This is a genomic window from Cellulomonas sp. URHE0023 (assembly GCF_000688475.1).
GTDB lineage: Bacteria > Actinomycetota > Actinomycetes > Actinomycetales > Cellulomonadaceae > Cellulomonas.
Genome location: NZ_JIAN01000008.1, coordinates 230200 through 287533 on the forward strand (window position 1 = coordinate 230200; position 57334 = coordinate 287533).

55 protein-coding genes (2 of these 55 running past the window's edge) are annotated in these 57334 nt (G+C 71.1%); 37 read left to right on the top strand and 18 right to left on the bottom strand.

Annotated features, from left to right (window positions below; all coding sequences use genetic code 11):
* Together N553_RS0116225 and N553_RS0116230 are read left to right on the top strand one after the other, a co-directional pair.
* A protein-coding gene (locus N553_RS0116225) for an ABC transporter permease (RefSeq protein WP_028047404.1) crosses the window boundary here: on the top strand, positions 1–993 show its 3' portion. 534 nt of this gene lie to the left of the window's left edge; the window shows 993 of its 1527 coding nt (coding positions 535–1527); the start codon falls outside the window, past its left edge; the stop codon is at positions 991–993.
* Positions 990–2108 (top strand): ABC transporter permease, encoded by a 1119-nt coding sequence (locus N553_RS0116230; RefSeq protein ID WP_028047405.1) that lies wholly within the window; start codon positions 990–992, stop codon positions 2106–2108. The genes N553_RS0116225 and N553_RS0116230 overlap by 4 nt, the downstream gene beginning before the upstream one ends.
* 8 nt (positions 2109–2116) lie before the next feature.
* On the opposite strand, the gene N553_RS24435 is transcribed toward N553_RS0116230, so the two are convergent.
* Positions 2117–2698, bottom strand: coding sequence for a PH domain-containing protein (locus N553_RS24435; RefSeq protein ID WP_028047406.1), 582 nt, complete (start codon positions 2696–2698; stop codon positions 2117–2119).
* A gap of 87 nt (positions 2699–2785) precedes the next feature.
* On the opposite strand from N553_RS24435, the gene N553_RS23175 reads away from it, so the two are divergent.
* From N553_RS23175 to N553_RS0116270, 7 genes are all read left to right on the top strand, one after another.
* Positions 2786–4663, top strand: coding sequence for an ABC transporter ATP-binding protein (locus N553_RS23175; protein ID WP_156043878.1), 1878 nt, complete (start codon positions 2786–2788; stop codon positions 4661–4663).
* Positions 4664–4811: 148 nt separating this feature from the next.
* The gene (locus tag N553_RS23180; RefSeq protein WP_197030105.1) at positions 4812–6611 is read left to right on the top strand and encodes an ABC transporter substrate-binding protein; all 1800 of its coding nucleotides are present in this window, start codon (positions 4812–4814) and stop codon (positions 6609–6611) included.
* A gap of 102 nt (positions 6612–6713) precedes the next feature.
* Positions 6714–8654: a translational GTPase TypA gene (gene typA / locus N553_RS0116250; protein ID WP_028047407.1), complete on the top strand. Its 1941-nt coding sequence runs from the start codon at positions 6714–6716 to the stop codon at positions 8652–8654.
* A gap of 10 nt (positions 8655–8664) precedes the next feature.
* Entirely contained in the window at positions 8665–9573 is a 909-nt protein-coding gene (locus tag N553_RS23185; RefSeq protein WP_034622912.1) for a PIG-L family deacetylase, read from the top strand.
* Between the two features lie 4 nt (positions 9574–9577).
* On the top strand, positions 9578–9994 hold the full coding sequence (locus N553_RS23190; RefSeq protein WP_051640262.1) for a hypothetical protein: 417 nt from the start codon (positions 9578–9580) through the stop codon (positions 9992–9994).
* Complete coding sequence (locus N553_RS0116265; protein WP_028047408.1) at positions 9991–10485, top strand: flavin reductase family protein; 495 nt, start codon at positions 9991–9993, stop codon at positions 10483–10485. Before N553_RS23190 ends, N553_RS0116265 begins: the two co-directional genes overlap by 4 nt.
* Positions 10486–10629: 144 nt before the next feature.
* The gene (locus N553_RS0116270; protein ID WP_051640263.1) at positions 10630–13776 is read left to right on the top strand and encodes a VanW family protein; all 3147 of its coding nucleotides are present in this window, start codon (positions 10630–10632) and stop codon (positions 13774–13776) included.
* Here N553_RS0116270 and N553_RS23195 read toward each other — a convergent pair.
* Positions 13773–14033, bottom strand: coding sequence for a hypothetical protein (locus N553_RS23195; RefSeq protein WP_034622914.1), 261 nt, complete (start codon positions 14031–14033; stop codon positions 13773–13775). The two genes, N553_RS0116270 and N553_RS23195, sit on opposite strands and share 4 nt — an antisense overlap.
* 83 nt (positions 14034–14116) lie before the next feature.
* Between N553_RS23195 and fdxA the strand changes: the two genes are divergently transcribed.
* The 4 genes from fdxA to N553_RS0116295 all read left to right on the top strand — a co-directional run bounded on the left by fdxA (position 14117) and on the right by N553_RS0116295 (position 17485).
* Positions 14117–14443, top strand: coding sequence for a ferredoxin (fdxA, locus tag N553_RS0116280; protein WP_028047410.1), 327 nt, complete (start codon positions 14117–14119; stop codon positions 14441–14443).
* A 10-nt stretch (positions 14444–14453) separates the two neighbouring features.
* Positions 14454–15599, top strand: a complete 1146-nt coding sequence (gene dapC, locus N553_RS0116285; RefSeq protein WP_028047411.1) for a succinyldiaminopimelate transaminase — start codon at positions 14454–14456, stop codon at positions 15597–15599.
* Positions 15600–15798: 199 nt separating this feature from the next.
* Positions 15799–17121 (top strand): citrate synthase, encoded by a 1323-nt coding sequence (locus N553_RS0116290; RefSeq protein ID WP_081844722.1) that lies wholly within the window; start codon positions 15799–15801, stop codon positions 17119–17121.
* A gap of 61 nt (positions 17122–17182) precedes the next feature.
* Positions 17183–17485, top strand: a complete 303-nt coding sequence (locus N553_RS0116295; RefSeq protein WP_028047413.1) for a hypothetical protein — start codon at positions 17183–17185, stop codon at positions 17483–17485.
* Here the strand turns inward: N553_RS0116295 and N553_RS23200 are convergent.
* Positions 17463–18353, bottom strand: a complete 891-nt coding sequence (locus tag N553_RS23200; protein WP_051640264.1) for a hypothetical protein — start codon at positions 18351–18353, stop codon at positions 17463–17465. The two genes, N553_RS0116295 and N553_RS23200, sit on opposite strands and share 23 nt — an antisense overlap.
* Positions 18350–19294, bottom strand: coding sequence for a 2,3,4,5-tetrahydropyridine-2,6-dicarboxylate N-succinyltransferase (gene dapD, locus N553_RS0116305; protein ID WP_028047414.1), 945 nt, complete (start codon positions 19292–19294; stop codon positions 18350–18352). The genes N553_RS23200 and dapD overlap by 4 nt, the downstream gene beginning before the upstream one ends.
* A gap of 41 nt (positions 19295–19335) precedes the next feature.
* Between dapD and dapE the strand changes: the two genes are divergently transcribed.
* The 6 genes from dapE to N553_RS0116335 all read left to right on the top strand — a co-directional run bounded on the left by dapE (position 19336) and on the right by N553_RS0116335 (position 25450).
* Positions 19336–20436, top strand: coding sequence for a succinyl-diaminopimelate desuccinylase (dapE, locus tag N553_RS0116310; RefSeq protein WP_028047415.1), 1101 nt, complete (start codon positions 19336–19338; stop codon positions 20434–20436).
* 87 nt (positions 20437–20523) lie between these two features.
* Entirely contained in the window at positions 20524–21339 is an 816-nt protein-coding gene (locus N553_RS0116315) for a TIGR00730 family Rossman fold protein (RefSeq protein WP_028047416.1), read from the top strand.
* Entirely contained in the window at positions 21336–22247 is a 912-nt protein-coding gene (gene folP, locus N553_RS0116320) for a dihydropteroate synthase (RefSeq protein ID WP_081844703.1), read from the top strand. Before N553_RS0116315 ends, folP begins: the two co-directional genes overlap by 4 nt.
* On the top strand, positions 22244–23491 hold the full coding sequence (locus N553_RS0116325; RefSeq protein ID WP_028047418.1) for a hypothetical protein: 1248 nt from the start codon (positions 22244–22246) through the stop codon (positions 23489–23491). The genes folP and N553_RS0116325 overlap by 4 nt, the downstream gene beginning before the upstream one ends.
* Positions 23492–23678: 187 nt before the next feature.
* Positions 23679–23846 carry a DUF3117 domain-containing protein gene (locus N553_RS24800; RefSeq protein ID WP_013772033.1) on the top strand — a complete coding sequence of 56 codons (168 nt, stop codon included), beginning with the start codon at positions 23679–23681 and terminating at the stop codon, positions 23844–23846.
* 2 nt (positions 23847–23848) lie between these two features.
* A complete protein-coding gene (locus N553_RS0116335) occupies positions 23849–25450 on the top strand; it encodes a M17 family metallopeptidase (protein WP_028047419.1) in 1602 nt (533 codons plus the stop codon).
* Positions 25451–25469: 19 nt separating this feature from the next.
* On the opposite strand, the gene N553_RS0116340 is transcribed toward N553_RS0116335, so the two are convergent.
* The gene (locus N553_RS0116340; protein WP_028047420.1) at positions 25470–27092 is read right to left on the bottom strand and encodes an MFS transporter; all 1623 of its coding nucleotides are present in this window, start codon (positions 27090–27092) and stop codon (positions 25470–25472) included.
* A gap of 4 nt (positions 27093–27096) precedes the next feature.
* Positions 27097–27729, bottom strand: a complete 633-nt coding sequence (locus N553_RS0116345; protein WP_028047421.1) for an O-methyltransferase — start codon at positions 27727–27729, stop codon at positions 27097–27099.
* 217 nt (positions 27730–27946) lie between these two features.
* Between N553_RS0116345 and sigE the strand changes: the two genes are divergently transcribed.
* Genes sigE through N553_RS23215 form a run of 7 tightly spaced genes read left to right on the top strand, consistent with a single transcriptional unit; the run spans position 27947 to position 34179 of the window.
* A complete protein-coding gene (gene sigE, locus N553_RS23205; RefSeq protein WP_081844704.1) occupies positions 27947–28540 on the top strand; it encodes an RNA polymerase sigma factor SigE in 594 nt (197 codons plus the stop codon).
* On the top strand, positions 28537–29505 hold the full coding sequence (locus N553_RS0116355; RefSeq protein ID WP_028047422.1) for an anti-sigma factor: 969 nt from the start codon (positions 28537–28539) through the stop codon (positions 29503–29505). The genes sigE and N553_RS0116355 overlap by 4 nt, the downstream gene beginning before the upstream one ends.
* Positions 29502–31091 carry a trypsin-like peptidase domain-containing protein gene (locus N553_RS23210; RefSeq protein WP_231505301.1) on the top strand — a complete coding sequence of 530 codons (1590 nt, stop codon included), beginning with the start codon at positions 29502–29504 and terminating at the stop codon, positions 31089–31091. The genes N553_RS0116355 and N553_RS23210 overlap by 4 nt, the downstream gene beginning before the upstream one ends.
* Positions 31092–31121: 30 nt before the next feature.
* On the top strand, positions 31122–31514 hold the full coding sequence (locus tag N553_RS0116365) for a translocase (protein WP_028047423.1): 393 nt from the start codon (positions 31122–31124) through the stop codon (positions 31512–31514).
* Positions 31515–31557: 43 nt separating this feature from the next.
* Entirely contained in the window at positions 31558–32592 is a 1035-nt protein-coding gene (gene trpS, locus N553_RS0116370; protein ID WP_028047424.1) for a tryptophan--tRNA ligase, read from the top strand.
* A complete protein-coding gene (locus N553_RS0116375; RefSeq protein WP_028047425.1) occupies positions 32589–33161 on the top strand; it encodes a 2'-5' RNA ligase family protein in 573 nt (190 codons plus the stop codon). The genes trpS and N553_RS0116375 overlap by 4 nt, the downstream gene beginning before the upstream one ends.
* A 10-nt stretch (positions 33162–33171) precedes the next feature.
* The gene (locus N553_RS23215; RefSeq protein WP_051640288.1) at positions 33172–34179 is read left to right on the top strand and encodes a YihY/virulence factor BrkB family protein; all 1008 of its coding nucleotides are present in this window, start codon (positions 33172–33174) and stop codon (positions 34177–34179) included.
* A 5-nt stretch (positions 34180–34184) separates the two neighbouring features.
* On the opposite strand, the gene N553_RS0116385 is transcribed toward N553_RS23215, so the two are convergent.
* From N553_RS0116385 to sdhC, 6 genes are all read right to left on the bottom strand, one after another.
* Entirely contained in the window at positions 34185–34940 is a 756-nt protein-coding gene (locus N553_RS0116385; protein WP_028047426.1) for an aminoglycoside phosphotransferase family protein, read from the bottom strand.
* A complete protein-coding gene (locus N553_RS25445; RefSeq protein WP_197030106.1) occupies positions 34930–35106 on the bottom strand; it encodes a hypothetical protein in 177 nt (58 codons plus the stop codon). Before N553_RS25445 ends, N553_RS0116385 begins: the two co-directional genes overlap by 11 nt.
* A gap of 176 nt (positions 35107–35282) precedes the next feature.
* On the bottom strand, positions 35283–36041 hold the full coding sequence (locus tag N553_RS0116395) for a succinate dehydrogenase iron-sulfur subunit (protein ID WP_028047427.1): 759 nt from the start codon (positions 36039–36041) through the stop codon (positions 35283–35285).
* A complete protein-coding gene (gene sdhA / locus N553_RS0116400; RefSeq protein WP_028047428.1) occupies positions 36041–37891 on the bottom strand; it encodes a succinate dehydrogenase flavoprotein subunit in 1851 nt (616 codons plus the stop codon). The genes N553_RS0116395 and sdhA overlap by 1 nt, the downstream gene beginning before the upstream one ends.
* Positions 37892–37927: 36 nt before the next feature.
* Positions 37928–38386 carry a succinate dehydrogenase, hydrophobic membrane anchor protein gene (sdhD, locus tag N553_RS0116405; RefSeq protein WP_028047429.1) on the bottom strand — a complete coding sequence of 153 codons (459 nt, stop codon included), beginning with the start codon at positions 38384–38386 and terminating at the stop codon, positions 37928–37930.
* Positions 38386–38769, bottom strand: a complete 384-nt coding sequence (gene sdhC / locus N553_RS0116410; protein WP_369796721.1) for a succinate dehydrogenase, cytochrome b556 subunit — start codon at positions 38767–38769, stop codon at positions 38386–38388. The genes sdhD and sdhC overlap by 1 nt, the downstream gene beginning before the upstream one ends.
* Before the next feature lie 177 nt (positions 38770–38946).
* Between sdhC and N553_RS0116415 the strand changes: the two genes are divergently transcribed.
* The 10 genes from N553_RS0116415 (at position 38947) to N553_RS0116460 (ending at position 49910) form a co-directional block, all read left to right on the top strand.
* Positions 38947–40056, top strand: coding sequence for a mannose-1-phosphate guanylyltransferase (locus tag N553_RS0116415; RefSeq protein WP_028047431.1), 1110 nt, complete (start codon positions 38947–38949; stop codon positions 40054–40056).
* Between the two features lie 20 nt (positions 40057–40076).
* Positions 40077–41309, top strand: coding sequence for an amidohydrolase (locus N553_RS0116420; protein WP_028047432.1), 1233 nt, complete (start codon positions 40077–40079; stop codon positions 41307–41309).
* A 188-nt stretch (positions 41310–41497) separates the two neighbouring features.
* Positions 41498–42604 carry a BMP family protein gene (locus tag N553_RS0116425; RefSeq protein ID WP_028047433.1) on the top strand — a complete coding sequence of 369 codons (1107 nt, stop codon included), beginning with the start codon at positions 41498–41500 and terminating at the stop codon, positions 42602–42604.
* Positions 42605–42715: 111 nt separating this feature from the next.
* Positions 42716–44278 carry an ABC transporter ATP-binding protein gene (locus N553_RS23225; protein WP_034622929.1) on the top strand — a complete coding sequence of 521 codons (1563 nt, stop codon included), beginning with the start codon at positions 42716–42718 and terminating at the stop codon, positions 44276–44278.
* Positions 44275–45519 (top strand): ABC transporter permease, encoded by a 1245-nt coding sequence (locus N553_RS0116435; protein WP_028047434.1) that lies wholly within the window; start codon positions 44275–44277, stop codon positions 45517–45519. Before N553_RS23225 ends, N553_RS0116435 begins: the two co-directional genes overlap by 4 nt.
* Positions 45516–46799, top strand: coding sequence for an ABC transporter permease (locus N553_RS0116440; protein WP_028047435.1), 1284 nt, complete (start codon positions 45516–45518; stop codon positions 46797–46799). Before N553_RS0116435 ends, N553_RS0116440 begins: the two co-directional genes overlap by 4 nt.
* Before the next feature lies 1 nt (position 46800).
* A complete protein-coding gene (locus N553_RS0116445; RefSeq protein ID WP_028047436.1) occupies positions 46801–47196 on the top strand; it encodes a cytidine deaminase in 396 nt (131 codons plus the stop codon).
* On the top strand, positions 47193–48479 hold the full coding sequence (locus N553_RS0116450; protein ID WP_028047437.1) for a thymidine phosphorylase: 1287 nt from the start codon (positions 47193–47195) through the stop codon (positions 48477–48479). The genes N553_RS0116445 and N553_RS0116450 overlap by 4 nt, the downstream gene beginning before the upstream one ends.
* Before the next feature lie 36 nt (positions 48480–48515).
* Positions 48516–48731, top strand: coding sequence for a hypothetical protein (locus N553_RS0116455; RefSeq protein ID WP_028047438.1), 216 nt, complete (start codon positions 48516–48518; stop codon positions 48729–48731).
* A 30-nt stretch (positions 48732–48761) separates the two neighbouring features.
* Positions 48762–49910, top strand: a complete 1149-nt coding sequence (locus N553_RS0116460; protein WP_081844706.1) for an adenosine deaminase — start codon at positions 48762–48764, stop codon at positions 49908–49910.
* A 27-nt stretch (positions 49911–49937) separates the two neighbouring features.
* Here N553_RS0116460 and N553_RS0116465 read toward each other — a convergent pair whose 3' ends face one another.
* The gene (locus N553_RS0116465) at positions 49938–50834 is read right to left on the bottom strand and encodes a LysR family transcriptional regulator (RefSeq protein ID WP_028047440.1); all 897 of its coding nucleotides are present in this window, start codon (positions 50832–50834) and stop codon (positions 49938–49940) included.
* 93 nt (positions 50835–50927) lie between these two features.
* On the opposite strand from N553_RS0116465, the gene N553_RS23230 reads away from it, so the two are divergent.
* The gene (locus tag N553_RS23230) at positions 50928–51974 is read left to right on the top strand and encodes a TDT family transporter (RefSeq protein WP_051640267.1); all 1047 of its coding nucleotides are present in this window, start codon (positions 50928–50930) and stop codon (positions 51972–51974) included.
* On the opposite strand, the gene N553_RS0116480 is transcribed toward N553_RS23230, so the two are convergent.
* From N553_RS0116480 to N553_RS0116500, 5 genes are all read right to left on the bottom strand, one after another.
* Positions 51971–52819 (bottom strand): aldehyde dehydrogenase family protein, encoded by an 849-nt coding sequence (locus N553_RS0116480; protein WP_028047442.1) that lies wholly within the window; start codon positions 52817–52819, stop codon positions 51971–51973. The two genes, N553_RS23230 and N553_RS0116480, sit on opposite strands and share 4 nt — an antisense overlap.
* A complete protein-coding gene (locus tag N553_RS0116485; RefSeq protein ID WP_028047443.1) occupies positions 52816–54276 on the bottom strand; it encodes an aldehyde dehydrogenase family protein in 1461 nt (486 codons plus the stop codon). The genes N553_RS0116480 and N553_RS0116485 overlap by 4 nt, the downstream gene beginning before the upstream one ends.
* An 8-nt stretch (positions 54277–54284) precedes the next feature.
* The gene (gene deoC, locus N553_RS0116490) at positions 54285–55289 is read right to left on the bottom strand and encodes a deoxyribose-phosphate aldolase (protein WP_028047444.1); all 1005 of its coding nucleotides are present in this window, start codon (positions 55287–55289) and stop codon (positions 54285–54287) included.
* Between the two features lie 62 nt (positions 55290–55351).
* Complete coding sequence (locus N553_RS0116495; protein WP_028047445.1) at positions 55352–57214, bottom strand: phospho-sugar mutase; 1863 nt, start codon at positions 57212–57214, stop codon at positions 55352–55354.
* 37 nt (positions 57215–57251) lie between these two features.
* Positions 57252–57334, bottom strand: partial view of a purine-nucleoside phosphorylase gene (locus N553_RS0116500; RefSeq protein ID WP_028047446.1) — the end only. 760 nt of this gene lie beyond the right edge of the window; the window shows 83 of its 843 coding nt (coding positions 761–843); its start codon lies beyond the right edge, outside the window; the stop codon is at positions 57252–57254.

Here is a 57334-nt window from a genome sequence, read left to right on the forward strand (position 1 = left end):
ATCCTCGCGGGCCTCCTGTGGAGCCTGGCGATAGGTGGCGAGCGACGGCAGCGTGCTCTCACGTTCGTTGTCGCGTTCGCCGCTACGTTCAGCACCTTCGCCTTCCTGCAGCTCACCGACTGGTGGACGCACCCGAGCATCAACCCGCCTCTGCTCGCCCTGCTGGGTACCGCGACCGCGTTCGCCGTCACGACGCTGTCGACCGGCCTGAAGAACCGTCGTGCCCTCGCGGCGTCGCTGACCACCGTGGTGATCGGCCTCGTCCTGTACCTGCCGCTGCAGGTCTTCTTCAAGTCCGTCGCCGAGTCGTGGTTGATGATGTTCGTGCTCGCGCTCATCACGGTCGCCGTCGGCGTCGGCGTCGGCTACGCCTGGGGCGGCCCCGACCGAGGAGTGTCGGCGCGGACGGCGGCGATCACGGCGGTCCTGGTCGCCGCGATGCTGTTCATCAACCAGGTGATGCGGGTCTGGCCCGCGTACTACAACGCACCGGCGATCAACGGCCGTCCCGTCCCGACCATCGGCGACCGCACCCCGAACCTCGGCGGGAACTTCTGGGTCACGACGCTCGACCAGTTCATGCACCTGCTGCTGCCGACGCTCGCCCTCGTGCTCATCGGCTTCGCCGCGTACACCCGCTACTCGCGCTCGAGCATGCTCGAGGTGATGAGCCAGGACTACATCCGCACGGCGCGCTCGAAGGGGCTGCCCGAGCGCACGGTGATCATGCGCCACGGCTTCCGCAACTCGCTGATCCCGCTGGCCACCGTGGTCCCGATCGACATCATCACCCTGCTGGGTGGCGCGATCATCACCGAGCGCGTCTTCGCTCGCCCGGGCATGGGCACGTTGTTCCTCTTCTCGCTGACGCACGCGGAGATCGAGCCGGTGATGGCGTACCTCGTCATCGTCGCCGCGCTCGCGATCATCGCCAACATCGTCGCCGACCTCGTCTACGCGGGCCTCGACCCGAGGATCCGGGTGAACGCATGAGCACCACCGACCAGCAGTCGCCCGAGGGGTCGGCAACCGACTCGGGACAGTCCGAGAACGCGATCGAGCTCCGCGAGGTCGCCGGCCTGTCGCAGGGCCAGATCGTTCGCCGCCGCTTCGTCCGCCACCGCGGTGCGATGGTCGCCATCGTGGTGCTCTCGTTCGTCGTGGTCCTTGCCTTCTCGTCGGTCGGGATCGCCGGCTGGACGGGGTGGTGGAGGTTCACGCCCAACGAGCTCAACCCGATCGTCAACGGCGGCGAGCCCACGCTCATGTTCCCCGCCTGGCTCGGTGGCGACGCGGGCATCTGGTTCCACTGGGGTCTGCACCCGTTCGGCCAGGACGAGATCGGTCGTGACGTGTTCGCGCGCGTCATGCGGGGCACTCAGACGTCGCTGATCATCACCGCGACCGTCGGGCTGGTCGCCACGGGCGTCGGGATCCTGGTCGGCGCCCTCGCGGGCTTCAACCGCGGCCGGACCGACGACATCCTGATGCGGATCACGGACCTCGTCATCACCATGCCGGTCATCGTCATCGGCGCGGTGCTCGGTCAGCTGGCCGGCGGCAACAACCCGCTGATCTTCGGCACCTTCCTCGGCCTGATCACCTGGACGACGCTCGCCCGGCTCGTCCGTGGTGACTTCCTCACCCTGCGCGAGCGCGAGTTCGTCGACGCCGCGCGCGTGGCGGGCGCGAGCAACAGCCGCATCATGTTCAAGCACATGCTGCCCAACGCGATCGGCGTGATCATCGTCAACACGACGCTGCTCATGAGCTCCGCGATCCTGCTGGAGACGGCGCTGTCCTACCTCGGGGTCGGGATCAAGGCGCCGGCCACCTCGCTGGGCCTGCTGATCAGCCAGTACCAGGAGGCGTTCTCGACGCGGCCGTGGCTGTTCTGGTGGCCTGGCCTGATGATCGTGATCATCGCGTTGTCCATCAACTTCATCGGAGACGGTCTGCGCGACGCGTTCGACCCTCGCCAGAAGCGCATCCCGTCCGAGCGCAAGATGGCCAAGGCCATGCTCGTCGACGGATCGGCGGCCCGGGCGAGCACGACCACCGTCCAGCCGCCGATGCAGGGCGGCAACGCAGGGCTGGGGCCGTCGTGACCCTTCCGTCAGATCAGGGCGAAGGACGCGGCCGCGAGGACGACGACACCCGTGATCGTGAGCCAGTGCCAGCGTCGTTGCGGACCGATGCCGGCCGCGACGGCACGCTGCGCGTCCTTCAGGTAGCCGGCGTCCTTGAGGGCCGCCTGTCGCTCGACGATGGCGTCCGCCACGCGGTCGGCGTTGGCGTTGTGCCGTCCCGGGCCCAGGGGGCCTGTCACTGCGCGGCGACGTCGCAGACGCTGCGCGGTGCCGCTGGACCGGGGTGCGGCCCACGCGGTCACGTCCGAGCCCGTGGTGTGCACGACGAGCGAGTACTTCACGGTGACTCCGCGGTAGGCGGGCCACGGGATCCGCACGGTCGCGGTCACGTTCCGCACCACGACCTCGCCGTCGGACACCTCGACCGCCGGGTTCCAGAAGAGAGCCCACACGAGCAGCACGATCAGCGCCAGCAGCGGCACGAGCTGCAGCGCCTCGGCCACGCCGTCGATGACCAGGACGCTGACCAGCGCGATCACCGCGGCCGCCGCCGCCGCGCCGGTCAGCCAGCGCCCGTACGTCGACGTGAACTCCTGCGTGCCACCCATCAGCCCATGCTCCCAGACCGGTGTTCCTCGACGGTGACCCCGTCCACCGGACACCTCGTCCTCGGCCAGTAAGGAAACCCCGTGGCAATCGACACCTCCGACGCGGTCCCGTCGACCGCCCCTGCACGGACGCCCGTGCTGTCCGTGCGCGACCTCGGCGTGGACTTCTACGTCGACGGGCAGTGGTACCCCGCCGCCACCGGCGTGAGCTACGACGTCTTCCCCGGTGAGGTGCTCGCCATCGTCGGCGAGTCAGGCTCGGGCAAGACGCAGTCCTCGATGTCGCTGCTCGGGCTGCTGCCGCAGAACGGCCGCGCCAAGGGGAGCGCCAAGCTGGGCGACCGCGAGCTGCTCGGCATGTCCGCGCAGAAGCTGCGCCAGGTCCGCGGCAAGGAGATCGCGGTCATCTTCCAGGAGCCGATGACGGCCCTGAACCCGGTGTACACGGTCGGCTTCCAGATCATCGAGACGCTGCGCACCCACTTCGACATCGGTCCCAAGGAGGCGCGGGACCGGGCGCTCGAGCTCCTGCGCCTCGTCGAGATCCCGGACCCCGACCGGCGCATCGACGCCTACCCGCACCAGCTGTCGGGCGGTCAGCGGCAGCGCGCCATGATCGCGCAGGCGCTCGCCTGCGACCCCAAGCTGCTGATCGCCGACGAGCCGACGACGGCACTCGACGTGACCGTGCAGGCGGAGATCCTCAAGCTGATGCGGGACCTGCGCACGCGCATCGACTCCGGCATCGTGCTGATCACCCACGACATGGGTGTGGTCGCGGACCTGGCCGACAAGATCATCGTGATGAAGGACGGCCGCGTCGTCGAGGAAGGGTCCTCGCTCAGCATCTTCACGGAGCCGACGCACCCGTACACGATCAAGCTTCTCGACGCGGTTCCGCACCTGGGCCGCAGCGCCGACGCGCTCGCGGTCGAGACGGCGCAGGCCGAGACGAGCGGCACGACGGCGGTGGACCGCTCGACGCCGCAGGCGACCGACGGACCGGTCCGCGAGACCGTCCTCGAGGCCAAGGACATGGTCATCGAGTACCCGGGCCGCCGTCGCCAGCCGGCCTTCCGGGCAGTCGACGGGGTGAGCCTCTCGCTCAAGCAGGGCGAGGTCGTCGGGCTCGTCGGTGAGTCCGGATCGGGCAAGACGACGATCGGACGCGCCGTGGTGGGCCTGCTGCCGGTGACCTCGGGTGAGCTGAGGATCGTCGGCCAGAACATGGTCGGAGCCTCCGCCAACGACCTGAAGCCGCTGCGCAGCAAGGTCGGGATCGTGTTCCAGGACCCGGGCAGCTCGCTCAACCCCCGGCTGCCCATCGGCGAGTCGATCGGCGAGCCGCTCTTTCTGCACCGTGGCGTCAAGGGTGCCGAGATGTCCCGTGCCGTCGAGCGCCTGCTCGACCAGGTCCAGCTGCCGCGCGCGATGCGCAACCGCTACCCGCACGAGCTCTCGGGCGGTCAGCGTCAGCGTGTGGGCATCGCACGCTCGCTCGCGCTCGAGCCGCAGCTGCTGGTGGCCGACGAGCCGACGTCGGCGCTGGACGTCTCGGTGCAGGCCACGGTGCTCGAGCTCTTCCAGGACCTGCAGCGCGAGCACGGCTTCGCCTGCCTGTTCATCAGCCACGACCTGGCCGTCGTCGAGATGCTCTCGGACCGCATCGCGGTCATGCACAACGGCAGGCTCGTCGAGATCGGCGACACCGCTCAGGTGGTCAACCACCCGAAGGACTCCTACACGCAGCGACTTCTTGCGGCGGTCCCGGTTCCCGACCCGGTGGCCCAGCAGGAGCGGCGCCTGACCCGGGACGCGCTTCTGGAGGCACAGCGGGACGAGCTCGAGCGTGCCGAGATCGCGCGAGCCGACGAGCTCACGGTGGCCTCCGAGACCGCCGACCTGGACGCGCACGGCATCACCGACCAGGGCGCCGGCGGCCACACGACCGGTCGGGGTTTCTGAGCGTCACGGGGCGACCGGACCTCGGCGCGTCATGCAGGCTCGTCCGAGTTCACACCGATTCGTGCGGCATGGTTGAGATTCGGCGGATCGGTACCGATACCTCCGTATCGGGCAGTCGGTGCCCGTCCGAGGTCGCTGGAGGCAAACGGTGCGCAGTGGGTCACGTCTGACGGTCGTGGCGGTCGCCGCCCTGGTGGCGGCGGTTCCGACGCTCACAGGCTGCACGGATCCTGCACCGCAGCCGGACCGCCCCGGGACCGTCGTCGTCGCGGTTCCGGCCCCGTTCACCTCGCTGAACGGGGGAACGGTCCAGGGACGAGACCCGGGCAGCGCTCTGGTCCTCGGGCTCGCGCAGTCCGGTTTCGTCAGCCTCGACGAGAACGGCGCCGCGGTGCTCGACCCGTCGTTCGGCACGGTCGAGAAGGTCGCGGACGCCCCGTTGACGGTGAAGTACACGATCGCGCCGGAGGCCACCTGGTCCGACGGCGTACCGGTCACCGCGGACGACCTCGTCCTGGAGTGGGCCGCGCGCAGCGGGCAGCTCGACGACGTCATCCCCGAGCTCGACGCCCTCGGTGCCGTGACCAACGACGACGCGCTCGCAGCCGGAGTGGCCTTCGCGGCCGCCTCACCGGCACTGGTCTACGCGGAGCAGCCACCGGTCGTGGACGGCGCGACGGTCACCGTCACGTACACCGCTCCGGTGGCCGACTGGCAGGTCGCGCTCGACGTCGGCGTTCCGGCGCACGTGGTCGGCCAGACCGCGCTGGGCGTGGAGGACCCGGCCGCCGCGGCGACCGCGGTGACGACCGCGATCACCGGCGAGGACAAGGTGGCGCTCGGCTCCATCTCGTCGACGTGGCGCACGCAGTTCGACGCGGACGCGCTGTCCCAGCACCTCGACCTCGCCGTGAGCGACGGTCCGTACGCGGTCGACCGGATCGTGCCCGGCAAGCGGGTGGAGCTGGTGCGCAACGAGAAGTACACGGGCGACCGCCCCGCGGCGTACGACCGCATCGTGCTCCGCAGCGACGTCGACCCGCTCGACGAGGTGAGCGCCCTGTCCACCGGCAGGATCGACGTGATCGCCCCTGTCGACACGGCCGACGTGCTGGACGCGCTCGCCGACGTCGAGGGTGCGACGGTCCGGACGGGTGGCGACAGCACGCTCCAGCTCCAGCTGCAGGTGGCCGGTGGTGGCGCGTTCGACGACGCGACCTACGGAGGCGACGCGGCGACCGCCACGGCGATCCGCACCGCGTTCCTGCTCACGGTCCCGCGCGACGCGATCGTCGACGGCCTCGTGAAGCCGCTGTGGTCCGACGCCACGGTGTCGGGTGCGGTCCTTCCCCAGGTGGGCCCCGACGCCGGGAGCTCGTCACCGCAGGACGGTTCGGCCGACATCTCCCAGGCGAAGTCGGTCCTGGAGTCGGCGAACGTCACCGATCAGGTCGTGGTCCGGGTCCTGACGAACACCGCAGACCCGCTGCGCACGGCGATGCTCGAGAAGATCACGGACTCGGCGGCCGAGGCAGGCTTCGAGGTGCGGCCGTACACGCCCGTGCAGGCCTGGGCGGCCGACCTGCGCGGTGCTCCCGAGTCGTGGGACGTCGCGCTCGTCCCGGTCCCTCAGGCGGACCTGCCGGTCAGCTCGGTGGTGACGCGCTGGCAGACCGATGGTGTCGCCAACCTGACGGGCTGGTCGGACCAGGTCACCGACCAGGCCGCGTCGGCCCTGACCACGACGCTCGACCCGTCGGCCGTCCCGGCGGCGCTCGATCCGGTCGCGGGCGGACTGGCCGCCGGGGGAGCGGTCGCGTCGATCGTCCAGCAGCCCGTCGTCGTCGCGCAGCGTCCGCTGCCCGACGGTTCGGAGCTGCCTGAGATCGAGCCGCTCGCGCTCGGTCGTGCGGACCTGACCTCGTGGTGGGACTGGGCCCGGAAGTAGTGGGCCTGGTCACCTCCGGGTCATTCTGGTGCCTGGGCGGGTAGAATTGACCGGCGCAGCCGACGACCGGCGCGCTCCCCACCTTCTGAGATGAGTTCCCCCATGTCTGAGCCCACGTCTGCGCCTACTGGCACGAGCGTGCGCGGAGACCTGCGCAATGTCGCCATCGTCGCGCACGTCGACCACGGCAAGACCACGCTGGTCGACGCCATGCTGTGGCAGTCCGGCTCGTTCGGGTCCCACGCACACGTGGACGAGCGAGCGATGGACTCCGGCGACCTGGAGCGCGAGAAGGGCATCACGATCCTCGCCAAGAACACCGCGATCCGGTACACGGGTCCCGCGGCGGCGGAGGTCGGTCAGCCCGACGGCATCACCATCAACGTGATCGACACCCCCGGCCACGCCGACTTCGGCGGCGAGGTCGAGCGCGGCCTGTCCATGGTCGACGGCGTCGTCCTGCTGGTGGACGCCTCTGAGGGCCCGCTGCCCCAGACGCGGTTCGTGCTGCGCAAGGCGCTCGTCGCCAAGCTGCCCGTGATCCTCGTCGTGAACAAGACGGACCGTCCCGACGCCCGGATCACCGACGTCGTGCACGAGGCGACGGACCTGCTTCTCGGTCTGGCGTCGGACCTGCACGAGGACGTCCCGGACCTGGACCTCGACGCGATCCTCGACGTGCCCGTGGTGTTCGCCGCCGCCAAGGCCGGCCGTGCGTCGATGAACCAGCCCGCCGACGGCGGCCTGCCGGACGCGGAGAACCTCGAGCCGCTGTTCAAGACGATCCTCGAGCGGATCCCCGCGCCCACCTACACCGAGGGCGCACCCCTGCAGGCGCACGTCACCAACCTCGACGCGTCGCCGTTCCTCGGCCGCCTCGCGCTGCTCCGCGTCTTCAACGGCACGATCCGCAAGGGCCAGACCGTCGCGTGGGCGAAGGCTGACGGCACGCTCGCGAACGTGAAGATCACCGAGCTGCTCGAGACCAAGGCGCTCGAGCGGGTCAGCACCGAGTCCGCGGGCCCCGGTGACATCGTCGCCGTCGCCGGCATCGAGAACATCACGATCGGCGAGACGCTCACGGACCCGGACGACCCGCGCCCGCTGCCGATGATCACGGTCGACGACCCGGCCATCTCCATGACCATCGGGATCAACACGTCCCCGCTGGCCGGCCGCGGCGGCAAGGGCCACAAGGTCACCGCCCGCCAGGTCAAGGACCGCCTCGACAAGGAGCTCGTCGGCAACGTCTCGCTCCGCGTCCTGCCCACCGAGCGTCCCGACGCCTGGGAGGTCCAGGGCCGTGGTGAGCTCGCGCTGGCCATCCTGGTCGAGCAGATGCGCCGCGAGGGCTTCGAGCTGACCGTCGGCAAGCCGCAGGTCGTCACCAAGAAGGTCGACGGCAAGACGCACGAACCCGTCGAGCGCATGACCATCGACGTCCCCGAGGAGTACCTCGGCGCCGTCACGCAGCTGCTCGCGCAGCGCAAGGGCCGCATGGAGACCATGTCGAACCACGGCACCGGTTGGGTCCGCATGGAGTTCCTCGTCCCCGCGCGCGGCCTCATCGGGTTCCGCACGCGGTTCCTCACGGACACCCGCGGCACGGGGATCGCGTCCTCGATCTCCGAGGGCTACGAGCCCTGGGCCGGCAACATCGAGACGCGCATCAACGGCTCGCTCGTCGCCGACCGCTCCGGTCCGGTCACGCCGTTCGCCATGATCAACCTCCAGGAGCGCGGCTCCTTCTTCGTCCAGCCGACGCAGGAGGTCTACGAGGGCCAGATCGTCGGTGAGAACTCGCGCAACGAGGACATGGACGTGAACATCACCAAGGAGAAGAAGCTCACGAACATGCGGTCCGCGACGGCCGACAACTTCGAGAACCTCATCCCGCCGCGCAACCTCACGCTCGAGGAGTCGCTCGAGTTCGCGCGCGAGGACGAGTGCGTCGAGGTGACGCCCGAGATCGTGCGCATCCGCAAGGTCGTCCTCGACCAGACCGAGCGCGCCCGCATCACGGCCCGCTCCAAGCGCGCCTGACCCGACCGGCATGACGGGTCTCGTCGCGGTGCACGCGCACCCCGACGACGAGTCGTTGAGCACCGGCGCGCTGCTCGCCACCTGGGCGCGCGCCGGTCTCCCGACCACCGTGGTCACCTGCACGCGCGGTGAGCGCGGGGAGGTCATCGGGACGGAGCTCGGGCACCTCGAGGGCGACGGTCCCGCACTTGCCGCGCACCGCGTCGGTGAGCTCGCCGGCGCGCTGGACGCCCTGGGCGTGCACGACCACGTCTTCCTGGACACGGTGCCGGGCGCTGCCAGCGGCCGGTTCGAGGACTCGGGCATGGCCTGGGTGAGCGCCGGACAGGCGGGGACCGCCGACGAGGTCCCGCCGCAGGCCTTCGTCGCGGCGGACCTCGAGGACGCGGCCCAGCGGCTCGCGCACCTCCTGCGGGACAGGCGCGCGGCTGTCGTCGTGACCTACGAGCCCGGCGGAGGGTACGGGCATCCCGACCACGTCCGTGCCCACGACGTGACGCGCCGAGCCGTCGAGCTCGTCGAGCCGCGTCCGCTCCTGGTGGTCGTCGTCCAGGGCGAGCGCGCGCTGCGCGCCGGGTACGAGGCACTGGGGCGTCCGTCGGTGCGTGCCCTCCTGGGCCTGCTCGCCGACGGTCTGCGGCTTCCGGACGCCGACGGTCCGCTACCGTCCGTCGCCCGGCCTGACGACGAGATCGACCTGCACGTCGACGTCCTGCCGGTGCGCGACCAGATCGTCGCCGCGCTTCGTGCGCACGGGACGCAGGTCCAGGCCGTGCGCACGATCGACGATGACCGTGCGGTGGCCGGCTGCTACGCCCTGAGCAACCAGCTGCTCGCACCCCTGCTCCCGGTGGAGGCGTACCGGCTGGTCGGCCGGGCCGACGTCGCGTGGCCGCCCGGCGTGCGCCAGATAGCCTGACGGCGTGCGCTTCTCGTGGGTCCCGGTGGCCAAGACCGTCCTGACCGTGGCGGCCGGCATCGTCGTCGGCGTGATGGGGACGACCATGCACCGCAGCGTGCAGCCGTGGGGTCTCGTCCTGAGCCTGCTCCTGGTGCTTGCTGCAGGAGCCACGGCACGGGCATTCGGTGGGCTGGGCACCTGGATCGGCTTCCTCGTCGGGCTCGGCCTGACCGTGCTCGTGCTCTCGCAGGAAGGACCTGGCGGCGACATCCTCATCCCGTCCGAACAGAAGCTCGGTCTCGTGTGGATCTTCGGTTCGCTCGGCGTCGCGGTGGCGGCGATGCTGCTGCCGAGGTCGTGGTTCTCCGACACACCCCGACCCGCACGAACCCCGCAGCTCCCTGACGTCCCGGTCGGGGAGCCGGACGCCCACCGGTGAGTCCTGAGCCGTCGTCCGACGACTTCCGCTCCGCCATCGGTCGTCTTCCTGCAGGCGTCGCGGTGATCACCCTGCGATGGCGGGACACCGTGCATGCGATGACCGCCAGCGCTGTCGCATCCGTGTCCCTCGAGCCGCCGATGCTCCTGTTCTGCGTGCACCAGGACGCCCGTTTCCGTGACGCCCTGGACGACGTGGACACGTGGGCGGTGAGCGTCCTAGCCGACGACCAGGCGCACACCGCCGACTGGCTGGCGTCACCGGGCCGGCCGGCTTTCGACCAGCTCGCGCGGGTTCCGCACCGTGAGGCTCCGCTGTCCGGAGGTGTCTGGGTGGACGGCGCCGCGGCGTGGTTCGACTGTCGCACGTCGGCGATCCACCGGGCCGGTGACCACGACGTCGTCGTGGGCCACGTCCTTTCGGCCGCTCAGGGCGGTGCGGGCGCCGGCGGACTCGTGCACCTGCGCGGGCGTGTGCGTCCCGTCCGCTGACCACTCCGGCGTCACCCCAGGCCCGACCTCGACCGCTTTGCGGTGTTTCCGGTCTCCGGCTCGCCGCCGATCATCTGGAACGCGGGCATCGACCCGTAGACTCGCGCGGGCGCGTTGTGTGCGGGATGAGCAGGGGAGCGGGACTTGAGCGACGGCACGGGGCAGGACAGGTCCGGACAGGCCGGCGGCGGCGCGACGCCCGGCGCAGGTGCGCCTGCCGACACGGTGTGGCCGGTCTGGGGTGGGACCTCGGACGTCCCCGCGCAGAACCCGGCGCCGACGCTCGACGGGCCCGAACCGGATGCCGACGACCAGGTGACCGACGTCGAGCCTGAGCCGACCGACGACTCCGCCGTTCCACCGGAGACGCCCTCCGAGCCGGTTGACGAGAGCGGCGAGCCTGAGCCGGCCGACGACTCCGCCGTCGCACCTGAGACGCCCTCCGAGCCGGTTGACGAGAGCGGCGAGCCTGAGCCGGAGTCCGGATCTGACCCTGTCGACGACGGCTCTGACGACGCCGAGCCGGCGGCTGATGCCGAGTCGAGCCCCGAGCCCGCGCCGGCACCCGCCTCCGACGGCGATCTCGCAGGCCCACCTGAGACGGTCTCCGACGAGGTTCACGAGCCCGCCGCAGCCGTCGACGGTCCTACTCACGCGGACCAGCCCGCAGAGCCCGAGACCGAAGCGCCAGTCGCAGAGCCGCAGAGCCCCGCGACCGTCGAGTCCGTGGAGTCCGCCGGGCCGGTCGCCGAGTCCGACGCGGTCGGGGCCGCCGACGGGACAGACTCTGAGCAGGTCGCTGGCGATCAGGTCGCGGACGACCGGGCCGCTGGCGTCGAGTCGGCCGCGCTTGACGGGGACGTCGCGGAAGCCCCGGAGGCCGCGGACGCCCCGGAGGCCGCAGAGGCTGCCGGCGAGGTCCCGGTCGCCGAGGTGCCCGGCGAGCCCGAGGCCGACGAGATCGACTCCGAGCGTGAGCCTGACGTCCAGCAGACCGCCGGGCGTGCGGCTGCTGCGACTGCCCACGACCCGGCCCCCGACGCCGTCGCCGCGTCCGAGACCTCGCACGCGGGTGGCCAGCCGGCGCAGGCGGACGCGACCGAGGTCCCGCCCAACCCGTTCGCCGCGCTCGCGAGCGTCGCGCTCGCCTCGGCCATCAGGCCGAGCGCGCCGTCGGTCCTCGCGCAGCCGGGGTCGGCCCCGGAGCCGCCGGTCGTCGCGACGCCCGCTCCGACCGAGGTCGTGTCGCCAGTGACATCCGAGGCGACCGAGGCCGTGGCACCGGTGACGAAGGTGACGCCCGAGGCGACCGAGGTCGTGCCGCCGGTCGTGGACCCGACCCTCGAGGCTGTCGTGGTTCACCCGCCGGTCGCGGGACAGGTGCCCGAGGCGACCGAGGTCCTGCCTCCTGCCGCAGACCCTGCGCCCCAGGCGACCGAGGTCCTGACGCCCGTGTCCGAACCCGCCGCCGCTGCTGCGAGTGGGTTCGCGCCCGTCACCGCAGCCTCCGCCGCGGCGTCGAGCACGATCACCGCCGGCCCCGTCCCGTCGAGCGAACGCGCGCCGTCACCGTTCGACGCGTTCGAGACGGAGCACCGTCGTCGCCGCTGGCCGCGCCGGCTGCTGATCGTCGGCGCTGTTGTGCTCCTGCTGTGCGCGGCGTACGTCGTCGCCTCGTTCGCCCTGGCGGACAAGGTCCCCGGCGGTGCGAGCGTCGCCGGGGTCGACATCGGCGGCCTGACGTCGCAGGAGGCGGTGGCGCGCCTCGAGGCCGAGCTCGCGGACGCCACGACCAAGCCGATCCCCGTCGTGGCCGAGGACTCCCAGTCCGAGCTGGACCCGGCCGTGGCCGGCCTGACCTTCGACGCGCAGGCGACGGTCGACGAGCTGACGGGTGTGGACCTCGCGGACCCGAAGCGTGTCTGGGACCACATCGTCGGCATCGACGAGCAGGACCCCGTGACCTCCGTCGACTCGGAGAAGCTCGCCGCGTCGATCGACGGGCTGGGCTCCGCTCTGCAGCTCGACCCGGTCGACGGCACGATCGTCTACGTCGACGGGACGGCCCAGTCGACGGCCGCGGTGGATGGCTGGGTGGTCGACCCGGAGGGTGCGGCACAGGTGATCGCGCGCGACTGGCTCGCCGCACCCCGGCCGCTGCAGCTGCCGACGGCCTCCGTGCCACCGGCCATCACGCAGGAGACCACCGACGCTGCACTCACCGAGGCGAGCACCGTGACGTCCTCGCCGGTCTCCGTCATGGTCGACGGGCAGGTCGCCCTGCTGGACGCGAAGACTCTTGCGGAGAACGCGTCCTACGTCCCGACGGATGGCAACCTGGTCCTGCAGATGAACGGTGACGGGCTCACGTCCGCGGTGCTCGCTCAGCTGCCCACGTTGCTCACGGCGTCCGCAGACGCCCACTTCGAGTTCGTGAACGACGCACCGGTGATCGTCCCGGGCACGCCGGGGACGACGCTCGACCCGGCCGCGGTGGCTGCGGCCGTCTCGGCTGCTGCCGTCTCGACCAACCGCTCGGCAACGGTCGACCTGTCGCAGTCGGACCCGTCGCAGTCGACGGCGGCGCTCGAGGCGCTGGGCGTCAAGGATATCGTCTCGGAGTTCTCCACGCCGCTGAACAGCGAACCGCGTCGGACGATCAACATCACCAACGGCGCGAGCAAGATCAGCGGCACCCTGATCAAGCCGGACGGGACGTTCAGCCTGACCGAGGCTCTCGGTCCGATCGACGCCGCGCACGGCTACGTGGAGGCAGGCGCGATCGTCAGTGGCGAGCACACCGACGCGTGGGGCGGCGGACTGAGCCAGGTGTCGACCACCAGCTACAACGCCGGCTTCCTGGCGGGGTACGAGGACATCGAGCACAAGCCGCACAGCGAGTGGTTCTCCCGTTACCCCGAGGGCCGTGAGTCGACCATCTTCACGGGCACGCTGGACATGCGGTGGAAGAACAACACGCCGTACGGCGCGCTCGTCCAGGCGTGGGTCGCGGACAACCGCGTCTACGTGCGGGTGTGGAGCACCAAGTACTGGAGCGTGGAGTCCATCACGAGCCCCCGTTCCGGCGTGGTCCAACCCACGACGGTGTACTCCCAGTCGCCCACGTGCGAGGCGTCCTCTGCGGGCAACCCGGGGTTCACGGTGACGGTGACGCGCAAGACGTCGCTGAACGGTGAGCTGAAGAAGACCGAGTCCAACACCTGGCGCTACAAGCCGCAGAACAAGATCATCTGTGGCGCGCCCCCGACCGCGACCCCGCCGGCCCCCTAGCCAGTCGGCCTAGGGCTGTGCCGCGGCGCGGGGGGCGGCGGCACCAGCTTGGTCAGGACGATGTCGGCGGCGGGCACCAGGACGTCGCCGCGGCGCGTGCGGACCAGCACGCCGCCGTCGTCGACCGCGAGCACGTCGCCGAGGACGTCGGTGTGTCGCGGCTCCCCGACGGCGGGTGCGTCCGGCAGGTCGTCGCGTCGCCTCCGCACGACGACGCGCACCCCGGGCGACCAGCTCCGCCATGTCGCGTCGCTCACGTCGCGCTCCGTGGACAGGCGATCGCGGTGGCATGCATGTGAGCGATACTAGGAGCGACCCCCGGCACTGTGGAGGACCGACCGTGACGTATGTGATCGCCGAACCTTGCGTTGATGTCAAGGACAAGGCGTGCATCGAAGAATGTCCCGTGGACTGCATCTACGAGGGCAAGCGGTCGCTGTACATCCACCCGGACGAGTGCGTGGACTGCGGTGCGTGCGAGCCGGTCTGCCCCGTCGAGGCCATCTACTACGAGGACGACGTCCCGGAGCAGTGGACCGAGTACTACAAGGCGAACGTCGAGTTCTTCGACGACCTCGGTTCGCCCGGTGGCGCCGCCAAGATGGGTGAGATCGACAAGGACCACCCGATCATCGCGGTCCTGCCGTTGCGCGTGCACGGCGAGTGACGCCTGCTCGATGGGCCTGCTGACCGGCGCGCTGCCGGACTTCCCGTGGGACACGCTCACGCCGTTCAAGGAGCGAGCACGCGCGTATCCCGGCGGGATCGTCGACCTCTCGGTGGGTACGCCCGTCGACCCGACGCCCTCGCTGGTCCGGGACGCGCTCGCCGCGGCGGGCGACTCTCCGGGCTACCCGACGACGCACGGAACCGCCGAGCTTCGGCAGGCGGTCGTCGACTGGTTCGCACGTCGTCGCGGCGTGCCTGGGCTCGACCCGGCGGGCGTGCTGCCGACGGTCGGGTCCAAGGAGCTCGTCGCCTTCCTGCCGTCTCTTCTGGGCCTCGGCGTCGGAGACGTGGTGCTGCACCCGGTGGCCGCGTACCCGACGTACGACGTCGGAGCACGGCTGGCCGGTGCCGCTCCTGAGCCGACGCTCGACCCGGCGCAGCGCCTGTCCACCGGCCCGGGCGACGTCCGGCTGGTGTGGCTGAACTCGCCGGGGAACCCCACGGGTGAGGTGCTCGGTGCGGACGAGCTGGCGCGGGTCGTCGATGCCGCCCGGGCGGCCGCAGCGCGGGACGGGCGTCCGGTCGTGATCGCGTCCGACGAGTGTTACGCCGAGCTGGCCTGGGACGAGCCGTGGGCGTCGCATGGCGTGCCCAGCCTGCTCGACCGGCGGGTCACGGGCGGCGACCTGACCGGGCTGCTGGCGGTGTACTCCCTGTCCAAGCAGTCCAACCTCGCCGGCTACCGCGCGGCCTTCGTCGCGGGGGACCCGGCTCTCGTCGGTCAGCTGCTCGAGGTCCGCAAGCACGCCGGGATGATCGTCCCCGGACCGGTGCAGGCCGCAACCGCGGCGGCGCTGGCGGACGACCACCACGTGGCCGAGCAGCGCGAGCGCTACCGCCGTCGACGGAACGTCCTGCGGACGGCCTTCGAGCAGGCCGGGTACGTCGTCGACGGATCCCACGCGGGGCTGTACCTGTGGGTGCGCCCTGAGCAGGGCGACCAGGACAGCTGGGAGACGGTCGGCGACCTTGCGTCACTGGGCGTCCTCGTGGCGCCGGGGGCGTTCTACGGCGCACCACGACACGTCCGGGCTGCGCTGACCGCGACGGACGAGCGCGTCGCCGAGGCCGCCGCCCGGCTCTCGGGCGCCTGACGCGGCTCGGCCAGAAGGTCCTGTGATCGTCGTCACAGGCCCAAAGCAGCGTCGATGATTGGTCACGGTACGTCTTGCGCAGGTACCGTCGATCAAGGCCAACGGGGGCCTGAGCGAGCACGCCGAACGGCGGCCACTAGCCGGCGCTATGGAGATGCGGGTCAACCCCGCCACAGAGCCGTCGCAGGAGAGGAACACCATGTCGGACGTCGCCACTGCGTCGATTCACCAGCCCGTTCAGCAGCCCGTCCAGCTGATCGTCGACGGGAAGTCCAAGGACCTCCCGATCGTGACCGCGACCGAGGGCAACGACGGGATCGTCGTCTCGTCGCTCCTGCGGGACACCGGGAAGGTCACCGTCGACCCGGGGTTCATGAACACCGCGTCCTGCGAGTCGAAGGTCACGTACATCGACGGCGACGAGGGGATCCTGCGCTACCGCGGGTACCCCATCGAGCAGCTGGCCGAGAAGTCGACGTTCCTCGAGGTCGCGTACCTGCTCATCCACGGTGAGCTCCCGACCGCCGCCGAGCTGGACGCGTTCGTCGAGCGCGTGAACCGGCACACCCTCGTGCACGAGGACTTCCGCACCTTCATGGGCACCTTCCCGCGCAAGGCGCACCCGATGGCGGTCATGTCGTCGGCCATGAACGCGCTCGCCACGTTCTACCCGGAGTCCCTGGACCCGTTCGACCCGGAGACGGTCGAGCTGGCCACGGTGCTCATCCTTGCCAAGACGCGCACGATCACGTCCTACGTGCACCGCGCCAGCAAGGGCGAGCCGCTTCTGTACCCCGACTATTCGCGCGGGTACGTCGAGGACTTCCTGCGCATGACGTTCGCTGTCCCGTACCAGCAGTACGAGGCCGACCCGACGATCGTGCAGGCCCTGGACCAGCTCCTCATCCTGCACGCCGACCACGAGCAGAACTGCTCGACGTCGACGGTCCGGATCGTCGGATCGAGCCACGCGAACCTGTACGCGTCCGTGGCCGCCGGTATCAACGCCCTGTCCGGCCCGCTGCACGGTGGCGCCAACGAGGCGGTGCTCAAGATGCTCACCGAGATCCAGGCCAACGGCGGTGACGCGTCCCAGTTCATGAAGCGCGTGAAGGACAAGGAGCCCGGCGTGCGCCTCATGGGCTTCGGGCACCGCGTCTACAAGAACTACGACCCGCGCGCCGCGATCGTCAAGAAGAGTGCCGACTCGGTCCTGTCCGCGCTCGGGCACAACGACGAGCTGCTCGACCTCGCCATGGGTCTTGAGGAGATCGCGCTGAACGACGAGTACTTCATCTCGCGCAAGCTGTACCCCAACGTCGACTTCTACACCGGCCTCATCTACAAGGCGATGGGCTTCTCCGAGGAGATGTTCACGCCGCTCTTCGCGCTCGGCCGCATGCCCGGCTGGATCGCGCAGTGGCGCGAGATGATGACGGACCCGCAGACCAAGATCGGGCGTCCGCGCCAGATCTACACGGGGGCCACGGAGCGCGACTACCAGGGACTCGACGCACGGTAGCACCGCGCGTTCCCCTGATCGGCCCTCGCGCCCGGCGGGGACCATGGGGCAAGGTCGTCGGATGCCGCGCCACCTCAAGCCCTACATCTGGGCGCTCGGCATCGTGTGGGGCCTGCCGGTCGTGGCGGTCGTGCTCGGCTGGGTGTTCCTGCCGCACGACAACCCGGACGGCGCGTGCGAGGGCATCGGCTTCGGCTGCTCGCCGAGCCCGGCCGACGGTCTGCTGATCGTCGCGGCGATGTTCGGTGTGCCGATCCTGACCGGTGTGGGTCTGCTCGTCTGCGGGGTCATCGCGCTCATGCAGTACATCGGACGGCCGCGGGTCACGACCGCGCTCCAGCCTAGGTCGCGATCGTCAGACTGACGGTGCCGGGGGGGATCGGCGCCGTCGACGGCGCCCAGGTGCCCGTCCCGCGGTCCCACGTCTGGTCGCCGACGCTCACCGACGTCAGCCCCAAGGGCTGCGCGACGGCCACCGCCCAGTGTGCGAGCGCCCAGTCACGCTGCCCGGAGTCGTCGACCGAGGTGACGGCATCGGTCGGAAAGGTGAGCGTCGCACCGCCGTCGGTGGGCGTGACCTGCACCGGCACGTCACCGAGATCGCGGTGGATGCGCGCGACGACGGCGTCCGGAGTCGTGGGTGCCGCGTCCTGCAGCGTGCAGGTCAGCGCGCCGGGTGAGTAGCCGGTCAGGGCTGACGACCAGGCGCGCGACGTGCCCTCGTGCTGTGCGTAGGCCTCGGGAAAGCCTGAGCGCTGGACCGCCTGAGCGGCTTCCGTGATCGGCAGGTCGCGGTAGCCGGGGACCTGGACGAGATGGTCGTAGAACGTGCCCGTCGCGAACACCGGGTCCTGCACCTGCGCGACCGTGCCCCAGCCCTGGGACGGGCGCTGCTGGAAGAGGCCGAGGGAGTCGCGGTCGCCGTAGGTGACGTTGACGAGCTTCGACTCCTGCATCGCGGTGGCGAGCGCGATGGTCACCGCCCGGGCAGGAAGCTCGCGGGACACCCCGACGGCCGCGATGAGGGCGGCGTTGTCGGCCTGGCCTGGCGAGAGTGCCCACCCCGTCCCGTCGACGGTCGCGACGCACCGCTCCGCGACCGGCTCCGGGGGATGCGTCTGGCCGAGGAACCACAGGACCGCCGCGACACCCACCGCGAGCGTGCCGACCGCGACGCCTACCGCACAGCCCGCGCGCCGCGCCTGTCGACGTCGGCGTCGACGAGCGCTCACTCGTTGGCGTGCAGGGACGCGTTCAGCTCGACGCCGGAGCCTGCGCGGGCGACCGCCTCGACCCCGCCGGTCAGCGAGTTGCGGCGGAACAGGATGTTGTTGCGGCCGGCGAGCTCGCGCGCCTTGACGACGGTCGGCTCGCCCGCGCCGAGGACCGTGACCTTGGTCCCGGCCGTGACGTAGAGACCGGCTTCGACGACGCAGTCGTCTCCGAGCGGGATGCCGACGCCCGCGTTCGCACCGAGCAACGTCCGGCTGCCGATCGAGACGACCTCTCGGCCCCCGCCGGACAGGGTGCCCATGATCGAGGCGCCACCGCCGATGTCCGACCCGTCGCCGACGACGACGCCGGACGAGATGCGCCCCTCGACCATGGACGTGCCGAGCGTGCCGGCGTTGAAGTTCACGAACCCCTCGTGCATGACGGTGGTGCCGGACGCGAGGTGGGCGCCCAGGCGAACCCGGTCGGCATCCGCGACCCGCACCCCGCTGGGGACCACGTAGTCGACCATGCGGGGGAACTTGTCGACACCGAGCACGGTGACGGGGACGCCGGTCTGCGCGCGGATGCGGCCGCGCGTGGCCTCGAAGCCGTCGACCGCGCACGGTCCGCGGTCGGTCCACACCACGTTGGGGAGCACGCCGAACAGGCCGTCGAGGTTCTGACCGTGGGGGGCCACGAGCCTGTGCGAGAGCAGGTGCAGACGCAGGTAGGCGTCCGCGGTGCCGGCCGGCGGCGCGTCCAGGTCCACCACGGTGCGCACCACCTCGACGCGGACCGCCCGCGCGTCGTCCTTGCCCTCGGCAGCGGTCAGCTCGGCCGGCGGCACGCTGTCCGCGGCAGGTGAGCCCAGGGCCGGAGAGGGGTACCAGACGTCGAGGGTCGTGCCGTCGTCGGTCACAGTGGCGAGGCCGTAGCCCCATGCCGTCCGCACAGTCATGGGCTCAACCCTAGGTCAACCGGTGACGCTAGGGTCGCGTCGTGGCTCCCGAGACCTCCGTCATCCTGGACCTGTCCGCCGATCCCGTGTCGCTCACGCGCGCGCTGTGCGACATCCGGTCGGTGAGCGGCGACGAGCGTGCGATCGCCGACGCCGTCGAGACGGCGCTGCGTGGCTACCCGCACCTGGAGGTCCTGCGGGACGGCGACGCCGTCGTGGCCCGCACGAACCTCGGACGCGCCACCCGCACGGTGATCGCCGGCCACCTCGACACGGTGCCGGTCGCTGAGAACCTGCCGACCCGGCTCGTGGGCGAGGGGGCTCTGGCGGAGCTCTGGGGGCGCGGAACCGTCGACATGAAGGGCGGGGTGGCCGTCCAGCTGGCACTTGCCGCCGAGCTCACCGAGCCGTCGCACGACGTGACGTGGGTGTTCTACGACCACGAGGAGGTCGCCTCGGAGCTCAACGGTCTCGGGCGGCTGGTGCGCGACCACCCGGACTGGGTGCAGGGCGACTTCGCGGTGCTGGGAGAGCCGACGAACGGTGGTCTGGAGGGTGGGTGCAACGGGACCCTGCGGGTCGAGGTCCGGCTGGCCGGCGTCGCCGCACACTCGGCCCGGGCCTGGATGGGGCGCAACGCCATCCACGCGGCCGGGGAGGTCCTGCGGCGGTTGGAGGCCTACGAGCCCGCGTCGGTCGAGGTCGACGGGCTCGTCTACCGGGAGAGCCTCAACGCCGTGCTGATCTCCGGAGGCATGGCCGCGAACGTGATCCCCGACGCCTGCGTGGTGACCGTGAACTACCGGTTCGCACCCTCGGCGTCCGTCGCGCAGGCGGAGGCCCACGTCCGTGAGCTGTTCGAGGGCTTCGAGGTGGTGCTCACCGACGCGGCCCCCGGCGCACGGCCTGGCCTGGACGCCCCGGCGGCGCAGCAGTTCGCGACCGCAGTCCTGGCCGTCACGGGCGGGCAGGCCTCCGCCAAGTACGGCTGGACCGACGTCGCACGGTTCTCCGAGCTGGGCGTCCCGGCCGTCAACTTCGGCCCGGGCGACCCGCTGCTGGCCCACAAGCGCGACGAGCACGTGACGGTCGGCCAGATCACGCTCGTGCACGCGGCGCTTCGGCACTGGCTGACCGCCTGACCGGCGGATCCGGCCGGGAGTGTGGCCGTTCGATGACGTCTGCGTGACCGCGCCGCTCGTCGACGCGCTCGCGCCTAGAGTCGGGGCATGAGCGACGACGGCCATCCAGCGCCCGATCTCAGCTACCGCCGGGGCCCTGTGCTCCTTCGCGGCCAGCAGATCCCGGAGACCACCTCGGACCAGCGGCTGCTGAGCGGCGGTGACGGTGCGGACTGGCTGCACGGCGACCCGTGGCGCGTCATGCGCATCCAGAGCGAGTTCGTCGAGGGCTTCGGCGCGCTCGCCGAGGTCGGCTCGGCGGTGAGCGTCTTCGGCTCCGCGCGCGTTCCCGCCGACCACCCGGACTATGCGATCGGCGTCGAGGTAGGCCGACGTCTGGTCGAGGCGGGATACGCGGTCATCACCGGTGGTGGCCCCGGCATCATGGAGGCCGCCAACCGCGGCGCGAAGCTCGGTGGAGGACTGTCCGTCGGCCTCGGCATCGAGCTGCCGTTCGAGCAGGGCATGAACAAGTACGTCGACCTCGGCGTGAACTTCCGGTACTTCTTCGCGCGCAAGACGATGTTCATGAAGTACTCCGAGGGCTTCGTCGTTCTCCCGGGAGGGTTCGGCACGTTCGACGAGCTGTTCGAGGCGCTCACCCTGGTCCAGACGCACAAGGTGATCAGCTTCCCGATCGTGCTCGTGGGTCGCTCGTACTGGCAGGGGCTCATGGACTGGGTCTCGAACGCGGTCCAGGAGCGCGGCATGGTGGGCGCCGCCGACCTGGAGCTGGTGAAGATGGTGGACTCCGCGGAGGAGGCCGTGGCGGCGGTGCTCGCCCGGGGTGCGGAGCTCCGGGCGGAGGAGGAGCGGGCGGCCGCCGAGACGGCGCGCGCACAGCAGGCGGCGGGGAGCCTGTGAGCGCGGTCCCCGCTGCAGGTGGGGTGCTGAGGCTGCGGGGACGCGAGATCGGCCCGGACCGGCCTGTCGTGATGGCCGTGGTGAACCGGACGCCGGACTCGTTCTACGCGCCCGCGCGCCACGACGACGCCTCGGCGGACGCGGCGGTCGCTCGGGCCGCCGACGAGGGCGCGGACATCGTGGACCTCGGTGGGGTCCGTGCGGGACGCGGCCCCCGGGTCGAGGTCGACGAGGAGATCTCCCGCGTCATCCCGCTCGTCGAACGGGTCCGCAGGCGGCACCCGGACCTCCTGGTCAGCGTCGACACCTGGCGCGCAGAGGTCGCACGGGCCGCGGCCGACGCCGGCGCGGACCTGATCAACGACACGTGGGCAGGGCACGACGCGGCGCTCGTGGAGGTTGCTGCCGAGCGGGGTCTCGGGATCGTCTGCTCCCACACCGGAGGAGCGCGTCCGCGGACCGACCCGTTCCGCGTCGAGTACCCCGCGCCGCCCGGGGGCGAACCCTTGGACGGGGTGCTGGACGACGTCGTGCGCACGGTCTCGGCAGCCGCGGAGCGTGCCGTGGCGCTCGGCATCGACCCCGCCAGCATCCTGGTGGACCCGACGCACGACTTCGGCAAGAACACCTGGCACAGCCTGCACCTGGTCCGGCGCACGGAGGCGCTCGTCGCCCTGGGGCACCCCGTGCTGATGGCGCTGTCCCGCAAGGACTTCGTGGGGGAGTCCCTCGACCTGCCTGCTGAGGACCGGCTCGAGGGCACGCTCGCCGCGACCGCGGTCGCCGCCTGGCTGGGCGCGCGGGTCTTCCGGGCGCACGACGTGCGCGCCACCCGCCGCACACTCGATATGGTCGCCACCATCCGCGGGGACCGAGCACCCGCCAGGACGGTGAGAGGACTGGTGTGAGCGACGTCGCGGTGGTCGAACCGACCGGAGCGGCACGGCTGTGGCAGTGGTCGCGGACGCGGCCGTGGTGGTTTCAGGTGCTCGCCGTGTACGCGGGTGCTCGGCTGGCGACCACCGTGGTCTTCCTGTGGGTCGCATCGGTCCAGGGCGAGAACGCGTGGACCGGTCCGCACCCGGGCTACTTCCCGTACGTGGCGTACATGTTCGACGGCAGCTGGTACCGGTACGTCGCCGAGAACGGCTATCCCGGCGAGCTGCCGGTGGACGCGTCGGGCAAGGTCCAGCAGAACGCCTGGGCGTTCTTCCCGCTCTTCCCGCTGCTGGCGCGCGGCGTCATGGAGATCACGCGGCTGCCGTGGGAGGTCGTCGGGCCCACGATCGCGCTGGTGCTCGGCGCCGTCGCGATGCTGCTGATCTACCGCGTGGTGGGTGAAGGCGCGCCGCGCGCGGTCAAGGCGCGACCCGGCCTGCCACTCGCGACGGTCGCGCTCGTGAGCGTCTTCCCGACGGCCGCGGTCCTGCAGACCGCCTACACGGAGGCCCTCGCCCTGACCCTGGTCGCGGCCGCCTTGCTGCTGGTCATCCGCCGCCAGTACGTCTGGATGGGTGCCGTGGTGCTCGCCCTCGGCTTCACGCGGGCCGTGGCGCTGCCCATGGTGGCGGTCGTCGTCGTGCACGCCATCGTGCGCTGGCGCGCCTCCCGCGCCGGCCGGGACACGTTCACCTCGCGCACCGGCGCGGGCCTCGCGGTGCTCGCAGGGTGGTGCTTCGCGTCCGGCCTGCTCTGGCCGGCCATCTGCGGCTGGGCGACGGGGACGTCGGACGGGTACCTGCAGACGCAGGAGGCGTGGCGCGGGGTCGCCAGTGTGACCCCGTTCTACGGCTGGACCTACGTTCCGACCTTCTGGTTCGGCCGGTGGGCGATCCCGGTCGTCGTCGCGGGCTTCACCCTCGTTCTCGCAACGCTGGTCGTTCCGGCGGCCTGGCGGCTGGGCAGCGAGCTGCACGCATGGGCGGCCGCGTACATCGTCTACATCGCCGCCGTGGTCGAGCCAGGCAGCAGCCTCGCGCGGTTCCTCATCCTCGCGTTCCCGCTCGGAGCGGTGACCGCGGGAGTGGTGACCCGGCCCGCAGCGGCGCGGCGCTGGTGGTTCGTTCTCGTCCTGCTTCTCATGTTCGGGTTGCAGGTGCTCTGGGTCCGCCAGATGTGGCAGGCCAACGCGGGTCCGGACTGGCCGCCGTGATCGCGTCGGAAGCTGGACATCCGTCCGATCGAGTGCCTGAAGTGCATCGGTCAAGGTGAGGGCCGTCCTGTGAACTAGGATGGACACCGGACAACCGGCAGCTGAGGAAGACGTGAGGTGCGCGCAAGCGTCCCCGTGACGCCGGCCTCGCAGCAGCCCGGACGCACGAGCGAAGGAGACGCCCCGCATGGCCGCGATGAAGCCGAGGACCGGTGACGGCCCGCTCGAGGTCACGAAGGAAGGCCGCGGCATCGTCATGCGCGTGCCGCTCGAGGGCGGGGGACGGCTGGTGGTCGAGCTCAACGCGACCGAGGCCGCGGAGCTGGGTGAGGCCCTGACGTCCGTCGTCAGCTGACGATGGCACGGTCAGGCGGCTCGGCGACCGGGTCGCGGATCGGACGGACACCCCCGGCTGTCACGCTCGCCGGGGGGACGATCGCGTCGTCGGCGCTGCTCGCAGACGGATCGACCGACGCGGTCGCTGTCCCGGTGGCTCCTGCACGGGACGGGGACGACGCGCTGGTCCCGGGCGAGGGAACCGCGGCAGCGGCCGCCCGGTACGGGATCGACCTGGCCGAGATCGGCGAACGCGCACGTCTGGCGGGCAAGCCCGGGGACGTCTACGTCCTGCAGCTGCCTCGTCCGGTCGGTTCCTCGGTCGTCCTGCCGTGGGCGGGTCTGCCGACGACGCTCGTGCTGGTCGGGGTCGGAGCAGGGCGCCCGGAGGATCTGCGGCGCGCCGGTGCGGCGCTCGCCCGCGCCACCCGGGGCCTGGGACGCGTGGTCACCACGCTGGGCGCCGAGGCGCAGCAGACGGCGTCGCAGGCCGCGGCTGCGGCACGCGCTGTCGCGGAGGGGTACCTGCTCGCGGCGTACTCCCCGCTGCAGATCAAGGTCAAGGACGATACGAGAGCACCTGCCGAGCTCGTCCTGCTCGGGCGCGACGGGACACGCGCGGCCGCGGCGGTCGCCGCAGCCCGGACGGCAGCGACCGCGACCTGGCTGGTCCGAGACCTGGCGACGACTCCGTCGAACGTCAAGAACCCCGAGTGGATGGCCGAGCAGGCGCGCAGGCTCTCCGACGAGGCCGGGCTCGAGGTCGTCGTCCGCGGTCCACGCGACCTCGGCGAGTTCGGCGGGATCCTGGCGGTCGGTGCCGGGTCGATGTCGCCGCCTCGACTGGTCACGGTCAGCTACACGCCCGCGACGTTCACGCCGGGGTCCGGCAAGCACGTCGTGATCGTCGGCAAGGGCATCACCTACGACACAGGCGGCCTCTCGATCAAGCAGAGCGACGCCATGGTGCCGATGAAGACGGACATGACGGGCGCCGCTGTCGCGCTGGCCACGGTGCTCGGTGCCGCAGCGGACGGGGTCAAGCACCGGGTGACGGCAGTCCTCCCGCTGGCCGAGAACCACGTCGGAGCCGACTCCTACCGGCCGGGCGACGTGCTGACGATGTTCGGCGGGACGACCGTCGAGATCGCGAACACGGACGCCGAAGGTCGCCTGGTGCTCGCCGACGCCCTGGCGTGGGCGGACGCGACGCTGGACCCGGACGTGCTGATCGACGTCGCGACCCTCACGGGTGCCGCGACCATCGGCCTCGGCAAGCAGTACGCGGCGCTCTACTCGTCGGACGCGGTCCTCGTCGCCGACCTCGTGGCAGCGGGCGCGGACTCGGGGGAGCGCACCTGGCACATGCCGCTCGTCGACGAGTACGAGGAGGCCGTCCGGTCGGACATCGCGCACCTGCGCCACGTCCCCGTGGACAAGAAGATCGGCGGGGGCTCCATCACCGCGGCGCTGTTCCTGCGGCACTTCGTGGGGTCCCGCGCCTGGGCCCACCTCGACATCGCCGGACCGGCCCGGTCGACGTCGGACAGGCACGAGGTCAGCGAGGGTGCCACGGGCTTCGGTGCGCGGCTGCTGCTGCGCTACCTCGACGACCTGCGCTGATCAGGACGACCTGCGCTGATCAGGCTGCGGCGACCGCAGGCTTCTGCGAGCCGGGCTGCTCCGCCGGGATCCTGCCCGTGAAGAACAGCCCCACCACGGCGATGAGCGCCAGCACCGCGAGCGCGCTGCGAAGCCCGTCGAGGCGCGCCTGAGCGTTCTCCTCGACGGCTGCCGCCGCGGCTTCGTCGCTGACGCCCGCGTCCTCGAGCGCCGACTCGAGCGCCACGTCCGACAGGAACGGGATGCCGGCCGCGAGCTCGACGCTGGCTGTGCTGGAGACCTCGTCGGGGACGTCGTCGTTGTTGGCGATACCGGCCAGGAACGACGACGTGAGCATCGCGATGAGGATCGACCCCGCCAGGGCGGTGCCCAGGGAAGCGCCCAGGTTGGTCGCGGTGTTCTGCAGCCCGCCCACCTCGTCGCTCTCGTCGTCCGGTACGGCCGAGACGGTGACGCTGCCGAGCTGTGACGCGAGGGCGCCGATCCCGAGTCCGGCGAGCAGGAGAGGCACCGTGACGATCTCGGCCCCGGCGGACGACTGCATGGCCGTGAACAAGGAGACGATCCCGGCGCACATGGAGAGGAGCCCGAGCCGGACCACCCGGCGCGGCGACGCGTTGGGGAAGAACCGGGGGATCCCGGCGGCAGCGAGGAGCAGGGTGATGGACAGGGGCATGATCCGCAGCCCGGTGTCGATCGCGGACAGGCCCAGGGCCACCGACAGGTACAGCGGGATCGTGAAGAACAGACCGGCCTGCACGAGGAACTGGAAGAAGAACATGAGCAGCCCGCCGGTGAACTGGCGGTTCTCGAACATCTCCAGCTCGACGAGCGGTTCCCGGCCGTGTCGCACCATCCGCCGCTCCCAGCCCGCGAACAGCCACATCACGAAGATCCCGGCGAGCACGAGGACGATCGTCGGTGACAGCCCGAGGACGGCCGGACCACCCGGCTTCGGCAGCACCCAGCCCCAGGAGCTCGAGCGCAGCACACCGAAGACCGCCAGACCGAGCCCCGTGGCCGACAGGACCGCGCCGATGATGTCGAGCTGCGGTCCCCGCTCCGTGTAGGGGTCGGAGATCTTGCGGGTCCGCAGGAGGATCGCGATCACGACGACCACCTCGCCGGCGAACACCCAGCGCCAGGAGAAGTACGTCGTCGCGAAGCCGCCGATGAGCGGGCCGAGTGCGACCGCGACGGCGCCGGCAGCCATGACCAGGCCGTACGCGCGGGGTCGGCCAGCGACGGGGACGTTGCTGGCCACGAGGGCGACGATCGCCGGGAGGATCAGGGCCGCGCCGATCCCCTCGAGCAGCGACCAGCCCAGCAGCAGGATCGGGAGGTTGGGTGCGAGCGCCGTGGTGAGCGACCCGGCCCCGTAGACCAGGCACCCGATCGCGAACGCGCGCTTGCGCCCGATCAGCGTGCCCACCTTGCCGCCCGGGATCATCAGCATCGCCATGACCAGGGTGTACAGGGTGATCGCGGTCTGGATGCCTTCGATCGTCGTACCGACGTCCTCGGCCACGGTCGCGATCGCGACGTTCATGACCGAGCTGTCCAAGGTCATGAGGAACTGGCCCGCCCCGAGGGTCAGGATCACCGCGCCGGCGGTCGACGCCTTCCGGGTGTCGACGCTCATGACGTCACCGCTTGACTGCGACCAGCAGGCCGTCACCCGACGGCAGGAGCGCAGGCACGAGCCGCTCGTCGGCACGGACCGTTCGGCCGACCTCGCGGATGATCGTCGTGATCTCGTCCCGACGCGCCGGATCGGCCACCCGGTCGTGCCAGAGCGCGTTGTCGACGGCCAGCACGCCACCGGGTCGCAGCATCCGCACGGCCTGCTCCACGTACTCGGGGTAGCTCTCCTTGTCCGCGTCGACGAGCACCAGGTCGTAGGCGCCGTCGGTCAGCCGGGGGAGCACGTCGATCGCGCGTCCCGGGATCGTCCGCGTGCGAGTGGGCTTGATGCCCTCCTCGGCGAACGCCTCCTTGGCCGCGCGCTGGTGCTCGAGCTCCAGGTCGATCGTGGTGAGCACACCGTCGGTGGGCATGCCACGCAGCAGGTACAGCGAGCTGACACCGGCGCCCGTGCCGATCTCGACGACAGCACGTGCCGACACGGCAGCGGCCAGGACGGTCAGAGCTGCGCCGGATCCAGGCAGCACCGGTGTGCAGCCCAGCTGGCCCGCCCGCTCGCGGGCGCGCAGGAGGACGTCGTCCTCCGGGACGAACTCCTCGCAGTAGACCCAGCTCTGGGCCTTGTCGGTGGAGATGGCTGCCTCCTTCTGGACGACGCGGTGGTGCGCCTTCGGCGGTCCTCGCCAGCGTAGTGGGGGAGCGGAACCCGCTGTGGGAGGCGATCGGCTCCGCCGAGGGCGGAAACCTTTCGCCCCGCCCGAGCGTTCCTTCGGTTCGAGGTCCACAGGAATGCCTGGGAGACTGTGTGGTGACATGGCTGGACGCGAGGAGACTCCCCCGGATGGGCAAGCGATGAGCAGCGAAGCCACCACGTGGCAGGCGCCGTCGTGGGAGGACGTCGTCCGGGACCACTCCGCGCGGGTCTACCGGCTGGCCTACCGGCTCACGGGCAACAAGTTCGACGCCGAGGACCTGACGCAGGAGACGTTCGTCCGCGTGTTCCGGTCCCTGCACTCCTACCAGCCCGGCACGTTCGAGGGCTGGCTGCACCGCATCACCACCAACCTGTTCCTCGACCAGGCCCGCCGCAAGCAGCGCATCCGCATGGACGCCATGGGCGAGGACGCGGAGCGGTACGCGTCCGGCGACCAGCTGGGAGCGCCCGAGCGGGCGTTCGAGCACGGGAACCTCGACCTCGACGTCCAGCGGGCCCTGGGCGAGCTGCCTCCCGAGTACCGCGCCGCGGTGGTCCTGTGCGACATCGAGGGTCTGTCCTACGAGGAGATCGCGGTCACGCTCGGCATCAAGCTCGGCACCGTGCGGTCGCGGATCCACCGTGCGCGGGCGCGCCTGCGCACCTCGCTCGAGCACCGTGCGCCCGAGGCCCTGGTGTCCGAGGGTCCGCTCTCCGACGAGCCCTCCACGGCGAGCGTGGTCCACGGATGACGGCTCATCTCGGCTCCCGCATCAGCGCCCTCGTCGACGGTCAGCTCGACGTGGCCGCGACGGAGCGTGCGCTCGCGCACGTCGCGAGCTGCTCGCAGTGCGCCGCCGAGCTGTGCAGTGCCCGGTCCGCTCGCGCGACGCTCGCGTCCGTCGACGAGCCGAGTCCCGCGCCCGACCTCACCGCGCGGCTCCTGTCGCTCGCGGCCGGCGCTCCGCAGGAGCAGACCACGCGCGACCCGTTCGCCGCACCGGCACCCGGGTCGCGCTCGGAGCTCGCGTCGTACGGTGTCACGTCGTCCGCGGGTTGGCTCGGTCGTCCGACCGTCCGCGGGGACCTGCGGCAGAAGCGGTCCACGGCGCGACTGGTCGCCGGCTCGATGGCGGGTCTCGGCGCGGTCGCGGCCATGTTGTTCGTCCTCGGCGAGCGGCCGGCGGTCGTGCCGAGCAGCCATCCCGGAGCGGACCTCGGGCTGCTCGGGCGAGCAGTCACAGAACGTCAGCCCGCCGCGTTCGACACCGGGACGCAGCCCGCCGGAGAGGCCGGCTCCGACTCGGTGGCCTGGCTGCAGGCGCACAGGTGGTCCTTCCCCGCCCAGCTCCCCGACGGCTGGGCGGTGACTGCCGTGCGCTGGTCCGGCGGCGGCTCGGACATGGTCGAGGTCGACGTCGTGGGCCCAGAGGGTTCCGTCGTGGTGACCGAGCAGCAGGGGCACCTCGAGACCCAGGCCCTCACGGGTGCGCCGACCGGCACGGTCGGCGGACGTCTCGTCTACGTCCTGTCGTACGAGCCGTGGCACGTGGTGTGGCAGGCGGACTCGACCGTGGTCCAGGTGGTCGCTGCGGAGTCGAACGGCTCGCTCGAGGAGCTTGTGGGAGCCTTTCCGGGCGACGCCTTCGACGACGGCGTTCCCGCGCGCATCACGCGGGGCTGGGACACCGTGGCGGGAGCTCTGGAACGACCGTGAGTACGTCCGACGACCAGACCGGCCCCCTGCCCGACGCCTCCTCACCCGAGGGCGCTGCCCGCACGGCTGCCGACAAGCACACCAACCCGTTCGCGTCCCCGTCGGGTCGGCGTGTCCTGCCCGAGACCCCGAACGAGTCCGTGCCGGCGCCACAGCCCGCGCCGGCCGGGCGTCGGCCTGAGCCGTCATCCGCGCCCGCTGCGGGCTCGTTCGGGCCTCCCTCCAGACCCGTCGCCAACCCCTACGACCCGCGATCCGGATCGACGGGGAGCCCGCAGCCCGCGGACCGGTCCCCGTGGGGCCCGCCGCCGGTCGCACCTCCTGCAGACCCGTGGGGTGCCGGGCAGCCGGCCTACGGCTCGGATCCGTCGGGCGGGCACGGCCAGCAGCAACCGCACGTTCCCTGGGGCGCCGCGACCTACCCCAACGCCGCACCTGCGCCCGGCCAGGCACCGCATCCTGCGGTGACGACCGTGACCAGGAAGCGTCGCTCCCTCTCGGTCGCCTGGGTGGTCCCGATCGTCGCGCTCGCGCTGGTCGCCGGGCTGGCAGGCGGTGTGGTCGGCGGTCGGCTCTCGGCCACCGACCACCTCGAGGACGCCGGCCTACCTCCTGCAGGCAGCGGCACGGCCACCATCGAGCGCGCGCCGGAATCGGTCGCCGGCATCGCGAGCGGCGTCCTGCCCAGCGTGGTGTCGATCCAGGTCGACGGTGCTCAGGGGAGCGCCACGGGCTCGGGTTTCGTGCTTCGCCAGGACGGCTACCTGGTCACCAACCACCACGTCATCGCGCAGGCCGACGAGGCCGCGTCGACGACGATCACCGTGACCTTCGTGGACGGCAGCGAGCGACCCGCGACCATCGTGGGAAGCACCTCGGACTACGACCTTGCGGTGCTGAAGGTCGACGTCGACGGGCTCACGCCATTGCTCCTCGGGGACTCGGGCGAGGTCGTCGTGGGTGACCCCGTGGTCGCGATCGGTGCTCCGCTCGGCCTCGCCGGCACGGTGACCACGGGGATCGTCAGCGCCCTCAACAGGCCGGTCACCGCGGGCGACGAGAGCAGCACTGCCTTCATCAACGCGATCCAGACCGATGCCGCGATCAACCCCGGCAACTCCGGGGGTCCGCTCGTCAACGCCGCGGGCGAGGTCATCGGCATCAACTCGGCGATCGCGCAGCCACCGGGCTCGACGGCGACGATCGGCGGGAGCATCGGGCTCGGGTTCGCCATCCCGTCCAACCAGGTGCGTCGCACGGCGGACCAGCTCATCGAGACCGGGCACGCGACGTTCCCGATCATCGGCGTGCTCCTCGACAAGGGGTACTCGGGTGAGGGCGTCCAGGTGTCGGGCCAGGACCAGAACGGGCAGCCGCCCGTCAGCGCCGACGGCCCGGCCGATCGGGCGGGCATCCACCCCGGTGACATCATCCTGGCGATCAACGGCCGCCCGGTGACCCAGCCCGACGAGCTGATCGTCACCATCCGCGCGCTGACCCCAGGGGACACGGTCCTCCTGCGCGTGCGCACGGGCTCCGCGGAACGGGACGTCCGCATCAAGCTGGACGAGTCCGACGCCTCCTGAGCGTCGAGGTCCGAAAGGTAGTCTGGCGACGTGTTCGGGATCAACGGCGGTGAGTTCCTCATCCTCTTCGTCGTGGCCGCACTCGTCATCGGACCCGAGCGGCTCCCCGGGTACGCCGAGCAGCTGGGTCAGCTGGTCCGACGCGGGCGGATCCTTCTGCGCGACGCCAAGGTGCGTGTGGACGAGGAGCTCGGCGACGAGGCCAAGGACGTCGACTGGGCCGCTCTCGACCCGCGCCGCTACGACCCGCGCAGGATCGTGCGCGAAGCACTCCTCGACGAGCCCGCGCCGCAGCCGACGGTCCGTCCGGTGACCCGGCCGGGTGCGGTGCCGGCCTCGCGGACCGCTGCCGCGGTGCGCGGGGGAGCGGTCGCCGCCGCGGTCGCGGGCGCATCTGCACCCTTCGACGACGAGGCCACCTGACCAACGGCCCGCCCCACGCCCCACGACCTGTCAGAATGGGCGGATGCACTTGGCGCCGCAGTCGTCGCGCATCTTCTCGGGGATGCAGCCCACGTCCGACTCCCTCCAGCTCGGCAACTACCTCGGGGCCCTGACCCAGTGGGTCGCGCTTCAGGAGGAGCACGACGCCCTCTACTGCGTGGTGGACCTGCACGCGTTGACGGTCGGCCCGGACCCGGCGGTACTGCGAGACCGCACCCGTCGTACCGCCGCCCAGTACCTCGCGGCCGGTGTGGACCCGGAGCGGTCGATCCTGTTCGTCCAGTCGCACGTGCCCGAGCACGCGGAGCTTGCCTGGTTGCTGTCGTGCCACACGGCGTTCGGCGAGGCCAACCGCATGACCCAGTTCAAGGACAAGTCCGGCAAGCACGGGGCCGAGGGCACGACGGTCGGCCTGTTCACCTACCCGGTGCTCATGGCCGCGGACATCCTGCTGTACGACACCACGCTCGTCCCCGTGGGTGAGGACCAGCGCCAGCACCTCGAGCTCACGCGTGACCTGGCGCAGCGGCTCAACTCGCGGTTCGGACCGGACACCGTCGTCGTCCCGGACGCGCACATCGTCAAGGCCACCGCCAAGATCTACGATCTGCAGGACCCGACGGCGAAGATGAGCAAGTCGGCCGAGAGCCCGAACGGTCTGATCGAGCTGCTCGACGACCCCAAGGTCGTGGCCAAGCGCATCAAGAGCGCGGTGACGGACACCGGGACGGACATCCGCTTCGACCCCGAGAACAAGCCCGGGATCTCGAACCTGCTGACGATCTTCTCGGCACTCACCGAGCGGTCGATCCCGTCGCTCGAGGCCGACTACGCAGGCAAGGGCTACGGCCACCTCAAGGTGGACCTCGCCGAGGTCGTCGTGGACTTCCTGCGTCCGTTCCAGGCGCGGGTCAACGGGTACCTCTCCGACCCGTCGACGCTCGACGACGTGCTGGCCGGCGGCGCCGACCGCGCCCGGGACCTGGCGGAGGTGACGCTCGAGCGGCTGTACGAGCGCAGCGGGCTCCTGCGGCGTCGCTCGCGGGTCCGCGCGTGAAGCTGCCCGAGCGAACGGGCGACCAGCTGCGCATCGGCGTCGCCATCACGGTGCCGGAGCCGTACGGTTCGGTGCTGCAGGCGGCACGCGCGCGGTTCGGTGACCCGTGGGCCGACTTCATCCCGCCGCACGTCACGCTGCTGGGTCCGACCGTCATCGACAGCGAGGCGATCGGGGCGGTCGACGAGCACCTCGCTGCCGTCGCAGCGACGCACGTGCCGTTCGTCGTCCGCCTGCGCGGGACGGCGACCTTCCGCCCGGTGTCCCCGGTGGTGTTCGTGCAGCTGGTCGAAGGCGTCGACGGGTGCGCTGCACTCGAGCGCAGCGTCCGGTCCCACGTGCTCGACCAGGAGGTGCGGTTCGACTACCACCCGCACGTCACGGTCGCCCATGAGGTCCCGGACGAGCAGCTGGACTCCGCTGCAGCGGATCTCGCGGGCTTCGACGCCGCGTTCTTGGTGGACAGCTTCCACAGCTACGCGCACGGCGACGACGGCGTCTGGCGGCCCGTGCGCGACTTCACGCTGACCGGCGCGGCCGCGGATGCCGGGGTCGTCAGCCCGACCTAGGGTGCAGGGCATGACCACGGAGGACGCGCGCCCGGCCCGCGGTGCAGGCGCTGCGCAGGCGCACGCGTTGGCGGCCGAGGCCGACGCCCCAGGAACGCCCACCAAGCCGGGCCTGGTCGCCCGCGGCATGGCGGTCTGGGACTGGGTGTCGCACACACGGCCCATGCGCGCCAACGCCCGGTTCGGTGCTCGCAACGGGGGGGTGCTGACGGGTGGCATCGCCTACGCGACCCTGTTCTCCGTGTTTGCGGCCCTGACGATCGGCTACACGATCTTCATGGCCGTGCTGGGGGACAACGAGCGGCTGCGCGCACAGATGCTCGACGCGATCGACACCGCACTGCCGGGGCTGGTCGACACGGGCGAAGGGGGCCTGGTCAAGCCCGAGGATCTCGTCCTGAACACCCAGCTCACGCTCGCCAGCGTCGTTGCCGTCGTCGTCCTGCTGCTCAGCGCCATGGCGGCCGTCTCGGCGATGCGACGGGCCGTCCGCTCGATGTTCGCCGACGACGACGTGTTCGGCAACGGGATGCTGGGGAAGGCACGCGAGCTGGGTGGCCTCGCCGGGTTCGCGCTCGCGTTCGTGCTCTCGGCGATCCTCACGATCGCCGTCACGAGCGCCACGCAGTGGCTGCTCGGCGCGCTCGGCTGGGTCGGTGCGACGACGATCGTGCTCACCGTCGTCGGGATCCTCGTCGCGTTCGTCGTGGACGCGTCGGTCTTCGTCCTCATCGTCACGGTGCTCGCGGCTCAGCACCCGGCACGCAAGGACCTGGTCCTGGGAGCGACGTTGGCGGGCATCGGACTCGGCGTGGTGCGTCAGCTGGGCACCGCCGTGGTCGCTGGGAGCGTCAACAAGAACCCGCTGTTCACGTCCGTGATCGTGCTCGTGACGTTGCTCGTCTGGATCAACCTGCTCGCCCGCATCGTCCTGCTCGTCTCCGCGTGGACGGCGAACCCGCCCTACGTCGACAAGAAGGCGATCGCAGCCGCTGCTGCGGCGGCGCGCGAGCAGTAGGCCTGTCAGCCGATCCGGGCGTGGAGCTCGGGCAACCGGTTCGTCACGACGGACAACCGGGCCAGGGTCGACGCCGGCTCGCCGACCTCGCCGAGTCGCAGCATCCCGACGTCGCCCGCGCGCTGGCCCTCGGCGATCCGGTCGGTCGCGGACGTGATGCGGACCGGGACATGGTCGAGCAGGGCGTGGGCGTCGAGGTCGCCGTACCCGTCGGCGATCGTGCGCAGCCCGCCGGCCACCTCGCCGGCATCGGCGTGCGGGTCGAGGAGTGCGGAGTTCCACGCGTACATCGCGACGTCGTCCAGCGGGACGCCCGGACCCGCCACGTCCCAGTCGAAGACACCCGCCAGCTCGTCGCCGTCGAACGCCAGGTTGTAGATAGCCGTGTCGTGGTGGCACACGATCTCGCCGGGTTCCAGGGCGCGCTCGGCGAAACGCCACCGGCGGCTCTCGCGGGGGAACCCCGACACGGCAGCATGGAAGGTCCGTAGCCAGCGCATCGCGGACCGGGTCTGGGCCGGCGAGGGCGCCTCGGTCCCGATGTCGAGCACGTGCCCAGGCAGGAAGGTCAGGATCTCGCGGCCGCGCCCGTCGATGCCCAGCACCTGCGGGATCTTCTCGACGCCGGCCGATGCGAGGAAGTCCAGCAGCTCGTGCACCGCCGGTGTCCAGGGGCCAGTGGGTCGGCGCACCGTGTCGCCGACGCGCACGGCACCGCCGACGTTGCCCCCGGGGAGGACGATCTCGGTGTCAGGCGTCACGGCGACGTTCCGGCACGGGCACGCCCCGGCGCTCCAGCTCGGCGACGACCGACGCGGGGAGGGCCCGGCAGCCGCACGCCGAGGCGTGCTCGACGTGCCAGTCGACCCGGGCGTCCAGCGGAGCTCCCTGCCCGAGCACGTGCCCGTCGTGCCAGGTGGTGTTCACGACCACAGTCCAGCACCCAGCAGGTCGATCGTCGATCCCGATAGGTGCGGGATCAGAAGGCGCGCGTGATCATCGCGCGCTTCGCTGTGCTTCTCGCGACCTCGGGCGGGTGCGTCAGAAGGCGCGCGTGATCATCGCGCGCTTCGCTGTGCTTCTCGCGACCTCGGGCGGGTGCGTCAGAAGGCGCGCGTGATCATCGCGCGCTTCACTTCTTGGATCGCCTTCGTGACCTCAATCCCTCGCGGGCACGCCTCGGTGCAGTTGAAGGTCGTGCGGCAGCGCCACACGCCCTCCTTGTCGTTGAGGATCTCCAGGCGCTGCGCGGCGCCCTCGTCGCGGCTGTCGAAGATGAACCGGTGCGCGTTCACGATCGCGGCCGGCCCGAAGTACTGCCCGTCGGTCCAGAACACGGGGCACGACGACGTGCACGCGGCGCACAGGATGCACTTGGTGGTGTCGTCGAACCGGGCGCGCTGCTCGGCGCTCTGCAGGCGCTCCTTGGTGGGCTCGTTCCCCGTGGTGATGAGGAACGGCATGATCTCGCGGTAGGAGGCGAAGAACGGCTCCATGTCGACGACGAGGTCCTTGATCACCGGGAGGCCCTTGATGGGCTCGACGATGATCGGCTTCTTGATGTCGAGGTCCTTGAGCAGCGTCTTGCAGGCCAGGCGGTTGCGGCCGTTGATGCGCATGGCGTCGGAACCGCACACGCCGTGGGCGCAGGAGCGACGGAACGTCAGGGACCCGTCCTCCTCCCACTTCACCTTGTGCAGCGCGTCCAGGACGCGGTCGGTGCCGTGCGCACGGACGGTGAACTCGTCCCAGTACGGCTCTCCCGTGCCGTCGTCGCCGGGCAGGTAGCGACGGACCTTGAGGGTGACGTCGAAGCTCGGGATCACGGGTGCTGCCGAGGGGGCGTCGAGGGTGGCGGTCATCAGTACTTGCGCTCCATCGGCTGGTAGCGGGTCACCGTGACGGGCTTGGAGCCCAGCACGAGCTGGTAGTCCTCGAACACGGTGCTGTGCGCGAACGCGCCCTTGTGATCGCCGTCGCCGTCGGCGCCCCAGAGGCGCTTGCCCTTGACCGGCAACGGGCGTCGATACGCCATCGTGTGCAGCATGTAGTTCTTGTCGTCGCGGTCCGGGAAGTCCTCCCGGAAGTGCCCGCCACGCGACTCGTTGCGGTTGAGGGCACCGACCACGACGGTCTCGGCGATGTCCAGGAGGAAGCCGAGCTCGACGGCCTCGAGCAGGTCGGTGTTGAACATCCGGCTCTTGTCCTGGACGCTCACGTGCCGGAACCGCCGCTGCAGGTCCTTGATGTCGTCGAGCGCCTGCGTCAGCGACTCCTTGGTGCGGAACACCTGCGCATTGAGGTCCATCGACTCCTGGAGCGCCTTGCGCAGGTCCGCCACGCGCTCGCCCTCGGACCGCGTCCGGATCTCCTCGAGACCAGCCACCACGGAGTCAGCGGCGCCCTCGGGCAGCTCGACCCAGGACGCCTGGAGCGCGTAGGCGGCGGCGGAGATCCCGGCCCGCTTGCCGAACACGTTGATGTCGAGCAGCGAGTTGGTGCCCAGGCGGTTGGAGCCGTGCACGCTCACGCACGCAACCTCGCCCGCGGCGTACAGGCCACGGATGACGTCGGTCTGGTTTCGCAGCACCTCGGCCTCGATGTTGGTGGGGATGCCACCCATCGCGTAGTGCGCGGTCGGGTACACGGGCACCGGCTCCGTGTACGGCTCGATGCCGAGGTAGGTGCGGGCGAACTCGGTGATGTCCGGGAGCTTGGCGTCGATGTGCGCCGGCTCGAGGTGCGTCAGGTCGAGCAGCACGTAGTCCTTGTTGGGACCGGCGCCCCTGCCTTCACGGACCTCGTTCGCCATCGACCGAGCGACGATGTCGCGCGGCGCCAGGTCCTTGATCGTGGGGGCGTAGCGCTCCATGAAGCGCTCGCCCTCGGAGTTGCGCAGGATGCCGCCCTCGCCACGGGCCGCCTCGGACAGCAGGATGCCCAGGCCGGCCAGGCCGGTTGGGTGGAACTGGAAGAACTCCATGTCCTCGAGCGGGATGCCACGGCGGTAGGCGAGCGCCATGCCGTCGCCGGTGAGGGTGTGGGCGTTCGACGTCGTCTTGTAGATCTTGCCGGCACCGCCCGTGGCCAGGACCACGGACTTGGCCCGGAAGACGTGGATCTCGCCGGTGGCCAGCTCGTAGGCGACGACGCCCGAGACGTTGACCTCCTCGCCCTCGGCCACGTGGCCGGCGGCGAGGTCGTGGTCGACCAGAAGGTCGAGGACGTAGAACTCGTTGAAGAACTCGACCTCGTTCTTGACGCACTGCTGGTAGAGCGTCTGCAGGATCATGTGGCCCGTGCGGTCCGCGGCGTAGCAGGACCGGCGCACCGCGGCCTCGCCGTGGTTACGCGTGTGCCCGCCGAAGCGCCGCTGGTCGATCCTGCCCTCGGGCGTGCGGTTGAACGGCAGGCCCATCTTCTCCAGGTCGAGCACCGCGTCGATGGCCTCCTTGGCCATGACCTCGGCGGCGTCCTGGTCGACCAGGTAGTCGCCGCCCTTGACGGTGTCGAACGTGTGCCACTCCCAGTTGTCCTCCTCGACGTTGGCCAGTGCGGCGCACATGCCGCCCTGCGCCGCACCCGTGTGGGAGCGCGTCGGGTAGAGCTTGGAGATCACGGCGGTGCGTACGCGCGTCGAGGACTCGAGCGCGGCGCGCATCCCTGCGCCGCCGGCGCCGACGATCACGACGTCGTACTGGTGGGTCTGCATCGGGGTCGATGCCTTCCTGTTTCTTGGGGGGAGGGCTCAGGCCGTGCAGAAGGACGGCAGCAAGGCAGCCGGTGCGTCGGTCGGGCACGGGTCGAACGTGAAGATCACCAGCGTGCCCAGGACGACGACGACCATGAACGCGAGGTAGAGCAGGACCTTGAGCGCGAGCCGCAGCCCGTCACGCTCGGCGTAGTCGTTGACGATCGTGCGCACGCCGTTGGTGCCGTGGATCATCGCCAGCCAGAGCATGAGCAGGTCCCAGACCTGCCAGAACGGCGACGCCCACTTGCCGGCGACGAAGCCGAAGTCGATCGCCTTGACGCCATCGCCGGCGACGAGGTTGACGAACAGGTGCCCGAAGATCAGGACCAGCAGGATGACGCCGGACGCGCGCATGAACACCCAGCCGTACAGCTCGGTGTTCCCACGGGTCGTCAGCCGGGAGGGGCGGGCCCTGGGAGCGCGTGGCGCCTTCGGGTCGGCGATGGCGCTCATCACTCGCCCCCGAACACGTGCATCAGGTGGCGGGGCAGGAACCCGGCCATCGTCACGACGAACAGGCCGAGGACGATCCAGAGCATCACGCGCTGGTACCTCGGACCCTTGGCCCAGAAGTCCACGAGCACGATCCGGATGCCGTTGAACGCGTGGAACACGATCGCGGCGACGAGGCCGGCCTCACCGAGTCCCATGATCGGGTTCTTGTAGGTGCCGATCACGTCGTTGTACGAGCCCGGGGAGACGCGGACCAGAGCCGTGTCGAGGACGTGCACGAGGAGGAAGAAGAAGATCGCGACGCCGGTGACGCGGTGCGCGACCCACGACCACATGCCTTCTCGCCCTCGATAGAGCGTTCCGGCGGGCGCTTTGCGCTTCACCGGCGCATCGGGCGCTGCGGACACTGGGGAATCCTCCTGGCGAGTCAGCGGTGGGACGACAGCGTCCCTAGACCTGTCCACTGTAGTGAACGACTCGGGAAGGGACGCGACGCGAACGGCCCGTGTGAGGTACTCCACATGCGGGGCTGAGCGTGCGCGATGACTACCCTGACCCCCATGTCTTCCAGCGGATCGACCATCCCAGGCTTCCACGCCGTCATCCCCGCGGGCGGAGCGGGGACCCGGTTGTGGCCGCTCTCGCGGGCCGGGCACCCCAAGTTCCTCCTCGACCTGACGGGGACGGGACGCACCCTCCTGCAGGGCACGGTCGACAGGTTGCGCCCGCTCGCCGGCGACGCGGGGATCCTCGTCGTGACGGGCACCCGTCACGCCTCGGCGGTCGCGGGACAGCTGCCGGAGCTGGCCCCCGGGCAGGTGCTCTCGGAGCCCTCGCCCCGGGACTCGATGGCGGCGATCGGCCTGGCCGCAGCGGTCCTGGTCCAGCGGCACGGCGACGACGTGGTCCTCGGGTCGTTCGCCGCTGACCACGTGATCTCCGGGACCGACAGCTTCGAGCAGACGGTTCGCGACGGCGTCGTCGCAGCGCGGGCCGGCTACGTGGTGACGATCGGCATCCGTGCCACCGAGCCGTCGACGGCCTTCGGGTACGTCCGGTCGGGGGAGAGCCTCGGTCTCGACAAGGCCCCCAGCGCCCAGCACGTCGCAGGATTCACGGAGAAGCCCGACGCGCACACCGCGGCCGAGTACCTCGCCACGGGCGAGTACCGCTGGAACGCGGGGATGTTCATCGTCAAGGCGCGCGTGCTCCTCGACCACCTGGCGGCCCAGCTGCCGCTGCTCGCGGCCGGTCTGGTCGAGATCGCGTCGGCATGGGACGGGCCGGACAGGTCCGAGGTGCTCGATCGCGTCTGGCCAGGCCTGACGAAGATCGCGATCGACCACGCGATCGCCGAGCCGGTCGCCGCCGCCGGCGGGGTCGCGGTCGTGCCGGGTGACTTCACGTGGGACGACGTCGGCGACTTCGCCTCGCTCGCCGTGCTCCTGGACGGTGGGACGCTCGGCGACCCGTCGGCCGTGCAGCGGATCGACGCCCAGGGGTCCCTGGTCGTGGCCGGGGACGGCCGGACGGTCACCGTCATCGGGGTTCCCGACGCGGTGGTCGTCGACACACCCGGCGCGGTCCTGGTCACCACCCGCGCGAGCGCGCAGGCCGTGAAGCAGGCCGTGGACGGCTGGCGTGCGCAGGGCCGTGAGGACCTGCTCTGAACGGTGGATAGGGTCGAACCGTGCCTGACCTCATCGCTGTCGCCCCGCTGAGCTCGTTGCGCCCCGCACCTACGGAGGCGGTCGCCGCCGAGCTGGTCGAGCTGTACGACGACCTGCGAGACGAGCTCGTCGCGATCCGTCGTGACATCCACGCGCACCCTGAGCTCGGCCGCACGGAGGTGCGCACGACCGGCCTGCTGGCAGACCGGCTCAAGGTCGCGGGCTTCGATCCGCAGCTGCTGCCGGGATCAGGTCTCGTCTGTGACATCGGTCCCGGGCCGGCGGTGACCGGCCGACCACGGATCGCCCTGCGCGCCGACCTGGACGCGCTGCCGGTCGCCGACACGACCGGTCTGCCCTGGGCGTCGACGACGCGCGGGATCGCGCACGCCTGCGGGCACGACGTGCACACCACCGCGGTCCTGGGCGCAGGACTGCTCCTGGCTCGGGTCGCCGACCGGATGACCACCGGCGTGCGGCTCGTGTTCCAGCCTGCCGAGGAGGTCCAGCCCGGCGGTGCGCTGGACGTGATCTCGGCGGGAGGGCTGGACGGCGTCGGGCAGATCTTCGCGTTCCACTGCGACCCGAAGGTCGACGTCGGGCAGGTCGGCACCCGCATCGGCCCGATCACGTCGGCGAGCGACGAGGTCACGGTCACGGTGTCCGGCAGGGGCGGGCACACGTCCCGGCCGCACCTCACGGGCGACGTGGTGTTCGCGCTCGGTCAGGTCATCACGCAGGTGCCAGCCATCCTCGGCCGACGCCTGGACCCCCGCTCGGGCGTGAACCTCACGTGGGGTGCGGTGCAGGCCGGCTCCGCGCACAACGCGATCCCCGCGATCGGCACGGTCCGGGGAACCCTGCGGTGCCTGGACGTGCGTGCGTGGGAGAAGGCGTCGGAGGTGTTCCTGGCGGCTGTCGAGAACGTCGTGGCGTCGCTGGAGGTCGAGGTCGAGGTGCGGCACCACCGCGGCGTCCCGCCGGTGGAGAACGCCGCGAACGCGACGGAGATCCTCGAGGAGGCCGCGCGAGAGGTGCTCGGTACCGGCTCGGTCCTGCTCACGGAGCAGTCGCTGGGCGGCGAGGACTTCGCCTGGTACCTGACCAAGGTGCCCGGCGCGATGGCCCGCCTGGGCACCCGGACGCCGGGCGGGCGCACCTATGACATCCACCAGGGAGACCTGCGCGTGGACGAGCGCGCGGTCGAGGTCGGGGCGCTGTTCCTCGCCCGTGCGGCCCTTCTCGCGGGCTGAGACGATCCGTCCGCAGCCCTGGCCGGATGTACCAAGTCGGTAACGTTACCTGCAGGTATACCCCTCGGTAACATATGCGTTACCTGGTGCTGGCTAAGGTCCGATGCATCAACGCAGGGTAGGCACAGTGTCGTGTCGAAGGGCACAACAGGCCCGCCCGGAGAACTGACGAGATTCAGGAGACGCCCGTGAACAGAATCATTCGAGTGGCCGCGCTCGGCGGGGCGCTCGCGCTCGCGCTTGCGGCGTGCGGCAGTGCCCCCGAAGACGACAGCTCGTCCGCCTCGTCCACGGCCGCGGCCGGTTCGTCGGACTTCAAGGGCTGCATCGTCTCGGACTCGGGTGGTTTCAACGACAAGTCGTTCAACGAGTCGGGCCTCAACGGCCTGAAGGCGGTCGAGGCCTCGCTGGGCATCGAGACCGCGCAGGCCGAGTCGAAGTCGGACGACGCGTACGCGCCGAACATCGACAACCTGGTCAGCCAGAACTGCAACATCATCGTGACCGTCGGCTTCAAGCTCGCGACCGCGACCGCTGACGCCGCCACGGCGAACCCGGACGTCGACTTCGCGCTCGTCGACGCACTGCCCACCGACGCCGACGGCAACCCGGTCGAGCTGGACAACGTCAAGCCGCTCCAGTTCGACACCGCTCAGGCGTCGTACCTCGCCGGCTACCTCGCCGCGGGCATGAGCAAGTCCGGCAAGGTCGGCACCTACGGTGGCCTCGCGATCCCGACCGTCACCGTCTTCATGGACGGCTTCGCCGACGGCATCGCGAAGTACAACGACGTCAAGGGCACGAACGTCGAGCTTCTCGGGTGGGACAAGGAGGCCCAGACCGGTCTCTTCAACCCGCCGGAGGCGCCGTTCGCTCCGGGCTCCGGCAAGGCCAACGCCGACTCGCTCGTCGCCCAGGGCGCCGACATCATCCTGCCGGTCGCCGGTGGTGCCGCACTCGACGCCCTGACGACCGCCAAGGCCACGGCTGGGACGCTCGTCATCTGGGTCGACACCGACGGTGCGCTCGTCAACCCCGACTCCTCGTCGGTCATCCTCACCTCGGTGATGAAGCTCATCGACGCGGCCGTCAACTCGGCCGTGAGCGACGCTGCGGGCGACACGTTCGACCCGTCGCCGTACGTCGGTACGCTCGAGAACGAGGGCGTCGGCCTCGCGCCGTACCACGACCTCGACTCGACGGTCCCGGCTGACCTCAAGGCGGAGATCGACCAGCTCAAGGCCGACATCATCTCCGGCGCCATCAAGGTCGAGTCGCAGAGCTCGCCCAAGTAGTTCGTCGTTCGCGATCGAGCCGGCCCAGGCACCTGCTGGGCCGGCTTGGTCGCGTCCAGGGCCGCCAGGGTCCTACTGTCAGACCAGGTCGTACGCCGAGGAGGGCTACACGTGCTGCTGGAGTTGCGGGGCATCACCAAGCGGTTCGGGCCGCTGGTGGCAAACGACCACATCGATCTCGTGATCGAACCGGGACAGATCCATGCCCTGCTCGGTGAGAACGGTGCCGGCAAGTCCACGCTGATGAACGTCCTGTTCGGGCTCTACGAGCCCGACGAGGGCCAGATCGCTGTCGACGGCACCCCCGTGACGTTCCGTGGACCCTCCGACGCGCTGGCCGCGGGGATCGGCATGGTGCACCAGCACTTCATGCTCGTCCCGGTCTTCACCGTTGCCGAGAGCGTGATGCTCGGGCACGAGTCCACCCGCGGCGTGATGCTGGACCTGGACGCGGCGCGTGCACAGGTGCGCGAGCTGTCGGCGCGGTTCGGCTTCGACGTCGACCCTGACGCGCGCATCGAGGACCTGCCCGTCGGCGTGCAGCAGCGCGTCGAGATCATCAAGGCCATGGCCCGCGACGCCAAGGTGCTGATCCTCGACGAGCCGACCGCGGTGCTCACCCCGCAGGAGACCGACGAGCTCATCGAGATCATGCGCCAGCTCGCTGCCGCCGGGACGTCGATCGTCTTCATCACCCACAAGCTGCGCGAGGTGCGCGCGGTCGCGGACGTCATCACCGTCATCCGCCGTGGCGCGGTCGTCGGGTCCGCCGCACCGACGGCCGACGAGTCCGAGCTCGCCGCGATGATGGTCGGCCGGGCCGTGCTGCTCGACCTGGACAAGGCACCCGCCCAGCCGGGCGCGACCGTCCTGTCGGTCCGGGACCTGCTCGTGCTGGACCGAGCGGGCACGACGGTGGTCGACGAGGTCTCGTTCGACCTGGCACGCGGCGAGATCCTCGCGATCGCCGGTGTCCAGGGCAACGGCCAGTCCGAGCTCGCCGAGACGATCCTGGGCCTGCTGCCCCCCGTGGCCGGGTCGATCGTCCTCGAGGGCACAGAGCTGGTCGGGAAGTCGGTGCGCGAGATCCTCGACCACGGCGTCGGTTTCGTCCCCGAGGACCGGTCGCACGACGGGCTCGTGGGCGAGTTCAGCGTCGCCGAGAACCTCGTGCTGGACCTGATCTTCGACCCGCGCTTCCGCAAGCCGTTCGGCGTCGACATCGCTGCCGTGCAGGCCAACGCCCAGCAGCGGATCGGCGAGTACGACATCCGCACGCAGGGCCCGGGCCAGCCCGCCGGTCGGCTGTCCGGCGGCAACCAGCAGAAGGTCGTCGTCGCTCGCGAGCTCTCGCGGCCCCTGCGTCTGTTCGTCGCGAGCCAGCCGACGCGCGGTGTCGACGTCGGCTCGATCGAGTTCCTGCACCGGCGCATCGTGCAGGAGAGGGACACGGGAACCCCGGTGATCATCGTGTCCACCGAGCTCGACGAGGTCAGCGCTCTCGCGGACCGGATCGCCGTGATGTACCGCGGCAAGATCGTCGGCATGGTGCCGGGCGACACCCCGCGCGACGTGCTCGGCCTGATGATGGCCGGCGTCCCGCTCGACGAGGCCCGCCGGCAGGCCGCCGAGAACCCCACGACCGAGACGATCCTCAAGGAGGGCGACCTGTGACCGACGAGCTCGTGCCGGACCAGGCGGACGCTCCGCCCGCGGCACCGCCGCCCAAGGACCCGACCGAGGACGCGGCGGCGAGCTGGTTGCGCCGCGTCTCGACCGGTGGGGCGATGGTCACCGTGCTGGCGTTCGTGCTTGCGCTCGTCATCGGCGGCGTGCTGATCGCGGCGGTGAACCCCGAGGTCACCGCGGCGGCGCACTACTTCTTCGCCAAGCCGGCCGACTTCTTCGAGGCGGCGTGGCGGGCCGTGAGCGAGGCGTACTCGGCCCTGTTCCGCGGAGCCGTGTACGACCGCGAGGCCGACACGTTCGCGAAGGCCATCCGGCCGTTGACGGAGACGATGACGATCGCGACCCCGCTGATCATCGCGGCCCTCGGTGTCGCGGTCGCCTTCCGTGCCGGTCTGTTCAACATCGGTGCACAAGGACAGGTCATCCTCGGCGCGTCCCTGGCCGGCTACATCGGCTTCACGTGGCAGCTGCCCGCCGGGATCGCCTGCCTGGTGGCGCTGCTGGGCGGTGTGCTGGCCGGTGGACTGTGGGCCGGCATCGCGGGTGTGCTCAAGGCGCGCACAGGTGCCCACGAGGTGATCGTGACGATCATGCTGAACTACGTCGCGATCTCCTTGCTGGCGTGGTTCCTGACCACCGAGGCGTTCCGGGTCCCCGGGTCGGCGGAGCCGAAGTCCCGCACGGTCCGCCCGGAGGCGCAGCTGCCCCTGTTGTTCGGGGACCAGTACCGCGTGACGTGGGGATTCGTGATCGCGATCCTCGCGGCCGTGTTCGTCTGGTGGCTCATGTCGCGCTCGCGCATCGGCTTCCAGTTCCGGGCGGTCGGGTTCAACCCCGCCGCCTCGCGCACCGCGGGCATCTCGGTCCAGAGGATCACCGTCTACGTGATGCTGACGTCCGGTGCGCTCGCCGGCCTCGCGGGCGCGGTGCAGCTGCTGGGGACCTCGAAGTACCTCACGGACGGCATCGCGGGGACCATCGGCTTCGACGCGATCACCGTGGCCCTGCTCGGTCGGTCCAAGCCGCTCGGCATCTTCTTCGCGGGTCTCCTGTACGGCGGACTGAGCGCGGGAGGCCGGTTCATGGAGGTCGTGACGGGCACCCCGATCTCGATCGTCCTGGTCCTGCAGGCGCTCGTCGTCCTGTTCGTGGCCGCACCTACGCTCGTCCGCACGATCTTCCGCATCCCCGCGCCAACCGCTGAACTCAAGGGAGCGACCGCATGAGCACGGTCATCGATGACCGACCGGTGGCCGAGGCGCACGTCGTCTCCCCCCGCCCCGTGCTGCGGGTACCGATCACGCTCGCCGTGCTGAGCGTGATCTCCCTGCTCGCGTTCGGTCTCGGCTCCGAGTCCGGAACGACGTCGACGCTCGCCCTGTCGTTCCGGAACGACGCGGTGCAGCTGTCACCGCTCGTGCTGAACACCAAGGGGACGTGCCTCGCCCTGTCGGTGATCTGCCTGGCGATCGCTGCCTACTCGTTCCTCGCGGCGTTCCGGTTCCGCAAGACGCCGATGTGGCTCAACGCGCTGTTCGGGGTCGCCTGGGTCTTCGCGTTCCTCGTGTGGGCCGTCGAGGGCAAGTCGACGTCGTTGGTCGACCTGCTCCAAGGCTCCCTGCTGCTCGCCGTGCCGATCGCGTTCGGAGCGTTCGGTGGTGTGTTCTGCGAGCGTGCCGGCGTCGTGAACATCGCGATCGAGGGCCAGCTGCTGGTCGGGGCGTTCGCCGCTGCGGTGGTCGCGAGCGTGACGGACAACGTCTACGCCGGCCTGCTCGCAGCGCCTGTGGCGGGCTGCCTCCTGGGACTGCTGCTCGCACTGTTCACGGTGAAGTATGCGGTCAACCAGATCATCGTCGGCGTGGTGCTCAACGTGCTGGCGGTCGGCCTGACCAGCTTCCTGTTCGCCGCGGTCCTCAAGCCCAACGCCGAGACGCTGAACACGCCCCCGCTCCTCGAGCCGATCGCGATCCCGGTGCTGTCCTCGATCCCTGTGCTCGGCCCGGTCCTGTTCCGGCAGACGATCATCGTCTACGCCATGTACGCCGCGGTCGTCGTGCTGACGATCGCCCTGTTCCGCACCCGCTGGGGTCTGCGGGTCCGGGCGGTCGGCGAGCACCCCGAAGCCGCCGACACGGTCGGCATCCAGGTCAACCGCACGCGCTGGCGCAACGTGCTGTGGGGCTCGTCGACGGCGGGGTTCGGTGGCGCGTTCTTCACGATCGGCTACGTCGGCGCGTTCGGGCCGGAGATGTCGGGCGGCAAGGGCTACATCGCCCTGGCGGCCATGATCCTGGGGCGGTGGACGCCGATCGGCTCGCTCGGTGCCGCCCTCTTGTTCGGCTTCGCGACGAAGCTCGTCTCGGCACTGTCCGTCCTGGGAACGCCCGTACCGAGCCAGTTCCTGCAGATGCTCCCGTACCTGCTGACGATCTTCGCCGTGGCCGGTTTCGTCGGCCGCGTGCGCGGCCCCGCCGCGGCCGGTGTGCCCTACGTGAAGGGCTGACGTGGAGATCGACTGGGATGCGCTGCGTGGGGCGGCCACGGCCGTCATGCACCGCGCATACGCCCCGTACTCGGAGTTCCCCGTCGGAGCCGCCGCCCTGGTGGACGACGGTCGCGTGGTGGTCGGCTGCAACGTCGAGAACGCGTCCTACGGGGTGACGCTCTGCGCGGAGTGCGCGCTCGTCTCCGGGCTGCACGTGTCCGGAGGTGGCCGTCTGGTCGCGTTCACGTGCGTGGACAAGCACGGCAACGTGCTGATGCCCTGCGGCCGCTGCCGTCAGCTGCTGTGGGAGCACGGGGGCGCGCGGCTCCTCGTCGAGACCGTGCACGGCATCAAACCGATGACCGAGGTCCTTCCCGACGCGTTCGGACCCGCTGACCTCGAGGAGCGAGCATGAGCTTCGACGCTGTGGACGTGATCGTCGCCAAGCGCGACGGGCACCAGCTGACGGATGCGCAGATCGACTGGGTGGTCGACGCCTACACGCGCGGCGTGGTGGCGGACGAGCAGATGTCGGCACTGACCATGGCGATCCTGCTCAACGGGATGAACCGTGCGGAGATCGCCCGCTGGACGGCCGCGATGATCGCGTCCGGCGAGCGGATGGACTTCTCAGGGCTGTCCCGCCCGACGGCCGACAAGCACTCGACCGGTGGCGTCGGCGACAAGATCACGCTGCCGCTGGCACCATTGGTCGCCGTCTTCGGCGTCGCGGTGCCGCAGCTCTCGGGCCGCGGGCTCGGGCACACGGGGGGCACGCTGGACAAGCTCGAGTCGATCCCGGGCTGGCGTGCCGAGCTGAGCAACGCCGAGATGATGGCGCAGCTCGACGAGGTCGGCGCGGTCATCTGCCAGGCCGGTGCTGGGCTGGCGCCCGCGGACCGCAAGCTCTACTCGTTGCGGGACGTCACCGGAACGGTCGAGTCGATCCCGATGATCGCCGCGTCGATCATGAGCAAGAAGATCGCCGAGGGCACCGGTGCGCTCGTCCTCGACGTCAAGGTCGGGTCCGGCGCGTTCATGAAGGACCTCGACCGCGCGCGTGAGCTGGCCCGCACCATGGTCGAGCTCGGCACCGACGCGGGGGTGAAGACCGTCGCGCTGCTCACCGACATGTCCACGCCGCTCGGGCTGACCGCGGGCAACGCCCTCGAGGTCCGTGAGTCGGTCGAGGTCCTCGCCGGCGGCGGCCCCGCCGACGTCGTCGAGCTGACCGTGGCGCTGGCGCGCGAGATGCTCGCGGCCGCGGGGCGCCCGGACGTCGACGTCGCGGCGGCGCTCGCGGACGGCCGGGCCATGGACGCGTGGAAGCGGATGATCGAGGCCCAGGGTGGCGATGCCGGTGCCACGCTGCCCGTCGCGAGAGAGACGGAGCAGGTGCTGGCCGAGGCGGACGGCACCGTCACGGTGCTGGACGCGTACGCCATCGGAATCGCGGCGTGGCGTCTCGGCGCGGGACGCGCCCGCAAGGAGGACCCCGTGCAGGCGGGCGCCGGTGTGGAGCTGCACGCCCGGCCGGGAGACATCGTCCGTGCCGGCCAGCCGCTGCTCACTCTTCACACCGACACCCCCGAGCGGTTCGAGCGGGCGAGGGAGGCTCTCGTGGGCGGCGTCGTGATCGCTCCCACCGGAACGCCCGTCGGGGTGCGTCCGCTCGTCATCGACCGCATCGAGGGCTGACGCGCAGCTTCGGTGGGTCGGGGGCACGATGGAGCCATGAGCACCGTTCCCGGGAGTGACGCCTGGCGGGATGCGGGCCTGGCGCCGGTGGACCCGCACCGGCCCCTGAGCCTTGCGGACGACACGGACGTGACCGACGACGAGGACTACGAGCCCGGCTTCGCCCGTGCGGACCTCGACGGCCGTGCCGACGAGGCCGACGTGGTCGAGCAGGACAGCGAGCTCCCCGACGAGGACGACGACTCGAGGTGACGAAACGGGACACTTCGGTACGGTGTGCCCATGAGCGCCCCCGCCGAGACCCCTGCCGTCGTGGCAGACGTCGTCACCCCTGAACCCGCCGGAGCGCTCGTCGCGCTGATCCCGGGACTGCCCAAGGTCCTCCTGCACGACCACCTCGATGGAGGTCTGCGCCCGCAGACGATCGTCGAGATCGCCGCCGAGGTGGGTCACCAGCTGCCCGCGTCGGACGCGGAGACGCTCGGCACGTGGTTCTACGACTCCGCATCCTCCGGCACGCTGCCGCGCTACCTCGAGACCTTCGACCACACGATCGCGGTCATGCAGACCGAGGAGCACCTGCGTCGGGTGGCGCGGGAGTCCGCGATCGACCTCGCGGCCGACGGGGTGGTGTACGCCGAGCAGCGGTACGCACCCGAGCAGCACCTCCGGGGTGGGCTGTCGCTGCAGCAGGTCGTCGACGCCGTGCAGCAGGGATTCGCCGAGGGTGTCGCTGAGGCGGCCGCCCAGGGCCGCTCCATCCGGATCGGGACGCTCATCACCGCCATGCGGCACGCCGACCGCTGGGACGAGATCGCCGCCCTGACCTTGGCCAACCGCGACAACGGGGTGGTCGGCTTCGACATCGCGGGCGCCGAGGACGGCTTCCCGCCGTCGAGGCACCTGTCCGCGTTCCACACGCTGCGCGACGCACACTTCCCGGTCACCGTGCACGCGGGCGAGGCAGCAGGCTACGACTCGATCTCCGAGGCGGTGCACCTCGCGCAGGCCGCACGGATCGGGCACGGCGTGCGGATCGTCGACGACGTGGCGACCGACGAGCTGGGTGACAGGCTCGGGCTCCTGGCGCACTGGGTCCGTGACCGGCCCGTGCCGCTCGAGCTGTGCCCGTCGTCGAACGTGCAGACCGGTGGCGCCGTGTCGGTCGGGGAGCACCCGGTGACGCGGCTCAAGCGCCTCGGGTTCGCGGTCACCGTGAACACCGACAACCGGCTCCAGTCCAGGACGTCCCTGACCCGCGAGCTGACGCTCCTGGTCCAGGAGGCGGGCTGGACCCTGGACGACCTGCGGGACGTGACGGTCACCGCGGCGTCGCACACGTTCCTGCACCACGACGAGCGTCAGGCGCTCCTCGAGAACGTGATCCTGCCTGCTTACGCGGCCGCCAGGCCGGGGCGGCACCGCGCCTGACCGCGGGCCCTTCTTGCATCGCGGCTCCTAGTGCGTGGCGATCGCGAGCAGGTCGCGCGCGGACCCTGTCGGGCGCTGCCCGCGCGGCCAGACGGCGCGCAGCTCGCGCGTGAGGTCGACGTCGCGCACCGCCACCCGGACCACTCGGCCGGCGGTGACGTCGTCGGCCACGGCGAGCTCACTGAGCACCGCCGGGCCCGCTCCGGCGGCGACCGCTGAGCGCAGCGCGCTGGTGTTGGCCAGCTCGAGCAGCGGCGTCGCGAGCGGTTCCCACGGCGCGAGCGCCATCTCGAGGGCGGTGCGGGTTCCGGAGGCGGGTTCGCGCTGCACCAGGCGGGTCGCGGCGAGCGTCTCGGGGAGGAGCGGTCTGCGCAGCTTCGCCCAGGGATGACCCGGCGGGACGACGACGACCAGCTGGTCCCGGGCGACGGTCTGCGAGTCGAGTCCTGGCGGGATCCGGGGACCCTCGACGAAGCCGAGGTCGGCGGCGCGGTCGAGCACGCGAGCGGCGACGTCCGCGGAGTTGAGCGCCGTGAGGCTCACGGCGGTCTCCGGCCGCCGGGCGGCGAGCCGGACGAGCCAGAGCGGGACGAGGTGCTCGGCGACGGTGAGGCTCGCAGCGACGCGCAGGCGGACCTGCCGGTCGTGGCGCAGCGAGCCGATGCCGGCCTCCAGCACTCCGGCGGCGTGCAGGACGTCACGCGCCCAGTCGGCCAGCAGGGAGCCCTCCGTGGTCAGCGTCGAGCCACGTGCGCTCCGGGTGACCAGCGGGAACCCGACCAGGCGTTCCATGCTCTTGACGCGCGCCGAGACGGCCGGCTGGCTGATGCCGTGCTCGGTGGCTGCCTGGCCCAGGCTGCCCGTGGATGCGACGCGGATGAGCAGCTCGAGCGAGTCGAGGTCGGGGACATGGGTCAGTCGCATCGGGTCAGTCTATGGGCGCCCATAACCCAAGCCTATGGCTCGATCAGGTCGAGACGCCTACCCGGTCGTCTGGTCCGCCCGCACGCTGGATGCATGACCACCACCCTCGAGCGCGCGGTCGTGCGGGAGCCGCGCCTGTCGGCCGTCGGCCCGAACTGGTACGCGTCGGTCATGGCGACGGGGATCGTCGCGAACGCCAGCGCCACGCTCCCCGTGCAGCTGCCGGGACAGCACCGGTTCGGCCTGCTCGTCTGGCTGCTCGCGGTGCTGCTGCTGGCGGTCGTCACGGCGGTGACCGCAGCCCACTGGGTGCAGCACCCGGTCGCCGCCCGAGGCCACCTGCGTCACCCCGTGCTCGGGAGCTTCTACGGCGCCATGCCGATGGCACTCCTGACGGTCGGGGCGGGCACCTGGACCTTCGGGCCCGACGTCATGGGTGCGCGCGCCGCGCTGGCGGTCAGCTGGGTCCTCTGGAGCGCCGGCACGGCAGGAGGGCTCGCCTGTGCCGTCCTGGTGCCCCGTCGCGCCTACACGGGCGTCCCGTTCGGAGGGTGGTTGATGCCGGTCGTGCCGCCGATCGTCTCGGCCGCCACCGGCGCACTGCTCGTCGAGCAGCTGTCGCCCGGACCGGCTCGCGACGCGATGCTGGCGAGCTGCTATGGCATGTTCGCGGTGTCGCTGCTCGCAAGTGCTGTTGTCGTCTGGCGGATCGGTCGCCGGGTGGCGACGCACGGCATCGGCCCGGTCGCGCTGGTCCCGACGCTCTGGATCGTGCTGGGACCGCTCGGACAGTCGATCACGGCGGCGAACGGACTCGCGACGGGCGCGGGCGGAACGCCGTACGCAGGGGCAGCGCAGACGTTCGGCACGGTCTACGGCCTGCTCGCCTGGGGACTGGCCATCCTCTGGCTGGGCACGGTGGCCGTCGTGACGCTGCAGGCACGGCCGGCGTTCGGGCTGCCGTGGTGGAGCTTCACCTTTCCCGTCGGGACGGTCGTCACGGGCTCGAGCGCACTGGCGTCACGCACCGGCCTCGCGGTGTTCACGTGGTCGGCCGCAGGCCTGTACGTGGGGCTCGTCGCCGCGTGGGCCGTGGTCGGGGCCCTGACCACGGCCCACGCGAGGCAGCTGCTCGCCTAGATCAGACCCTTCGTGTGCCAGACCGTCTTCGTCTCCGTGAAGGCGGTGATGCGTCCGAGCGACTGGTCGACGTCCTGGGGCGCCAGGACACGCTTGAGCGTCTCAGCAGCCGCGACCTGCAGGTCGACCCAGTCGAGGTCGCCCGCGCCGGTCAGGTCGAGCCCGTTGACGTCCGCGTGGCTGGCGAGCCACGGTGCGATCTCCGCCGGGGAGCCCGTGAGCACGTTGACCACGCCCTTGGGCACGTCGCTGGTCGCAAGAACCTCCGACAGGCTGATCGCGGACAGCGGGAGCCGCTCGGAGGCCACGACGACGACCGTGTTGCCCGCGACGAGGGCGGGGGCCACGACGGACACGAGCCCGAGCAGCGACGAGTCCTGCGGTGCGACGATCGCGACCACACCCGTGGGCTCAGGCACCGAGATGTTGAAGTAAGGCCCGGAGACCGGGTTGGCGTTGCCGGAGACCTGCGCGTACTTGTCCGCCCAGCCCGCGTACCAGACCCACCGGTCGATCGCCGCGTCCACCTGCGCGGTCGCCTTGCCGGCGGACACGCCCTCGGCGTCGACGATCTCCGCGACGAACTGCTCACGCCGACCCTCGAGGAGCTCGGCGATCCGGTAGAGCACCTGCCCCCGGTTGTAGGCGGTCGCACCGGACCAGCCGCCGACGGCCGCGCGCGCGGCGACGACCGCGTCCCGGGCGTCCTTGCGGGACGCCTTGGCGGCGTTGGCGAGGAACGCTCCCTTGCTGCTGGCGACCTCGTACGTGCGGCCCGACTCGCTGCGGGGGAACGCGCCCCCGATGTAGAGCTTGTACGTCTTCGGGACAGCCAGGCGGCTCACTTGGTGGCTCCGTTCGTCGACGTGCTCGTCCTGAGGTACGCCGCGATCCCGTGCCGGCCGCCCTCGCGGCCGTAGCCGGACTCCTTGTAGCCACCGAACGGGCTCGACGGGTCGAACCGGTTGAACGTGTTGGCCCAGATCACGCCGGCACGCAGCTGGTCGGCCACCGCCAGGATGCGGCTGCCCTTGTCGGTCCAGATGCCCGCAGACAGGCCGTACGGCGTGTTGTTGGCCTTGGCGATCGCCTCCGCGGGCGTGCGGAACGTCAGCACGCTCAGCACCGGTCCGAAGATCTCCTCGCGGGCGATCCGGTGGCTCGTCGAGACGTTGGTGAAGATCGTGGGCGCGAACCAGAAGCCGTTGGCGGGGATCTCGCAGGGTGCGGTCCACCGCTCGGCACCCTCGGCCTCACCGACGTCGCTCAGCGTGCGGATCCGCTCGAGCTGGCTCGCGCTGTTGATCGCCCCGATGTCGGTGTTCTTGTCCAGCGGGTCGCCCAAGCGCAGCGTCGACAGTCGCGCCTTGAGCCGGTCCACCACCTCGTCGTGCACGGACTCCTGGACCAGCAGGCGGCTGCCGGCGCAGCAGACGTGGCCCTGGTTGAAGAAGATGCCGTTGACGATGCCTTCGATGGCCTGGTCGATCGGGGCGTCGTCGAACACGATGTTGGCGGCCTTGCCGCCCAGCTCCAGGATGACCCGCTTGCGCGTGCCGGCCGTCTGCCGGGCGATCGCCCGCCCGACCGGGGTCGAACCCGTGAACGCGACGATGTCGGCGTCGGGGTGCCCCACGAGCGGCTTCCCGGAGTCGCCCGCCCCCGTGACGATGTTCACGACACCGGGCGGGAGGTCCGCCTGCTGCACGATCTCGGCGAACAGCAGAGCCGTCAGCGACGTGGTCTCGGCAGGCTTGAGCACCACGGTGTTGCCGGCGGCCAGCGCCGGGGCGATCTTCCACGCGAGCATGAGCAGCGGGAAATTCCACGGGATCACCTGCGCGGCCACACCGAGCGGTGCGGGCGCCGCGCCCAGGCCCACGTGGTCGAGCTTGTCCGCCCAGCCTGCGTAGTAGAAGAACCACGCGGCGACCAACGGCACGTCGACGTCGCGGCTCTCCTTGATCGGCTTGCCGTTGTCCAGGCTCTCGGCCACCGCGAGCTCGCGCGCCCGCTCCTGCACGAGGCGGGCGATGCGGAACAGGTACTTGCCGCGGTCGCTCCCGGAGAGGCGCGACCACGTCTTCTCGTACGCCTTGCGCGCCGCTGCGACAGCGGCGTCGACGTCCGCTTCGTTGGCGTGCGCGATCGTCGCGATGTGCTTCTCGGTCGCGGGGTTGATGGAGGCGAACGGGGTGCCGCTCCCGGCCCGGAACTCGCCGCCGATGAACAGGCCGTACTCGTTGCGCAGGTTCAGGACGGACTGGGACTCCGGCGCCGGCGCGTAGTCGAGGAATGTCATCAGGGGCCTCAGTCGATCGTCACGTAGTCGGGACCGGAGTAGTGGCCGGTCGCCACCTTCTGGCGTTGCAGGAGCACGTCGTTCAGCAGGCTCGACGCCCCGAACCGGAACAGGTGCGGTGTCAGCCACTCCTCGCCCGTGGTCTCGGCGACGGTCACCAGGTACTTGATCGCGTCCTTCGAGGTGCGGATCCCGCCCGCCGGCTTCACGCCGACCCGATGACCGCTGATCCGGTGCCAGTCGCGCACGACCTCGAGCATGAGGAGGGTCACCGGGAGGGTCGCCGCGGGGGAGACCTTGCCGGTCGAGGTCTTGATGAAGTCCCCACCGGCCAGGATGGCCAGCCAGCTCGCGCGGCGGACGTTGTCGTAGGTGTTGAGCTCGCCCGTCTCGAGGATCACCTTGAGGTGGGCGTAGGTGCCGTCGGGGCGTCGGCACGCCTCCTTGACCGCCACGATCTCGTCGTAGACCGCGCCGAACCGCCCGGCCAGGAACGCCCCGCGGTCGATGACCATGTCGATCTCGTCCGCACCCGCGGCCACGGCGTCCGCGGTGTCCTCGAGCTTGATCGAGCGTGAGGACCGCCCGCTCGGGAAGGCCGTCGCGACGGCCGCCACGGCGATCCCGCCGGCCTCCGGGTCACCGTGGGACGCGCCCAGAGCCTGCACGGCGTGCCCGACCATGTCGCCGTACACGCACACGGCGGCCACGCGTGGGCAGGACAGGTCGGCCGGGTCGGGCGTCACGGCCTTGGCGACGAGGGACCGTACCTTGCCGGGCGTGTCCGCACCCTCGAGCGTCGTCAGGTCGATCAGGCCGATCGTCCGATCGAGCGCCCACACCTTCGACGTCGTCTTGATCGACCGCGTGCCAAGCCCTGCCGCTCTCTGCTGGAGGCCGACGGCGTCGACGCCGGGGATGCCCTGCAGGTACCGCCTCAGGTTCGCGTCGTTCGGCTCACCGCCGATGAGCGCCAGTGCCCGATCGGTCGGGACGATCTCGACTCCGGTCATTCCGCGACCTCGTTGTTCCTCACGGGTTGATCTTCGCGCATCGGAGCGGGTAGAGCACACACCTAGATGCCGAGCGACGCCCGCACGTCTGCCGCGACGGCGTCCAGGCGCTTGCGCGCCTCGTCGCGGGCATGGCCGACGGCGGTGTCGTCCGCGTGCGAGCCGACCGGCTGGATGACCTCGAGGTAGGCCTTGACCTTGGGCTCCGTCCCGCTCGGACGCACGATGACGCGCGTGCCGTCCTCGGTGAGCATGCGCAGCCCTTCCGTCGGGGGCAGGCCGTCGCGGTCGTCCTCGGTGCCGGCGGCCAGGTCGACCACCTCCGTGACCTGGGAACCGCCCAGAGCGCGAGGGGGAGCGGCCTTGAGACCGTGCACGAGCGGGAGGATCTGGTCCTGCTGGGTGAACCGGGCGGACACCTGGTCGGTCAGGTACAGGCCGTGCGTGCGCGCGATGTCGTCGAGGCCGTCGAGCAGGGTGCGCCCCTCGGCGAGCAGGCGTGCGGCCAGCCCCGCCATGAGCAGCGCCGCCGAGATGCCGTCCTTGTCCCGCACGTGCGCGGGGTCCACGCAGTACCCGAGCGCCTCCTCGTACCCGAACGCCAGGTGGTCGACGCGGGAGATCCACTTGAACCCCGTGAGCGTCTGCGCGTAGCCGAGCCCCGCGGAATGCGCGATCTTGCCGAGCAGTCGCGACGAGACGATCGAGCTGGCGAACGACGGCGTCGTCGCGTTCGGCTCCGCGTCGGAGGCGAGCCAGCGTGCGGCCATCGCCGTGCCCAGCAGGGCGCCGGTCTCGTCGCCGTGCAGCCTGCGCCAGCCCTCCGCCTCGGCCGTGTCCGGACCGCGGTGGGTACGGTTCCGCGGATCGCGGACCGCCACCGCGCAACGGTCCGCGTCGGGGTCCAGGGCGATCACGAGGTGGGCGCCCTCGTCGCTGGCCAGGCCGGTCGCCATGTCCATCGCCCCGGGCTCTTCGGGGTTGGGGAACCCGATCGACGGGAACTCGGGGTCGGGGTCGAACTGCTCCGGCACGATGAGGACCCGGCTGAACCCGGCCCGCGCGAGCACGCGCTGAGCCACCTCGCCGCCCACGCCGTGCATCGGCGTGAGCACGATCTTGAGCTTCGCGGCGGCGGCACGGCTCGCGTCGTCGGCAGGTGCCAGGGCGACGACCGCGTCCACGTAGGCGTCGAGGACGTCGGCCCCGAGCACGGTCCAGCCGTCGGTCGACCGTGGCACGGATGCGACGGACGGCACGTGGGCGATCTCTGCTGCGATGGCCGCGTCGGCAGGCGGCACGATCTGGGAACCCTGACCGGAGCCGGTGACGACCCGGCCACCGAGGTAGACCTTGTAGCCGTTGTCCTCGCGCGGGTTGTGCGATGCCGTGACCATGATCCCGGCGTCTGCGTCGAGGTGTCGCACCGCGAAGGCGAGCACCGGCGTGGGGAGGGACTCGGGAAGGACGAGCACCTCGATGCCCACCGCGGTCAGGACGGCGGCCGAGTCGCGTGCGAAGTCCACCGACCGGTGCCGGGCGTCGTACCCGATGACGACCCGGGGCCGCGGGTGCACGCCGTCGAGCTCACCTAGCAGGTAGTCCGCCAGACCGGCCGCCGCGCGGATCACCACCGCACGGTTCATCCGGTGCGGGCCACCGCCGATGCGCCCCCGCAGACCCGCGGTGCCGAACTGCAGAAGGCCGCGGAACCGGTCGGCGAGCTCGGCGCGGGCCTCGCGTCGGGCGTCCATCGCCTGGCGCTGGGTCGGGTCGGGCTCGCGACCCTCGGGAAGGTCGGGTCGTTCCACGTCGGCGAGCGTCAGCAGGGCGCGAAGCTCGTCGGCCGTGTGCGGGTCCGGGTCGTCCTCGATCCATGCCTGAACGCGAGTCCGGAGGTCTGCCCACGCATCGTCGCCGGTCATGGGCCCAAACTACTCACGCCTGCGGGCCGGTGCCCATTCAGAGGCGGCGGACGATTTCCGCGAGCAGGGCGCTGATCCGCGGACCCGCCGCAGCGCCGGCCTCGAGAACTTCCTCGTGGG

What these genes read in the sequence shown, in the direction of transcription:
- N553_RS0116230 (WP_028047405.1), top strand. Translation starts at nt 990, where the DNA reads ATGAGCACCACCGACCAGCAGTCGCCCGAGGGGTCGGCAACCGACTCG.
- N553_RS24435 (WP_028047406.1), bottom strand. Translation starts at nt 2,698, where the DNA reads ATGGGTGGCACGCAGGAGTTCACGTCGACGTACGGGCGCTGGCTGACC.
- typA (WP_028047407.1), top strand. Translation starts at nt 6,714, where the DNA reads ATGTCTGAGCCCACGTCTGCGCCTACTGGCACGAGCGTGCGCGGAGAC.
- N553_RS23185 (WP_034622912.1), top strand. Translation starts at nt 8,665, where the DNA reads ATGACGGGTCTCGTCGCGGTGCACGCGCACCCCGACGACGAGTCGTTG.
- dapC (WP_028047411.1), top strand. Translation starts at nt 14,454, where the DNA reads ATGGGCCTGCTGACCGGCGCGCTGCCGGACTTCCCGTGGGACACGCTC.
- N553_RS0116290 (WP_081844722.1), top strand. Translation starts at nt 15,799, where the DNA reads ATGTCGGACGTCGCCACTGCGTCGATTCACCAGCCCGTTCAGCAGCCC.
- N553_RS0116295 (WP_028047413.1), top strand. Translation starts at nt 17,183, where the DNA reads ATGCCGCGCCACCTCAAGCCCTACATCTGGGCGCTCGGCATCGTGTGG.
- dapD (WP_028047414.1), bottom strand. Translation starts at nt 19,294, where the DNA reads ATGACTGTGCGGACGGCATGGGGCTACGGCCTCGCCACTGTGACCGAC.
- N553_RS0116315 (WP_028047416.1), top strand. Translation starts at nt 20,524, where the DNA reads ATGAGCGACGACGGCCATCCAGCGCCCGATCTCAGCTACCGCCGGGGC.
- N553_RS24800 (WP_013772033.1), top strand. Translation starts at nt 23,679, where the DNA reads ATGGCCGCGATGAAGCCGAGGACCGGTGACGGCCCGCTCGAGGTCACG.
- N553_RS0116335 (WP_028047419.1), top strand. Translation starts at nt 23,849, where the DNA reads ATGGCACGGTCAGGCGGCTCGGCGACCGGGTCGCGGATCGGACGGACA.
- N553_RS0116340 (WP_028047420.1), bottom strand. Translation starts at nt 27,092, where the DNA reads ATGAGCGTCGACACCCGGAAGGCGTCGACCGCCGGCGCGGTGATCCTG.
- sigE (WP_081844704.1), top strand. Translation starts at nt 27,947, where the DNA reads ATGAGCAGCGAAGCCACCACGTGGCAGGCGCCGTCGTGGGAGGACGTC.
- N553_RS0116355 (WP_028047422.1), top strand. Translation starts at nt 28,537, where the DNA reads ATGACGGCTCATCTCGGCTCCCGCATCAGCGCCCTCGTCGACGGTCAG.
- trpS (WP_028047424.1), top strand. Translation starts at nt 31,558, where the DNA reads ATGCACTTGGCGCCGCAGTCGTCGCGCATCTTCTCGGGGATGCAGCCC.
- N553_RS23215 (WP_051640288.1), top strand. Translation starts at nt 33,172, where the DNA reads ATGACCACGGAGGACGCGCGCCCGGCCCGCGGTGCAGGCGCTGCGCAG.
- N553_RS0116395 (WP_028047427.1), bottom strand. Translation starts at nt 36,041, where the DNA reads ATGACCGCCACCCTCGACGCCCCCTCGGCAGCACCCGTGATCCCGAGC.
- sdhA (WP_028047428.1), bottom strand. Translation starts at nt 37,891, where the DNA reads ATGCAGACCCACCAGTACGACGTCGTGATCGTCGGCGCCGGCGGCGCA.
- sdhD (WP_028047429.1), bottom strand. Translation starts at nt 38,386, where the DNA reads ATGAGCGCCATCGCCGACCCGAAGGCGCCACGCGCTCCCAGGGCCCGC.
- N553_RS0116415 (WP_028047431.1), top strand. Translation starts at nt 38,947, where the DNA reads ATGTCTTCCAGCGGATCGACCATCCCAGGCTTCCACGCCGTCATCCCC.
- N553_RS0116440 (WP_028047435.1), top strand. Translation starts at nt 45,516, where the DNA reads ATGAGCACGGTCATCGATGACCGACCGGTGGCCGAGGCGCACGTCGTC.
- N553_RS0116450 (WP_028047437.1), top strand. Translation starts at nt 47,193, where the DNA reads ATGAGCTTCGACGCTGTGGACGTGATCGTCGCCAAGCGCGACGGGCAC.
- N553_RS0116455 (WP_028047438.1), top strand. Translation starts at nt 48,516, where the DNA reads ATGAGCACCGTTCCCGGGAGTGACGCCTGGCGGGATGCGGGCCTGGCG.
- N553_RS0116460 (WP_081844706.1), top strand. Translation starts at nt 48,762, where the DNA reads ATGAGCGCCCCCGCCGAGACCCCTGCCGTCGTGGCAGACGTCGTCACC.
- N553_RS0116465 (WP_028047440.1), bottom strand. Translation starts at nt 50,834, where the DNA reads ATGCGACTGACCCATGTCCCCGACCTCGACTCGCTCGAGCTGCTCATC.
- N553_RS23230 (WP_051640267.1), top strand. Translation starts at nt 50,928, where the DNA reads ATGACCACCACCCTCGAGCGCGCGGTCGTGCGGGAGCCGCGCCTGTCG.
- N553_RS0116485 (WP_028047443.1), bottom strand. Translation starts at nt 54,276, where the DNA reads ATGACATTCCTCGACTACGCGCCGGCGCCGGAGTCCCAGTCCGTCCTG.
- deoC (WP_028047444.1), bottom strand. Translation starts at nt 55,289, where the DNA reads ATGACCGGAGTCGAGATCGTCCCGACCGATCGGGCACTGGCGCTCATC.
- N553_RS0116495 (WP_028047445.1), bottom strand. Translation starts at nt 57,214, where the DNA reads ATGACCGGCGACGATGCGTGGGCAGACCTCCGGACTCGCGTTCAGGCA.